General features: G+C 44.3%; 43 protein-coding genes and 1 riboswitch (1 of these 44 running past the window's edge). Of the genes, 11 read left to right on the forward strand and 32 right to left on the reverse strand.

What is annotated here, in order from left to right:
• The first annotated feature begins 205 nt into the window (after positions 1-205).
• The 4 genes from V6W81_RS15405 (at position 206) to V6W81_RS15420 (ending at position 2865) form a co-directional block, all read left to right on the forward strand.
• Positions 206-1042 carry an alpha/beta fold hydrolase gene (locus tag V6W81_RS15405; protein WP_338539600.1) on the forward strand — a complete coding sequence of 279 codons (837 nt, stop codon included), beginning with the start codon at positions 206-208 and terminating at the stop codon, positions 1040-1042.
• Between the two features lie 303 nt (positions 1043-1345).
• Positions 1346-1807 (forward strand): nuclear transport factor 2 family protein, encoded by a 462-nt coding sequence (locus V6W81_RS15410; protein WP_338539601.1) that lies wholly within the window; start codon positions 1346-1348, stop codon positions 1805-1807.
• Positions 1804-2364, forward strand: coding sequence for a TetR/AcrR family transcriptional regulator (locus V6W81_RS15415; protein ID WP_338539602.1), 561 nt, complete (start codon positions 1804-1806; stop codon positions 2362-2364). Before V6W81_RS15410 ends, V6W81_RS15415 begins: the two co-directional genes overlap by 4 nt.
• A 21-nt stretch (positions 2365-2385) precedes the next feature.
• Positions 2386-2865, forward strand: a complete 480-nt coding sequence (locus V6W81_RS15420; RefSeq protein ID WP_338539603.1) for a DinB family protein — start codon at positions 2386-2388, stop codon at positions 2863-2865.
• 226 nt (positions 2866-3091) lie between these two features.
• Here the strand turns inward: V6W81_RS15420 and V6W81_RS15425 are convergent, their stop codons facing one another.
• The 4 genes from V6W81_RS15425 to V6W81_RS15440 all read right to left on the reverse strand — a co-directional run bounded on the left by V6W81_RS15425 (position 3092) and on the right by V6W81_RS15440 (position 7270).
• Positions 3092-4075, reverse strand: a complete 984-nt coding sequence (locus tag V6W81_RS15425; protein WP_338539604.1) for a glycoside hydrolase family 43 protein — start codon at positions 4073-4075, stop codon at positions 3092-3094.
• 26 nt (positions 4076-4101) lie between these two features.
• Positions 4102-4911: a carbohydrate ABC transporter permease gene (locus V6W81_RS15430; protein ID WP_338544007.1), complete on the reverse strand. Its 810-nt coding sequence runs from the start codon at positions 4909-4911 to the stop codon at positions 4102-4104.
• Positions 4912-4951: 40 nt separating this feature from the next.
• Entirely contained in the window at positions 4952-5848 is an 897-nt protein-coding gene (locus V6W81_RS15435; RefSeq protein WP_056691248.1) for a carbohydrate ABC transporter permease, read from the reverse strand.
• 84 nt (positions 5849-5932) lie between these two features.
• Positions 5933-7270, reverse strand: a complete 1338-nt coding sequence (locus V6W81_RS15440) for an ABC transporter substrate-binding protein (protein ID WP_338539605.1) — start codon at positions 7268-7270, stop codon at positions 5933-5935.
• Between the two features lie 261 nt (positions 7271-7531).
• On the opposite strand from V6W81_RS15440, the gene V6W81_RS15445 reads away from it, so the two are divergent.
• Positions 7532-8596: a GntR family transcriptional regulator gene (locus tag V6W81_RS15445; protein WP_338539606.1), complete on the forward strand. Its 1065-nt coding sequence runs from the start codon at positions 7532-7534 to the stop codon at positions 8594-8596.
• A 146-nt stretch (positions 8597-8742) separates the two neighbouring features.
• Here the strand turns inward: V6W81_RS15445 and V6W81_RS15450 are convergent, their stop codons facing one another.
• The 18 genes from V6W81_RS15450 to V6W81_RS15535 form a co-directional block, all read right to left on the reverse strand.
• A complete protein-coding gene (locus V6W81_RS15450) occupies positions 8743-9219 on the reverse strand; it encodes a GNAT family N-acetyltransferase (protein WP_338539607.1) in 477 nt (158 codons plus the stop codon).
• A gap of 149 nt (positions 9220-9368) precedes the next feature.
• Complete coding sequence (locus V6W81_RS15455) at positions 9369-10247, reverse strand: PhzF family phenazine biosynthesis protein (RefSeq protein ID WP_338539608.1); 879 nt, start codon at positions 10245-10247, stop codon at positions 9369-9371.
• A 246-nt stretch (positions 10248-10493) separates the two neighbouring features.
• Positions 10494-10619: a sporulation protein YjcZ gene (locus tag V6W81_RS15460; protein ID WP_145047750.1), complete on the reverse strand. Its 126-nt coding sequence runs from the start codon at positions 10617-10619 to the stop codon at positions 10494-10496.
• A 254-nt stretch (positions 10620-10873) separates the two neighbouring features.
• Positions 10874-12031, reverse strand: a complete 1158-nt coding sequence (locus tag V6W81_RS15465) for a glycosyl hydrolase family 88 (protein WP_338539610.1) — start codon at positions 12029-12031, stop codon at positions 10874-10876.
• A 38-nt stretch (positions 12032-12069) separates the two neighbouring features.
• The gene (locus V6W81_RS15470) at positions 12070-13650 is read right to left on the reverse strand and encodes a glycoside hydrolase family 43 protein (RefSeq protein ID WP_338539611.1); all 1581 of its coding nucleotides are present in this window, start codon (positions 13648-13650) and stop codon (positions 12070-12072) included.
• Positions 13619-14458 (reverse strand): alpha/beta fold hydrolase, encoded by an 840-nt coding sequence (locus tag V6W81_RS15475; RefSeq protein WP_338539612.1) that lies wholly within the window; start codon positions 14456-14458, stop codon positions 13619-13621. The genes V6W81_RS15470 and V6W81_RS15475 overlap by 32 nt, the downstream gene beginning before the upstream one ends.
• Before the next feature lie 62 nt (positions 14459-14520).
• Positions 14521-18045 carry a hypothetical protein gene (locus V6W81_RS15480; protein WP_338539613.1) on the reverse strand — a complete coding sequence of 1175 codons (3525 nt, stop codon included), beginning with the start codon at positions 18043-18045 and terminating at the stop codon, positions 14521-14523.
• Positions 18046-18056: 11 nt separating this feature from the next.
• Entirely contained in the window at positions 18057-19514 is a 1458-nt protein-coding gene (locus V6W81_RS15485) for a glycosyl hydrolase family 28 protein (protein WP_338539614.1), read from the reverse strand.
• Between the two features lie 499 nt (positions 19515-20013).
• The gene (locus V6W81_RS15490) at positions 20014-24453 is read right to left on the reverse strand and encodes a hypothetical protein (protein WP_338539615.1); all 4440 of its coding nucleotides are present in this window, start codon (positions 24451-24453) and stop codon (positions 20014-20016) included.
• Between the two features lie 272 nt (positions 24454-24725).
• Positions 24726-26072, reverse strand: a complete 1347-nt coding sequence (locus V6W81_RS15495) for an ABC transporter substrate-binding protein (RefSeq protein ID WP_338539616.1) — start codon at positions 26070-26072, stop codon at positions 24726-24728.
• Positions 26056-27672, reverse strand: a complete 1617-nt coding sequence (locus tag V6W81_RS15500) for a response regulator (RefSeq protein WP_338539617.1) — start codon at positions 27670-27672, stop codon at positions 26056-26058. Before V6W81_RS15500 ends, V6W81_RS15495 begins: the two co-directional genes overlap by 17 nt.
• Positions 27644-29431, reverse strand: coding sequence for a cache domain-containing sensor histidine kinase (locus tag V6W81_RS15505; protein WP_338539618.1), 1788 nt, complete (start codon positions 29429-29431; stop codon positions 27644-27646). Before V6W81_RS15505 ends, V6W81_RS15500 begins: the two co-directional genes overlap by 29 nt.
• Positions 29432-29656: 225 nt before the next feature.
• Positions 29657-31255 (reverse strand): extracellular solute-binding protein, encoded by a 1599-nt coding sequence (locus V6W81_RS15510; RefSeq protein ID WP_338539619.1) that lies wholly within the window; start codon positions 31253-31255, stop codon positions 29657-29659.
• A gap of 67 nt (positions 31256-31322) precedes the next feature.
• On the reverse strand, positions 31323-32207 hold the full coding sequence (locus V6W81_RS15515) for a carbohydrate ABC transporter permease (RefSeq protein ID WP_338539620.1): 885 nt from the start codon (positions 32205-32207) through the stop codon (positions 31323-31325).
• Between the two features lie 32 nt (positions 32208-32239).
• Positions 32240-33202, reverse strand: coding sequence for an ABC transporter permease (locus tag V6W81_RS15520; protein ID WP_338539621.1), 963 nt, complete (start codon positions 33200-33202; stop codon positions 32240-32242).
• Positions 33203-33567: 365 nt separating this feature from the next.
• Positions 33568-34218 carry an FMN-dependent NADH-azoreductase gene (locus V6W81_RS15525; RefSeq protein ID WP_338539622.1) on the reverse strand — a complete coding sequence of 217 codons (651 nt, stop codon included), beginning with the start codon at positions 34216-34218 and terminating at the stop codon, positions 33568-33570.
• A 421-nt stretch (positions 34219-34639) separates the two neighbouring features.
• Positions 34640-37459, reverse strand: a complete 2820-nt coding sequence (locus tag V6W81_RS15530; protein ID WP_338539623.1) for a beta-glucuronidase — start codon at positions 37457-37459, stop codon at positions 34640-34642.
• A gap of 330 nt (positions 37460-37789) precedes the next feature.
• Positions 37790-38440: a GntR family transcriptional regulator gene (locus tag V6W81_RS15535; RefSeq protein ID WP_338544009.1), complete on the reverse strand. Its 651-nt coding sequence runs from the start codon at positions 38438-38440 to the stop codon at positions 37790-37792.
• 283 nt (positions 38441-38723) lie between these two features.
• On the opposite strand from V6W81_RS15535, the gene garR reads away from it, so the two are divergent.
• The 3 genes from garR to V6W81_RS15550 all read left to right on the forward strand — a co-directional run bounded on the left by garR (position 38724) and on the right by V6W81_RS15550 (position 42505).
• The gene (gene garR, locus V6W81_RS15540; protein WP_338544010.1) at positions 38724-39635 is read left to right on the forward strand and encodes a 2-hydroxy-3-oxopropionate reductase; all 912 of its coding nucleotides are present in this window, start codon (positions 38724-38726) and stop codon (positions 39633-39635) included.
• Positions 39622-41058 carry a four-carbon acid sugar kinase family protein gene (locus V6W81_RS15545; RefSeq protein ID WP_338539624.1) on the forward strand — a complete coding sequence of 479 codons (1437 nt, stop codon included), beginning with the start codon at positions 39622-39624 and terminating at the stop codon, positions 41056-41058. Before garR ends, V6W81_RS15545 begins: the two co-directional genes overlap by 14 nt.
• Before the next feature lie 127 nt (positions 41059-41185).
• Positions 41186-42505, forward strand: a complete 1320-nt coding sequence (locus tag V6W81_RS15550) for a gluconate:H+ symporter (RefSeq protein WP_338539625.1) — start codon at positions 41186-41188, stop codon at positions 42503-42505.
• Positions 42506-42605: 100 nt separating this feature from the next.
• Here V6W81_RS15550 and V6W81_RS15555 read toward each other — a convergent pair whose 3' ends face one another.
• The 3 genes from V6W81_RS15555 to V6W81_RS15565 form a co-directional block, all read right to left on the reverse strand.
• Entirely contained in the window at positions 42606-43325 is a 720-nt protein-coding gene (locus V6W81_RS15555; protein WP_338539626.1) for a hypothetical protein, read from the reverse strand.
• A 124-nt stretch (positions 43326-43449) separates the two neighbouring features.
• The gene (locus V6W81_RS15560; protein ID WP_338539627.1) at positions 43450-44832 is read right to left on the reverse strand and encodes a sensor histidine kinase; all 1383 of its coding nucleotides are present in this window, start codon (positions 44830-44832) and stop codon (positions 43450-43452) included.
• Positions 44833-44873: 41 nt separating this feature from the next.
• A complete protein-coding gene (locus tag V6W81_RS15565) occupies positions 44874-45581 on the reverse strand; it encodes a response regulator transcription factor (protein ID WP_338539628.1) in 708 nt (235 codons plus the stop codon).
• Positions 45582-45738: 157 nt separating this feature from the next.
• Here V6W81_RS15565 and V6W81_RS15570 point away from each other — a divergent pair, with 157 nt between their 5' ends.
• Entirely contained in the window at positions 45739-45996 is a 258-nt protein-coding gene (locus V6W81_RS15570; protein WP_091029919.1) for a GlsB/YeaQ/YmgE family stress response membrane protein, read from the forward strand.
• 356 nt (positions 45997-46352) lie between these two features.
• Positions 46353-46856 (forward strand): hypothetical protein, encoded by a 504-nt coding sequence (locus V6W81_RS15575; protein ID WP_338539629.1) that lies wholly within the window; start codon positions 46353-46355, stop codon positions 46854-46856.
• 70 nt (positions 46857-46926) lie between these two features.
• Here the strand turns inward: V6W81_RS15575 and V6W81_RS15580 are convergent, their stop codons facing one another.
• The 7 genes from V6W81_RS15580 to V6W81_RS15610 form a co-directional block, all read right to left on the reverse strand.
• Entirely contained in the window at positions 46927-49488 is a 2562-nt protein-coding gene (locus tag V6W81_RS15580) for an S-layer homology domain-containing protein (RefSeq protein ID WP_338539630.1), read from the reverse strand.
• 223 nt (positions 49489-49711) lie between these two features.
• Positions 49712-49987, reverse strand: a complete 276-nt coding sequence (locus V6W81_RS15585; RefSeq protein WP_338539631.1) for a hypothetical protein — start codon at positions 49985-49987, stop codon at positions 49712-49714.
• 200 nt (positions 49988-50187) lie between these two features.
• The gene (locus tag V6W81_RS15590) at positions 50188-52797 is read right to left on the reverse strand and encodes a LuxR C-terminal-related transcriptional regulator (protein WP_338539632.1); all 2610 of its coding nucleotides are present in this window, start codon (positions 52795-52797) and stop codon (positions 50188-50190) included.
• A gap of 361 nt (positions 52798-53158) precedes the next feature.
• Positions 53159-55123, reverse strand: coding sequence for a translation factor GTPase family protein (locus tag V6W81_RS15595; protein ID WP_338539633.1), 1965 nt, complete (start codon positions 55121-55123; stop codon positions 53159-53161).
• Between the two features lie 288 nt (positions 55124-55411).
• Positions 55412-55885, reverse strand: a complete 474-nt coding sequence (locus V6W81_RS15600) for a GNAT family N-acetyltransferase (protein WP_338539634.1) — start codon at positions 55883-55885, stop codon at positions 55412-55414.
• A gap of 13 nt (positions 55886-55898) precedes the next feature.
• Positions 55899-56501, reverse strand: a complete 603-nt coding sequence (locus V6W81_RS15605; RefSeq protein WP_338539635.1) for a DJ-1/PfpI family protein — start codon at positions 56499-56501, stop codon at positions 55899-55901.
• Positions 56502-56560: 59 nt separating this feature from the next.
• Positions 56561-56642, reverse strand: a riboswitch (ZMP/ZTP riboswitch).
• A 144-nt stretch (positions 56643-56786) separates the two neighbouring features.
• The gene (locus V6W81_RS15610; RefSeq protein WP_338539636.1) at positions 56787-56966 is read right to left on the reverse strand and encodes a hypothetical protein; all 180 of its coding nucleotides are present in this window, start codon (positions 56964-56966) and stop codon (positions 56787-56789) included.
• Between the two features lie 297 nt (positions 56967-57263).
• Between V6W81_RS15610 and V6W81_RS15615 the strand changes: the two genes are divergently transcribed.
• A protein-coding gene (locus V6W81_RS15615) for a glycine betaine uptake BCCT transporter (protein ID WP_145047761.1) crosses the window boundary here: on the forward strand, positions 57264-57671 show its start. 1149 nt of this gene lie beyond the right edge of the window; the window shows 408 of its 1557 coding nt (coding positions 1-408); its start codon is at positions 57264-57266; its stop codon lies beyond the right edge, outside the window.

Raw genomic sequence — 57671 nt, forward strand, 5'->3', positions numbered from 1 at the left:
TCAAGATATTCAGCTAAATCTATCTGGTATGTTGTTAACTAAAGGAGTACCCGCACTAAAACATGCACTTGCAAATATAAACCGATCGGTTTATACTAATACAAACGGTATACGAAGTGAGGCGATAAATGAACAATCCTTTTCATGTTTCTGAGCCAAATAACTTGTGTATAAAAAAATATAACAACTAATGGAGGTATTTATCATGGCCAAAGTAAATGTAGGTACAGAGAATGAACAACCAATTGAACTGTATTATGAGGATCATGGTGCGGGAAAACCAATTATTCTGATTCATGGCTGGCCTTTGAGTGGACGATCCTGGGAGAAGCAAGTTCCAGCCCTGATTGAAGCGGGCTACCGTGTGATCACATATGACCGTCGTGGATTCGGTCAGTCTTCTCAACCTTGGGATGGTTATGACTATGATACCTTTGCTTCGGATTTGCATAAATTGATTTTGCACCTTGATCTGCATGATGCCACATTAGTCGGATTCTCCATGGGTGGCGGCGAAGTTGCACGTTATGTGGGAACCTACGGAACAGAACGCGTTACTAAAGCTGTATTTGCGGGAGCAGTTCCTCCTTATCTCTATATAACCGAAGACAATCCTCAAGGAGGATTGGATGATGCAACGATTGCCGAATTCCAAAATGGGGTAAAAACCGATCGTCTAGCATTCCTGGATGGTTTTACAAGCAACTTTTTCGCTGCTGGAGACCGTACAGACCTTGTGAGCGAACCATTCCGTATCTATAACCGTGATATTGCAGCTCTGGCTTCACCTAAAGGCACATTGGATTGTATTGCTGCCTTTGCCCTTACTGATTTCCGTCAGGACCTGGAGAAATTCAACATTCCAACACTGGTTATCCATGGCGATTCCGATGCCATCGTGCCTTTGGAGGTAAGTGGACAACGTACTCATGAATCCATTCCTGGCAGCCGTCTCGTCGTTGTCGAAGGTGGACCACACGGATTTAATGCGACGCATTCTGAACAATTTAATGCAGCATTGATCGAATTTTTGCAGGGTTAAATTTAATTCGACTGATGATTTTAGCAAAAAAGAACATATTGAGAGAAAAAGCAGTGCGCCTCCTATTGAGGAGGATGTCCTGCTTTTTCATTATTTCATAGGATATGCATAGGAAGAATGAACACCCTCTTCAGCATTGGTAATACACAAAAAAAGCCACTATGCATAGGATTGATGGCTACTTGGTACATTATGAATCTGAACCGATATTCAAAATTGATATTGAATTCGGAATGTAAACTTGCATTTATAAACCGATCGGTTTATACTGATACAAACAGTACAGAAAGCGAGGAAAATGTAATGAATAATCTAACTCCCCCATTCACTCTTGAGACAGCAATCCAAAAAACTCGTATGGCAGAAGACAGCTGGAATAGCCGAGACCCTCAGCGCGTCTCACTTGTGTACACTGAGGATTGTTATTGGAGAAATCGGAGCGAATTTATAACAGGCCGCCAAGAAATCGTTTCTTTACTAACTAGAAAATGGGCCAAAGAACTGGACTACCGCCTGATCAAGGAGCTTTGGTCATTTACGGATAACCGTATTGCGGTTAGGTTCGCATATGAATGGCGTGATGATAGTGGTAATTGGTTCAGATCGTATGGAAACGAGAATTGGGAATTCGCTGACGACGGCTTGATGCAACGTAGATTTGCTTCGATTAATGACATGCCGATCAAGGAAGAGGAACGAAAGTTCCATTGGCCTCTCGGTACACGTCCCGCTGACCATCCAAGCCTAAGTGAGTTAGGCCTATGACTCGCACTGTTTTTGAAAAATCTGATGTCATCCCTCTCGTTGCCGAGGTATTTCGTGAATTAGGTTATGAAGGTGCATCTTTGAGTAAAATTACAGCCCGTACGCGTCTATCTAAAGGAAGCTTATATTATTTCTTTCCGGGCGGAAAAGATGAGATGGCTGCCGAAATTCTTGCTCATATTGATCAATGGTTTATCAAGAACATTTATGAACCGCTCGAAAAGAATGAACCCAAGGCAGCCATTGATCATATGTGGCAAGAAGTCGATACTTATTTTAAATCGGGTCAGCGTATATGCCTTATTGGCGCATTCGCTTTGGACGAAACAAGAGATCGATTCGCTGCTGTAATTCGGCAATATTTTGTAAGATGGATTGAAGCCTTCAGCGCGGCACTGGTTCGAGCAGGCATCTCCAAAGAGACAGCCGACCAAATTTCAGAGGAAACGATCGCTGGTATTCAGGGGGGATTAATCCTGAGTAGAGCACTTCATGATGAATCCTTTTTTGCACGTACGCTGGAAAATCTGTCAAAACGAGTCTCAACTTATGTTTAGACTTTAAGGGAGGTCAATATCATGAGCAATTTTGTCGCAGATCAATTGAAATTTGTTCGCCGTCAGGCAGTTGATTATGTGAGGAATATAAATGACTCTGCCTCGGAAATAATTCCAACAGGTTTGAAAAACAATATAAAATGGAATCTAGGCCACATGTATGTTATACATGAGAAGTTCGCTTTCCAACTTACTGGGGAAGAAACCAAATATCCTGCTAATTTTAATACCTTGTTTGATCCAGGAACTAAACCGTCTAACTGGAATATAGAGCCTCCCTCCTTGTCTCAAGTAATTGACTTGTTAACGGAACAGATGGAAAGGGTTGAATCGATACTTTCAAGCAAAATGAAAGAAGAAATCAACCCTCATTACAAGTCTTCTACTGGACTTATCTTTACAAATGTAGAACAATTATTGGGTTTTCTGATTTATCATGAAGCAATGCACTTCGCAACGATTAAAAATATGAAGAGCATAATTGAAAGTCAGGATTCGTAGTGAATTCGTCCCTTCACGAAAACGAACAAACCGACCTTAAATCCTACTAAAATTGGATTAAAGGTCGGTTTCTTTTTTATAACTTCGCTTTTCTAATCGGAGATGGGAACATGTTTCCCCCATCTCGGCACTCAGTACAAGTTATTGTCCTGAGTAATCAGCGCGTGCCCCTACTATATCATATGATCCTCTGGGATAACTGGAGTGGCAAGTTTGGGACACCCGTTCACTGTAAAGAACGTGCAAGTGCTGCAACAGAGCCGCGGAAATCGGGTTTGCCGTCTGCCGTCCACAAAAGCTCGGTCACAAATGTATGACGATTCGGATCGTACAGCGGATCTCCTATAATGTTCTTGTACGTTCTTGCGTGAAACACAAATAGCATCTTTTCGTCGTCCTCTGACATCGTGAACGAATTATGACCCGGTCCATACATTGAGATGCTCTCATCTGTCGAGAGAACCGGTGCTTGCGACTTGCGCCATGAGGTGGCATCAAGCAAATCAGCATCCGCATCGGCTTCAAGTAAGCCCATGCAGTAATTGAAATCAGTGGCGCTAGCCGAATAAGAGAGAAATACCCGATTACCCTTGCGAAGAAATGCCGCGCCTTCGTTCACTTTATAACCAATGATCTCCCAGTCATATTCCGGCTTCGAAATCATCGTCTGCGGTCCAGTCAGCGTCCACGGATTGCTCATTTTAGATATATACAGATTAGAGTTACCTTCAATATTCGGATCCTTTTGTGCCCATACGTAATAACGGCTGCCATTATGCTCAAAGGTAGTGGCATCAAGGGCGAAGCTTTCCCACGCGGTACGAACCTGCCCTCTTTCCGTCCAACTGCCTTCAAGCGGATTGGCATTTTCATTCTCTAGCACGTACATCCGATGGTCGAACAAGCCTTCATTCGTTTCCGTCGTGTGTGCGGCAGCGAAATACACGTACCATTTGTCATCAATAAAATGTAGTTCGGGTGCCCAAATGTTAGCACTAAGGATACCCGTCTCGCGCTTTCTCCAGATCACTACAGGCGTTGATGTAACAAGCCCCTCAAGGTTCTGGGCTCTACGGATTTCAATCCGATCATACTCCGGAACAGATGCTACGAAGTAATAATAACCGTCCGAATGTCGGTAAATAAAAGGATCAGCTCTCTGCTCAATTAAGGGTTGAATGTCGTGAGACGTTCGTTGTTGGATTTCCATCTTATCACCTGTTTCATCAGAATATACTACCCTTTAACAGCACCTGCAGTCATACCGTCTATGAAATATTTCTGGAAAGCAATAAATAGTATGAAAATTGGAATGATGGAGAAGAAGGAGCCCACGATCAATAGGTCATAGTTATTGCCATAAGGAGTTGACAGCGTTTTCAAACCGATGGGCAGTGTATATTTACTCTGATCTCCGAGCACCATGAAAGGCCACAATAGATTATTCCAGCTATTCATACCATTCAGAATGGCCATTGCTGCAAAGGATGGTTTCATAATCGGCATAATTAGTCTGAAATAAATCGCATACTCGTTTGCGCCATCAACCCGCCCAGATTGAATAATCTCTTTGGGTATGCTTCGTAGATATTGCCTGAAGAAGAATATTGTCGCGGCATTAGCTATACCGGGCAGAATGATTGCCGAATAGCTATTCACCATTCCCAAATCATTAATTAGGCTGTACAAAGGAACCAGCAGTATTTCGAAAGGCACCATCATAATGAGCAAAACACATATAAAGAGGAAGTTCTTACCTTTAAAATCATATGCTGCAAAACCATATGCAACAAATGCGCTTACAAAAAGCGTTAAAACCACTTGAACGATTGTTAAAATCATACTGTTCCAAAACCACACAAAATAATCATGTTGTCCAGTAAACAGATAGATGAAATTATCAAAACTCATGATTTCAAAATCCAAACTTAGGTTAAGACCATACCTAACTAATGATTCACCGGGTTTAAAGGAAGATAGGGCCACTGCATAGAATGGGATCATAATTATAACGAATAGTATAATGAATAAACAGATCATTACCATTCTAGAGATGAAATCACTCCTCGTCTGACTTTTGCCCACTTTAATCCTCCTCCTTTTTGAACATTCCACTAAATTTCAACTGTGTTAGATTAATAACCATAGCAATGACTAACAGGACGATACCAACTGCAGCTGCATAACCCAGCTTATTCTGCTCAATCCCTTGTCTATACAGGTATCCAACAATGGTTAAACCAATATTTTTGGGTGAATTGTTACCGTTGAACATCATCAGACTCTCGGTAAACATGGCTAAACCTGCATAAACACTAATTGTCGTAACATATACCGTGGTCGGCTTCAATAATGGCATTGTGATCGTTCTAAACTTCTGCCAAGCAGACGCCCCGTCAATAGAAGCAGCCTCATAATATTCATTATCAATGCTTTTCAAACCGGATAGATAGTAAAGCATATTCACGCCTGTCCATCTCCAACATGCGAGGATTAACAGTGCTGCCATACTCCAATTTCCGTCTTTCAAAAATTTAATAGGCTCTATACCAAATAGACCAAGGAAACTGTTCATTAATGAACCTTCCATTTCACCGAATGTAAGGCGGAAAATGGTACCCGCGACTGCGACAGATGTTAATGCAGGGAGAAAGAACGAAGATTTAAAAAACTCTCTACCCATCATTAACTTACTGTTGATCATCACAGCAAATAACATTGGAAGAGGAATTAACAGCACTAAGGTACCTAACATGTACACAACGCTATTTTTAATAGCCGTCAAAAACACTTTATCCGTAAGTAATTTCGAATAATTCGCTTCACCAATCCATTTAGGATCCTGTCCTAACATCCGATCTTGAAAGCTCATGACGAATGAATTTACAAGTGGAAAAAACCAGAATATCAAAAATATAAGTATAAATGGCAATACGAAAACATAAGGTGCCACTTTTTGAGAGTATACAAATTTCTTTATCATATTCTCAATCTCCCTTGACTATGGTTAAACCTGCCGACTACGATAACTGCCGACAGGTTTAATCAAATCATTTACTTATTATATTTATTTCAATTCTTGTTCAATTGCTGCTTGTGCTTCATCCAGCGCTTCTTTCACGTCTTGGCCATCTTCAAAGATAGCATTCAAAGTAACCGTATTGAGGATATTGCCGATCGTCGGTGAAGCTTTAACGGATTTGATCGCTCTAATTTCGTCTTTGATTTCATTCAAAGTATCAAATGCATTTGTTTTAAAGTATTGGACGTATTCATTATCAGGGTTTTTCGTTACTGCATCATCTTTCCATACTTCCATATTGATTGGGTCAAATCCAAGTGTGTTCCAGATTTCAGTAGTCGCTTCTTTCGAAAGCTTAGCAAAGGCAACAAATTCTTTGGCCAATTGAACGTCTTTACCACTCTTAGTAACAACTGTGCCCGTACCGCCTAAGCCAACGGAACGAGGATTACCTTCTTCAAATACTGGCAATGGAGCAATTGCATACTTACCATTAAGGTCCTTCATTTCGTTTACAAAGCGGGACATGTACCACTCAGGCATCAAGGCACTTGCGTAGTTGCCTTTGTTGTATTCGCCTTTTGCTTCTTCTGTATCGGGTTGTCCGCCAGGGATCGTATGAATAACATTGTTCTTCTGCAGATCGACTAACATTTCATACGCTTTAATCATTTCAGGCGAGTTCACTTTTGGATTACCATTTTCATCTGTAAAATCAGCGTTTTGCTGAGCTAGTAGCAGCGATGCTTGCCATGTAGCTGATGTATCAGCAGTACCTAAGTACTTGCCAGTCTTTTCATAAACCTGGATACCCGCTTGTTTGTAATCTTCCCATGTTTTGATTGTCTTGTAGTCAACACCTGCTCGCTCGAGAATTTCAGTATTGTAGAAAGCAAGCGTCGCACCTACGTGATAATCGAATCCATAAACCTGATCGGCTTTGGAATAAATCTCGACACGTGAAGGAACAACAACGTCTTTGTATGGTGCAAATACATCATTCAAAGACTCCAGGGGAACGTTGTCACCTTCCAAGAATTTAGGGAATTGACCAAGCTCGATATCCGCGATATCAGGAGCACCTTTTCCGCTTGTAACTGCCAATAAGAGCTTGTTGTGCATATCATCGTAAGGCATAACCGTTACATTCAACTTAATCTGTTTGTCTGGGTTCGTTTCGTTCCATAAACCCAGCATTTTATCCAAATGCTTGCCGTGCAAATCTACGAATGTCCAAAATGATAATTCTGTTGCATTCTCACCGGCATTAGCGCCTAATTGCTGTGTTTCAGTATTTGAATCGGAAGCATTACCACATGCAGTAAAAAAAAGTGACATAATAAGGAGTGTAACGATGGAGATTAAAGCACTGCGTTTTTTCATTTGTTCGTCATCCTCTCTTTTTGGTTATGCATTTGAAAAGTCGGCTGACTAGTTAGTTCTGTTAATTTAAGCGGTTTCAATCCATCTCAGCACCACCATCCTTAACATAATTCTAACCCTTCAAAGAAAAGACCCCTTCGCAACAATTTCTCAGTTTCTATATTGTAAGCGCTTTACATGCCGTATTATAATATATATGAAATAAGCTTTATATAACCAATTGATTATAAAATCATAAAGTTTATGGGGAGATGCTACTCTTTGAAAAAGCTGGCGCTCTACAAACAAATTCGAGAAAATATTATGCAAAAAATTAAATCAGGGCAGCTTCGCCCAACGGATCGCATCCCTTCTGAGCAAGAACTAATGGACGAATTCAGAGTAAGTAAAATAACCGTCAAGAACGCCCTAACCCTACTAGCTGACGAAGGATTAATTATACGCATACAAGGCAAAGGCTCATTCGTCTCTTCTAGTCTTGTTGTTTCTAACATCAATTTCTCTCCACCCCAAACCAGCGCGTCCTCCATGCCGCTCATCGGCTTCATCATTCCTACGATGAGAACCCGTGTCATTCAGAAGCTCGTTGACTACACAGAACATTTCCTACAAGAAGCCGGTCTCAGCATGGTACTAAGCATCACGCGCGAGTCCTCCTCTATCGAATCAAACGTCATTCATACACTAACGGAGCTCGGTGTGAAGGGGTTGATCGTTTTTCCGACAGAAGATGAGAAGTACAACGAATCATTACTGCGTCTGTCGCTCGATAAATTCCCGTGTGTGTTCATCGACCGCTATCTGCGCAACATTGAGACGTACACCATCACATCCGACAATTACGGCGGTGCGTATAAAGCTGTATCCCATTTGTTATCCAAGAGTCATCAGCAGATTGCGCTCATCTCACCTGAAAATGCCAATACAGCCGTCGAGGATCGCACGCTCGGCTTCGAGCAGGCGTACACAGATCAAGGCATCTCGATTGACAAAAGCTTGTGGTGTCACATTCCTCTCGACATTCTACGCAGCGAGCAAGCATTGGACTATGTAAGCAACTTTTTGCAGAACCACAGTGGAATTTCGGCAGCCTTCTCCTTGACCGAAGAAACAGCACGCCTTACATCGGCCGCGATCAGTCGTCTAAACGTTCACTCAAATCTCGATTTGTTGTCTTTTGATAATCCACATCTTTCAGGCGTACCTTATGTACAGCAAGATGAACAAGAAATGGCACGAACAGCGGTAAAGCTGTTACGTGAACAGATGGAAGATATTTATTCTCCTAAGAACGTCATTATTCCCGTGCAACTCATCTTCCCTTGACACGATAACCGTTGCAGCCAGGCGATTTATAAACTTGGCATATTCATTGGTTTTTCTTATGTAAATTAATAGCTTGATTAAACAGAGCGAGCGCCTTTGATTGGAGTATGTCTCCCCATAATCAAAAGCGCTCAAATTTCAAATATTCAATCCAATCCCTTTATATACCACGCATCCATCGCAGAATGTTCAGAACCTGATAATGGCTTATCCAAAAGATTAAAGCCAAATTTCTCGTACAAAATACATGCTGTTTTTAATTCTTGCTTTGTTTCTAAGTAACACTTTGCATAGTGCTTAGAAGCGAACGACAAAGCAGTTTCCATTAATTTCTTCCCCATACCGTACCCTTGTGTTTTCTCACTTAAGTATAGTTTTTGTAATTCGCAGACATTATCTGGTTCGTTAAATGGGGCTATACCGACACCGCCAACAACTTCTCCCTCTATTTCCACCACCCAGTATTGGGCATATTTTAAATGATTATAATAGTAGTGAAGGTCATTGAGTTGAGGGTCAAAATAGGCTGTGCCAGGAATTGCTAACCCAAGTTTTTTTAGTGAATCTTGTATTATTTCTTTAATTTTTGCGTTGTCCTCTTTTTTAATTTCTCGAATAATCATACAGAAACCCCTTCTACTAGTTCTTAAATTTGATATCATTTTGACTTAAAAATTTTATTAAATCGAGCCCGGAAAAGCGGGTAAAAGTCTATCCACTACGATATCCAGCCATGAAGAAAACCCCATTGAATTACTAGTTTTGATTCTGCTTATATCATGATATGTCTTCGTTCAATCCCAGCCACTGCACCGCCAACCCGAACTTGTTTGATGTCACCGCTCTCGCTCAGGTTCAATCCTACCTTGATTTCAGAAGGACAATTCATCGAATACCCTTGCCTGAACATGACATGTTCCACTTCTTTCATAGATAGCTCGCCATGTTGGTACAAATAGCAGAGTAGTGCACCGTTGGATGTTCCTGTCGCACTTTCCTCGGGAATATCGTACAGCGGAGCAAAGTTTCGACATTCCGCAGTAGCATTGTCTGGAGTATCCATCGTGAACAGATGATATCCTACTACATCGTATTTTTCGCAAATGGCAGTTATGGCGTCAAATTTTGGCTGAATCTCATTCAATAGATTCCTACTGCGGATCGGGATCAAAATATCACGTAGACCCGTCGAAACAATCTCGATAGGCAACTCGGTTTCTAGGGCTTCAGGAGCTATCCCCAAGGATGGGGCGATTTCCTCACAGGATATCTTTTCAGAAAATTGTGGTAAAGCATGTGATAAATAAACAAAACCCTCCGAGCTAATATCCACATCCAAAATCCCTGCCTTTGTTTCAATCGTATAAGAGCTTGCTGCTTTAGCCAAACCCAGCGAATGCATTAGTCCAAATGCACCAATCGTGGCGTGCCCGCACAGATCAACTTCGCTTGCGGGAGTGAAATAGCGAATTTTGTAATTGGCTAATGTGGATTTCTCTATAAAGGCCGTCTCCGAATAGCCTACCTCCTTCGCTATGAGCTGCATATCAGACGCTTCTAGCGAAAGGTCATTCTCCAAGACAACTCCTGCGGGATTACCACCATGCTCCCCTTTTGCAAACGCGTTTAACGTATACACTTCCACTTTCATGTTGCTCATCCCTTCCTTATCTTCAAAATCCATATGTAGTTCCGCACGTGTCAACCTTTCTCATATGACACAATCGTCATTGTGTAAGCTCATAGTTTAACAAGAATGTACGCCTTTTGGAATCTTTCATTCAAATGAATATCATCTTCTTCAATTAAAGACGCAGTGAGTTGTCCACATAGGAAATGCCCCGCTGATAACTCAGCAGAGCTTGAACCACCTATTTATTTTCATACAAGATACGAACTAACACCAGAACGATTTTGTGATGATAACAAGCAGAATAAAGAGTACAAGAATTGCCGCTGTAGAGGTACACATACCGTGACCAATTCCACCGACATTGTTATAATCGTATCCAACTTTACTCATTTGATTGGCCTCCTTTGAATTTCAAGGTACGTCATAACATATGCCAAATCATCACAAATGAGCGGGCATATCCCCATTCTGTTACGCCCAAACCATACTGTTTATCCAGACAACATAATTTATGTTCATGTCGGCTGCTTTCAGTCCTGCCCTGTCACCACTGAATTACTTTACGTAGTAATTTAATTGCTTTATCCATTCTACGTAATGCTGGAAGCTGTATAATAATTGACAGCAGCAAGCATATATTTATCTTACCAAAAATATAGATCGTTACCCTTAAGCTTGAAGATCGCTTCAATGAAATAATAATCACCATAGATGATAGACTGATGGTGGTTAACGCTATGGTAAGCAGCAGAGCCGTTTTGCACGATGCAGTCGCATTCTTTCCCCCAGTTCGTGCGCTGTTCATCCAGCGTGATCAACAATTTCAGGGCTGCATCCAAATACAGTTTTTTTTCATATTCGCCCACCGCCTTGGCAATCTCGATCAGTCCGCAGGCTGCTATAGCCGCTGCCGTAGAGTCCTCATATATTGGTTCCTTCGGCTGCCTGAAATCGACCGGAATGATGCCGCTCTCCGGAATATTGGCAATGAAATAGTGCGCAATCCGCTTCGCCGTATGCAAATACTCTTCCTTTCTCGTGTGATGATAACTCATCATGAAGCCATACAATCCCCACGCTTGACCTCGTGTCCAAGAAGAGCCATTCTCATATCCTTGTCCCCCGTGAGTCTGAACTACACCACCGAGGAAGGGATCAAATTCAACAATGTGATGGACCGAGCCATCCGGTCTCACGAATGTTTTCATGACGGTATCCGCATGCCGTTCTGCAATTTGCTTGAAGCGGGGATCACCCGTCTCCTTCGAAGCCCAATATAACAATGGGATGTTAAACATGCAGTCAATGATCGCCCAGCCGCGCGTGTCTCCTTCTGGCATATCATTCCAGGCACGAATGAACTCTCCAACGGGATTAAAGCGACCAGCGAGAAGATTGGCAGCATGCAGCGCCCTTTTGCGAGAGGCGGGATTTTGTGTTAACTGGTAATTCGCCACGCTCGTTGGCAGCCACATGAATCCGACATCATGATGCAGCCCGTAGAATTTTTCAAAGCTCGTATCCAGCTTATCCTCGGCCAGATTAGCATAGTTCTTATATTTCTCTTGCCCCGTAACATGGTACATCTGCCAGAGCATACCGCCCCAAAAGCCATTAGTCCACCAGTTGATACCATCCGCATCATCGCCGCTTGGGTTCTGGGTTGCTCGGTCGTCGTGAACGCCATCCAAGGTCGTATAAGGGATTTTTTGCTGCGATTTATCGCTGACCCAATCCATCTTGTCCGTTATTTTCTGAACGACCCGCTCTACCCAAACATTAGTTTTATCATCTACTAGCATCGCTTTGATCCCACCTTCTCCTGATATTAATCAATATGCTAAGCGTTCCGATCGTATTTATAATCAAAATAGTCGAAATCCGCATATCGTTTCGTTCCTTTTAAATCCTGCACACATATCCCTGCAAATGCTCCCGTGAAAGACAATTTGTCCATATACTCATCTGCCAGTACACCACTGTACAATTCAGGCCCAATCAGCTTCCACTTCTCACCATCCGACGAGTAATAAAATTGTATCTTTTCCTGGTGTATGACTGCTTTAAGGTAGCAGCTCTCCCAACCTTCGATGCTGACGATATCTTCAGACTCGTCATATACGCCTTGTTGGCTGAATATGACAGCCAGGTGTTTACCAAGATGCTCATCATGTGATATCCGCAAATAAAAATGATCCGACTCATCGTAAAATAACACCAGACCTGCCATCTGGGTAAAAGTTTCAGGCTCGAATTCAACGCAAGTCGATATCTCGCAATCCAAACTTTGCAGCCGTCTGGCTATGAGGCTCTGTCGATTCCAGGAGTATAGCGATTCCTGCCCATACAGTCGGAGATGTCCCGGCCGTTCTGAGAGTGACATCCATGTCTCATCCATGGGGATTCGCAGGGAATTCCAGTGGATACTAAGCCTCTTTCCATCAAAATGCTCTCTCTCTGGTTCCACTGGAAACGGATGTGGTGGTAGTTCTGGACTCTCCACCTCCACCTTCGGACTTCTTCCTCCACCCGCTAAGCGAAGCCAGCCGTCGTCTGTCCACACCACTTTTTGCAACGAGGTTTCACGTCCCAATGGACTGAGGCGGCTTCCATCTGGAAGCGGACGGCTACAAATATGAGCCATATACCATTCGCCATGCTGCGTTTCAACTAGGCTGCCATGTCCAGCCTTTTGAAGCGGATGATCGGGCGTTCCAACCGAAGTCAATAAAGGATATTCTGGATCTATCTCATAAGGCCCGTCGATCGTTCGGGAACGCAGCAAGGTTGCTGCGTGATTGATCCCTGTTCCTCCCTCTGCTACGAGGAGGTAATAATAACCGTTTCGTTGATATATCATCGGACCTTCCGTTACGCCAAGAGATGTTCCCTGTGTTACAAGATTGACCGGACCGATCAGCTTGCCTTTCCCCTGGTTGAATTCCTGCATGATGATCCCGGCAAACCGATTGTGGTTTTTGCGGAAATCCCATTGCATGTTGAACAGCCATTTTCGACCATCCGTATCATGGAAGAGAAAATGATCAAAGCCACTGGAATTCAAATACACCGGTTCAGACCAAGGCCCTTCAATGGCTGGCGCGGTGATGACATAGTTGTGCAGATCCTTGTACACGCCTCGTCTCCCAACCACGTTGGTGTAGCATAGGTAATACAAGCCCTCGTTATAACTTAAGGAAGGAGCCCATATCCCTCCCGAGCTCGGAATGCCCTTGAGATCAAGCAAACTTAGACGGTCAAGTGGTCTGGCTGCTGGGCGCCAATGTACTAGGTCGCGTGAATGATGAATCAGGACGCCGGGAAACCATTCGAAAGTGGAGGTTGCAATATAATAGTCATCACCTGAGCGAATGATCGATGCATCCGGGTTAAAGCCTCGTAGAATCGGGTTTTGAATCATTGTGGTCTTCTCCTTTGTCTAAAAATGCTTGCAAAGCAGCATTGAACTCATAGGGTGCCTCCATGTTGGAAAAATGGCCCGCTTCCGGCAAATTGACACAAATCGCATGAGGCATGCATTCCAGCAGCCGATCTGCAGAGTGATGTGCCCCTGGGAAATCCTTTGCTCCATTCACAACGCATACTGGACCTGGATCTTGCATCGCAGTCAGCTTAGGCAGAAGTGTTTTACCCAAAATACAATCCGGCTCGCGATGTGTGCTTTGCCAAACCTTCCAATCGCCAATCATAGTCAACAGCCTATGCTGATAACCGTTTCGGTCTTCCCCGCATCCCTCTAGTAGGCGTTCAAACCATTCCTGCTTGAAGCGCGGCACATCCGTCACTAGGGGCGTTGGAACATCCGGCTTGGGATCAGGAATTGCCCCACTGGCAACAGTCACCGACTGTACATATTCTGGGTAAAGCACCCAGAAATCGAGTGCTACAAATGATCCCAACGACAGCCCGATCAAGTGAGCGGTTTCGATATTCAGATGTTCCAGAAGTGCTCGCAAGTCCTCAGCATGCAGGAAGGGCTGTCCCTCCAGGGGCATGGAGGATTTACCATACCCTCTAAGGTCATAGCATAGAATTGAATAACGTGAAGCAAAATGATCGATCTGCGGCTCCCACATGCGTCGATCCACCGAATGGGCGTGAATGAACACCAGTGTCTCTTGGGAAGCTCTTTGAACGTAATATTGGTAATCGAGGAGAAAATCCTGATTTAGCTCCATATGGGCCGAGATCATTTGCTCCTTCTTCATACTGCAACCCCTCTTCTATCCACGGTAACTTTTGACGTGTGAGTGATTTTCAATTAGCGCGTTTAATTTATCACTGTGTTTTCTTTTCGAAGCAACTTGCCTTCTGCATCCGTTTCAACAACCTCCACTTCCAGATCAGGTGCTTCTCCACGTTTCTCCATGGCTCCTACCCGAATCGTCTGGATTCTTCCGTCTGCCATCTCCACCCTGATTTCGTCCGCCGATTGAGCTGCTGCCGAAATAATCATAGCCTGATGCTCATACGGCTCAATAACGGATATAAATCGTGCAGACGTGCCTCTGAAGCGGGAGCTCAGCAGTTTTCGCCGCGAGGATTCATCCCCCAGCGGATAATCTCCACCGATGGAGGCGACCATCCGAACGGCTTCGAAGCCCGTTAAATCGACCCGGATGAGACCTTCCTGTTCCTGAGAGTGTGGCTCTGCCGGAACCGCATGCGGGAAGGCTTTCGCTGCGATTTTGACCGGACCGCCATAATAGTCCACGCCGATGCCATTTCCGCTGTCCGTATTCTCCAGCACCAACGGCAAGTCTGCCAGGTAAATTTGTTCGCCAGCCGCATTTTCAATATACGGATCTCCCCAGAAAATCGTTTTTTTGAAGGGCTTGCTTACGCCATGTTCCCCAATGCCTTTTTCCACGCTTACAGCAAGCTCCAACGATTGAATCCCTTCGACTGTTATATCCAAATCGTCGCGTCCTAGCACCCAAGCCCCGAATTGCCCTTCAGCCAGCACATGTCCATCTCCGCGAACCTGGTAGAACAGCCTTTTGTCCACTTCCAAAAACTCCGGGTCGTTGCCGACAATAACATTTAACTGCGGTGGCCAGAGTGTGTAATGATCTATATTGAGCGGGCCATCCTCATTGTGATATGTCCGGTTGCCCCTATGATCATATTTCGGGCCAAAACCGGTTTTAAAATGCGCCTTAATGGGGCTACTCGCCTCATACCAATTACAATCGGTAATGAATTGCGCGCTGCCCAGCGGGTCAGGATCAAGCTGCTCCGTATGTGCAAAGAGTTCCATTTGCTCTGCTTCAAGCGAGACGAGCCCCTTGCAGTGGAACAGACTTTCATAATCATGCTCCATTTCGCCCGAAACATAATCGAACAGCACAACGTAATCATCGGTGACCACGGTCAACCGGCGCTGAAGCACCACCTCTGTAAAACCGGTACGGCGGGAATATTCCGGTGCATCCTCTGGTATCGGCACATACCTCCCCTCGTTCCATGCTCGCTCCCTGAACGTCTTGTCTCCGTCTACTCGCCAGCCGCCATAGGGCGGATAAGACCACTTGGCTTCACTTTCCACAGTACAAGCCTGAAAGAGCTTTCCTCCATGAAACTGCAATAGTCTGCCTTCACTTGGATCCTGCTGTTTCCGATCCACCACTACCATGTTGTGTGTAATGGAGGTTTGCACATAGAATTTGTACATGAACGTGTGGTAGTTATACCAAATATTTTCCGGGTTATAAAAGCTGCGACCATATCGCATCATGGATAGCAGGCTAACCCTGTCATAATGTCCATGAGCACCCCCGTGTGAGCCATACTTCACTACAGCCTGAATCTGTTCGTTCGCATTCCTTCCCTCCGTCTGTGAACGAAGCATAGCCACACCAGAATTGTCCGCATGTGCAGAACGAAGAAAAGGCTTGGAAGTGCTTGGCTGAAGTCCCGGAATGGCATACAGCAAATCACGATCCGCCAGGTCGCAATTCAGAAGAATATCCGCATACTCCGGCTTGCGAAACAAATAGTACGCCAGATCATATCGTGCATCCATGTAGCCCCTCGGTGAGATACCGCTCAGCTTCGTCTCCGCGGAATCATTGATGCCAAACAGGACACCGCGATAATCGGCAAAGGGTAGCAGGCTGTCCCAGAGCTGTATAATCGAGCGATAATTAAAGCGTGACGGTCCCCAGATATTTAGACTAAGTCCATCGATATCCGGTTTGTCTCCCGGTGTGACCTGGTCATGGTACTGGGCAGGAACCCATACCTCTGCAAGATTGATACCCCAAGGTCGGCAGCTTTGAGTGATTTCCGAGAAGAGTCCCGCAGCCATCAGGTTATAACCTACTGAGCATTCGTACCACCAACCGTCATCCAGGGTGCCCTTGGATAAATGATCAGTAAACCCGCCAACACCGTACAGAAAACGGTTCATGCGTTCCATATCCTGCAAGGCCTGACTGCAATAAAGCGCTCCGATCATCTCGGCCAGTGTCCAGTTGGAGATACCTCCCTCGCTTAGTGCCCAGTCGATCAGATCCATGAATAGACGAAAGGTGCATTCTATATTGCGGTGATCTTCTTCATTCAGCAAGCCAGAATCAAACATGAGATCATAGATAACAGCTACATGCTTGAAAAATTCGCCCTCATGCACCAGTTCCTGATGGCAAGCCTTTCGTGTTTTGGGATAACCGTTCTCTGGGTCAACAACGCCGCGAAGAAATGTGACCAGCTTTTCTGCCAGATCTTTTTGTTTGGTGAGTTTCCAGGCGATAACCGCATTTTCCGCTTCATGCGCATGATGACTCTCGTACAGATGCGTCCCTGTTCTAACAGGCGGCAGCACCCATTGCTGTGCACGCAGCACATACATGCCCAGCAGCTCGCTCGCCCATGCATGTTCCTGTATCTTATCCTGAACGTCTTCCCATTCCGGCTGGACCAGCTTGATATACGGGTGAGGCAACGCCCGCAACGTAATCAACTCCACACGTTCCGCCAGATCTCCGCGGCCTCCTGGAATAATCGCCAGCTTCTGTACTTCATATCCCCCTGGCGCAACATGTCCGGATACCTCGACCTGAACAGATACCTCACAGGAAGCCCCAGGTTCCAATAGGCAGAGCTCCGGATTAATCGACACCTTCATCGTTTCCCAGCCATAACGCTCCTGAGTCAATGTTAGAGCTTGCACATCTCCTGTACAATTGATAAGCTCCAGCTTATATCCTGCTACTTGTCCGGCATCTGCCGATCGCGATAGCACAGGAGCATGAACATGGATTCCGCGACTTCGGCTCAGCTTAAACTGGCGAATGGAAATCCCTGACTCTGATGCTGGTCTGATTGACTCTTCCTTCCATGTCGCAAGCAGGCGCACGGAACGGACGAATTTCCATTTGCCAGCAAAGGCCTTCATGTCATCAAATTGGTCAAATGGCACAACGACCTTATTGATGCCCGATTCCCGCCGCACCAACAAGCAATGATAGTGAACATACTCCAGTTCTTCTGGCAAGGCTCCTTTATCGCGCAGCAATCCGATTTCCACTGTTAGCTCCAGCGGCTCGGCAAGCGGAAGCTCAGCCTCTAGTTCAAGACCGTACCAATTCCGTAAATCTACGCTATATTCATTGTTGCTAACAAAGCCTGTACGGACCCAATGATTATCCAGATGTAACCCCGGCAAACGAAAAACCGTTGCCTGACCCGGCTCCAGCAGCAGCTCCTCCCCAGAAGCCGAAGCCAGCTCAGCCTCATCCGAACGTCCCCGATCCCATGCTAAAATATCTATGATCGTCTCTGTGGTGTACATTTCATTTCCCCTCATTCCTTAGCCTGATTTCCTACCGTAAAGGTAATTCCCTGCGCAAAGGCATTGATATCGAAATTCCCCTGCTCCGGCTTAAGCACAAGTTCGTCGCGAATACGCAAATTTTCAAATACAACGCCTTTAACCTGGCGCTCTGCATCAAAGCCATAAATTCGGTTGGGATTGACATTGCGACCAAGGTAGGTAATATTTCGGAACGAAATGTCTTCAATGGAATGTCCAGGCTCCGGGTTGTAATCTTTGTTCCAGATAACTCGAATATCGATTAGCTGGCCTAGCTCAAATTCCTCTACCCGAATGTTGTCATAAACCACCCGTCGAATCTTATTTTTATCACCCGCGTTGATGGCCATTGCTCCCCAATAGTTCTCCTGCAGCTCATGATGCTCCAGAATATCAATGTTCTCAAAACGGATATCCTCGATTACATCTCCGCTGAGGCGATGATCTCCATGCGTGCCCATCATTAGCGGATGCGCAACGTCCGCCCATAAAACCGAGTTGCGGACCGTTACGCGGCGTGTATCTCCATGGTAATCCCACCTTGATCCGTATACCGCGATGCAATCGTCGGAGGTACGAAGAAACACATCGTCAATCTCGATATCAGAACTTGCCATCATATCAATTCCATCGCACCAGCCCTTGCTACTGAACGATTTGAAATTGGATATGTGAACATGAGTCGACTTGCCAATGTATATGCTGTAATGCGGTGGATTAAGTAGTACAAGGCCTTCCACCATAATGTTTTTGGAGTACTTGATGCGTATTCCTCGAAAAGCCGAATACCTATGAAATGCAGACAGATCGATAATCCCCCGCCCACGAATGACGACGTTTTCAACCTGATCGCAGACGAACGAACCCACAACCACAGCCCCTCCCGCAACATACACCGTGGTATTAGAGGGAATGTGTATAATTGTTTCCTCCACATAATGAATACCTGGTGAAAAATATAGGATGTGTGGACAATGCCCACTGAGCGTATCCGGCGAGCTAGTGAGCCGTTTAATATCCTCCATCCGGTGAATACCCGGCTTGATCAAAAGTACTCCGGGATCATCCGGCAATGGCGGTAATGTCTCCAATGGATTGGCAAACAGATGCAGATTGCCAAAGCGATCACCGTTAACTTCAATGGACAGCTTGCATGGCTTACACAGCGTGAAGGATATCGTATTACCTTCGCATACCATAACAATCGCTGTAGATAACGGCCGAATAACAACCCGCTCCGGTCTGATGTTCAGACATTCCACGCGAACCTCAACCTGTCCATACATATCAAAATATGCCATTGAGGCTTGCCGAATTTGGTGCATGTCTACCTGGGTCTCGTATACAAACAGCTCTCGCCAATCTCCCTCCGGTTGACGTACCTGTACCTTGAAGTCACGGCGTTCTCTGTCAACCTCTGACTGCGGATAAACAATCAATTGATTCATGTTGTGCCCTCCTGCTCCCCAAGTCTTCTTTCATTGTATCCCTGCATTTTACTTGGAGAAATGCTGCTTTTTTGGCGTCATATGTATGGTTTTTTAGCATTTGCATGCAGTCTGTGCCTAAAGGGCAAGGATCTGTTCTTAATTCCGTTTTGTATTCTTATTGTGTATTCACTATGTTGTGCAAGAAAAAGAACCTCAGCTCCCCTTTACCACGGATGCTGAGGTCTGTTCTTTTGTTTCAATCCATTGTTTCCCCTTACGAATGTAAGCCCAGCATACGAGAGATCATAACCTTCAACAGCAGCAGAACCCTCAGGCGGATTCAGCCCGGCTTGATTGAGCTGGACGTAATCTCCAGCGCTCGTACATGCGAAGGTGGTTTTAATAGACCCCTCCTTCCAGCACTAACATTAGCCATGGCTGAAAGCAGGGGTCAATACACTGCTCTTGTCTCGAAGAAACTGCTAGGAGTTTCGTATTAAACCGGAGCCATGTGCTGCTAGGACACCTCGACATTCTCGGTGAATTCTTCGCTGCAAGCAGACATCCCCGTATCGGGAAGAAGTGCCGTTGTTGGCACGACAGCAGACTGCAGGGAGACGATGCTTTTGTTTGAGACCAGATGCTCCATCGCCAGCCGTAGTATGTGAGCAATCCGATCGATCTGCTCTTGGGTAGCGTTTTCTTCATGTTGAACATTCATAGCATCCGACACGGCCTGCTGAACTGCTGCAAAGCTCTCTACCGAATACTGGTCTTTGTCTAGATCGCTCACCTCATTCACAAGCACCCACAGCAGCGTGTGATCAACTGTTCTGCGATACAGTTCCAGCTCGGCAACATTGGCGTTTCCAGTAGGTGCGTAATACCTATAGTAAGAATATTCCGTCTCATCCGTGATTCGAGCCTGGAACCAATCTGCCTTATTCACGCCGCTAATCGTATATAGCGTACTATAATTAACGCCATCCTTTGAGCCTTGCAGCATCGCGTCATTCATTCTCCGACTAAGGTCATCTTTACCGCCGCGAGGATACCATCTCAGGTTTCCCAGCGAAGCTGATTGTCCATCTCCCAGATCGATATCAATCCAGGATGGATTCGCAATAGTGTCGGTATAAGTGCTTGTATCGCCATCAAACGCATACCAGCCATTCGTTTCCTTGGAAGCGCCTGTTCCCCATACAGATGTTGAAGCAGCCACCATAGATGGAGCAATTTCAATTCTGGCTCCAATTAAGGTTTCCAGGGGTACGACCTCCTGCTCCGCAGCCAAGAGCTGCTGAAGCAATCCTTTTTTATCCGCCCCTGGCTGCTGAAATGCCTTCTTGATCCGCTGCACCTCCTTCTGATATAGGTAGTAGCTACCTTGAGTATACCCGTCAGCAGCAACTACTCTGGATTCTAACGAATCGTATTGATAGTCTCCATACAATTCAACTTCGGACACGTTGCCAAACCAGTTTGTCGAATTAAACAGTCTCAAATAACGATAATCCCCCTCATTCAGTAGCTCACGACTGCTAATGTAAGTCCACTTCCCTTCTTCCGTTCCTGAAGCAGGTCGTGTCAAGTTTGTCCAGCTCGTTTTGTCGTTGGAGCCCTGGATAACCAAGCCGTTCATGCGTCCGGGGAAATTTGGACGAGGCATTAGCATAATGTCGCTTAGCTTGACTTTGGCATTCTCACCAAAATCGACCATATAGTAGGAGCCTGCTCCAGTAGCCAGATCACCAAAGTTAGTTAGGTTGCCGTCGAACAGCGCATAACCGACCTTTTCCTTCGGCACAGCACCCCCAATCTGATCATCCGATGCGATAACCGTAGCCAGCTTGCCAACCTGAATCCGATTCGATGAATTAACCAGATATAATATGGAATCATCTGTTGTAAAAATTGCTGGCTCAGCAGCAACGTCATCCGTTGTTTTGTAACGAATGTTGAAGGATATATTCCCGGTAACCGCAGTATCATCCATGGTTGCCATAGCCGTCCAATGGAGCTGATCGGTCGACTGGACCTGCGCCTCCTGTCCTTGAATCGTTACCTGCACATCGAGGATGGGTTCCGTGGATTGAAAGGTCACTTTTGCCTGGTCACCAATACCAATGCGGTGCTGGACAGCCTGCTCTGAACCAATCGAAACCACCTCCAATTTATTCAGAGTTTCATGCCGCTCTCCATAAATTCTGAACTCGCCCAGTTCAAGCATATTACCTACGGTTCCCCACAGTACATCCGGCTGCGGATGCAGCATCTGAATTTTAATAAAGCGATACTGCTCCTGCCGAAGGGACGGATCAACCTCCAGTATAGCCATCTCGTCGGTAAACAACGTTTCGTCTGGCGTAAGTCTCGTCCAGTTCATCCGGTCGTTTGAACCGAAAATAGCCGAACCTGCCATGCGATCCACAAAATTCATGCGGCTCTGCAAGCCAAATCGCTCTGCGGAAACTTTATAATTTGGCCCGAAATCCAGAATATGGTACAGATCTGGATTAGGCGCAAGCGAGTATACGGGATACGTATTGTTATTGCCGTCCACCAGCATGGAAATGGAGCTGCCAAAGGTAGAAGTCACGATTTTTGTGTAATCCATACTGCCGTCCAATAACGGCGGTGTAAGCAGCTCAAGGTCTGTTGTTGCTTGCTTTAGCACAAACAATTGCTCGCTAAATTGTTCATCGGTTGCTGTTTGAAGCTGTTCCAGCACTTGATTGTAAGCCTCCTGAAAGTGTCTTAGCGTTGAAGACGTGTATTTAGTTTGCTCATCGTACCTGGAGATTGCTGCTTGAATAGCCGCATTGCGATCAATCGACACAACCACATTCACGTTCTTCGTTGCTACAGTTTCGCCATCGGAGGCGACAACAACAAAGGAATATGATCCGGGCTCAGAGGTGTGCCAAGTGAAATTTCCGGTAGTGTGTTGCAGAGCTGCTTCTGATGGCGGATTTGTGATCTCATAGAAAAGGGGACCCTCTGAGCTATCCGTAGCCGAGAAATCGATCGTCAATGGTGTACCAGCTACAGTGACGATATCCATAGTATTACTACCAAGTACAAAGGACGGTGGTGTAAGTTGTTGTCCGGCCAATACATTCAAATGATCCAGGTCAACTGTGGTGCCACTGCCCGTCACCTTCAAATAGAGCAGGTTGTAGTCATTATCAAGCTGACCGTAGGTGACGTGATTGATGCCCATATCAAAGGTGATATATTTCCATTCTCCATCGGTATCCGGCAAAGTTAACGTGTGGTAAGGTCTAGAATTCTGTTCTTTGCTGAGCGTCACCGTTGCCTTGCCGTCAGTTCGGAACTTCAGGCCGATGAGACGGGCACCTGAACGATTCGCGTAAGACAGATTTTGAAAGACTAGTCTGCTGCCCTGCTCTGTAGCCTTTACTTGAACATATGAGGTATTTCCCTCCTGCTTCTTCTCTGAATTTGGATCAAAGACGGTATAACGATCCTCCAGTTCGACTAGGGCCGGATTTGGCTGTTCCTTGGGCAGCATCGATGCCCCTTCAGCAGCTGCCTCAGCCGGTAGATACAGCCAGAAGTCTCCACCACCGTCAACATTATCCCAGTTCTGTTTAAAGGAACCCTGGTGATAATAATTGGAAGGAATTCGATTCGTAAACGCTTCATAATAAAACGGTGCTTTTTCCGCCAGATCAACTCCTTTTTCGTAGGTATAATAATAATAAAGATCCCAAAAGTTGGCGGTTGTCATTCTGCCTCGATAAGAGTCCGATAATGTATGATAAATACCTTTGACGTTACCATCCTTTCCATAACTGGAGACAACGGGAATCCACGGAGTATCGTATCCGAGCATATATTGCCAAAAGAAGTTAGCTGCATCAAGAATACGATCATTTAAGAACTCATAGGGACCGACCGCATCAGCTGCCGTAGAAACAGTACCGTGCACGGGATCGACTTCGGTACCCTGTGCCAGCAGCATACGTGAAATAATGACCGCATTGGTTAGATCGCCACCGCCATGCGCTTGATCTCGCCCCATTTCCACATGTTGAATCACAGGGGGATTAACTGGTTCCCCTGTCACTGCGTTTGAATCGATTAGACGAAACAATTGCTTGACTGAGCCATTGAATCCCTGATTCTTGGCGGTTGTATTAACCGTGAACCATTCAACTGCTTCTTCATAACGATCCATATTATTCGTAAAAATATAACCCGCCATCGCTCCGAGCAGCGGATAGTTATGCTGGTTCATGAAGCGATTGTTGTCATGCAGAAAATTCTCAATAACAGGTGTAACCAGATTACTCGTAAAATCGGCCGTGTCCTTCTCCGTCCAAGCCAGTTCAGGGCTAGGGCTGTTGGTATATCGCAGTATTTCCGCTGCAGCAACCATGCGGTTAAGCGGGATACCAGTATGAATATGGGAATCGTTAAAATATACATATTTATCGGGATCCATCTGGGACCAAATTCGAATAATATGCATGGCATTGGCCCGGTAAGTCACATCACCGGTAATGTAGTACATGAGTGTCTGAGTATACGCTCTCAAGCCATCCGCTATGAATCTGGAGTTAAATCCCTGGCTGTTGAAGGCATCGCTTGCGGGCTTTGTCGGATCGGCAGAGCTTTGATTGCTGGAGATTACCGTTTTGGATGCTGAGGAAGAAACGGTCATTGCGTTATAATACGAGTACCAAGGCTCCTTTTTCGCAGATACCATCGATCTAATCGTTTCAAGTCTTGATTTGGTCAGTCCCACCCCTGGATGAGTAAATCCGTCCGTTACTGTCTCATTGATCTGAACAATATAATTCGTAGCAATCTCTCCTTCACCTGATGCTGTTATTTTTCCCGGTGGCACAATTAAACTTTGGAGCATGCCTGCAATGGCCAGTATCGTTGTGATGCGTTTCCAAAAACTGGACTTTCCTAGTTTGCTCATCGTTCCCCTCCTCTTCGGACTCACTATATTTGGTAACGCTTACAAAACTCATCATTATTGTATTTTAGCTACTCGTTGTTGTACATGTGCCTTTTTCTAGTTGCATATGCAGATTTTTTTGGAGCTCTTCCATCTCCTAGCCATTTTTTGACCATAAAAAGCCCCTCCAAGTAAGCGAGTGTGCTTTACACCCTTTTTTCACTTGGAGGGGAATATAATTCATGCAGGGCAGTCTCTTTAACTGGAAAACGCTTCAAATGATTTTCACAAAGCTAACGTCGGACTTTTCGCTCGTCCCAAATTCGGTCTGCTTCGATTAATGCATCATCGATCGACATAGTTCCGGAAAGCATGTCCTGCACAAGATCATAGAATGCATTGCGGAAGCCGGCCGGGATCTCGTCCGCTCCCCAATAATGCTCCATCCCGCGAAGCTTCAACATATCCGGATTATCCAGCCACTGCTCTACCTCTTGCATAAGCTCGGAAGACTGAATAAACGTATGCTCCTTGGTAACCGGAGTACCACCTACAGCCTGCAAATACTTCGCATACTCTTCATTACTGTAGAAAAAATGTAAAAATTGCTCGATAACCTTAGCCTTATTCGGATCGGCAGCAGCCAGAGATGTCATAGCCCAGCCTGAAGGCTGCGGCAATCCAAATATATGAACACGTCCCTGACGGTCAGGAACCGGAAAGAACCCTATCTCAAAATCAGGATCGGCTTGCTTCAACTGACTGAACATCCAGGGACCAGACATCATCATCACCGCTTTGCCTCTAACCAAATAGTCAATGGTCTGATAATCTGCAATGTTCATGAAGCCAGGAACGATGTAATCCTCGTTCCACAATACTTTCAGATCTCGAAAGGCCTCTTCAGGACCAGCATCCGTCCAGCTAACCTGACCTGCGGTTCGTTTGCGGTTCCACTCCTGATCTTTGGAATACACATGATCCAGCATAAAATGATTTGTCCAGAAGCCCATATGCCATAAGTCCTTGCCGCCGACAACAAGCGGATATATCCCCTTGGCTCGAATAATCTGGCACAGTTCAAGAAATTGTTGATACGTGGCAGGCTCATTTAGCCCCCATTCCCGAAATAACTTCTTGTTATACACAATGCCTTGAGGTACCTCCGCTTTAAGAGGAGCAGTATATATTGTTCCATTCACCTTGGGAATGTCATCAAACAGCCCGACTATACTCTTCGGCAGCTCAGCTAACAAACCTGCATCGGCAAACATCTGGGTATCTCGCATTTCCACTAGATCGGGGAATTGACCCATTGCATCAAGTAATGAAAGTTCATCTGCGTACCCCTTGGCTTGCTGTGTATGTTCAACTACCGAAATTTGCACGTTGAGATGTGATTTTTTAAAGTCATTAATGATTGTTTGAATGCCCTTGTGGTGTGCTCCGTCTCCCATGGCATAGGTAATCGTCAATTGAACAGGCTCCGCTTCAGAGCTAGGCGATGAGACAGAATCTTCCCTCGTTACAAGGCCGCAGCCTGGAATCACCATAAGCAGCAACGCAATCATGATCTTCTTCCACCAGACAAGCTTGTATTCGCAAAGGTATGACCGACGATGTTTAGTTGTGTAATCCATGTACCGTCGTTCCCTTCGATTGCCTGAATTCTTGTGGAATCTGACCATAGTGCTTGCGAAACATATCGCTGAACAAGCGGGCACTATTATATCCCACCTTTTCCGCGATTTCATAGACCATCAAATTGGAGTGCAACAGCATTTGGCGAGCATGCTTCATTCGTATCTCGGTCAAATATTGTTTATAATTTTGCCCCGTATGTTTTTTGAAAAAGGTGCTAAAGTAGGAAGGATTCATGTATATGAGCCCCGCTATCGAATCCAGCGTAATGTTCTGCGCATAATTAGCCTCAATGTATTCCTTGACTTGCTTGATCTGCCCATGTTCTTTGTTGCCCAGGCGGCTTTTCACCAACGGGTGAATATCCGCGATAAAATCACCTACATAAGCCTCTACTTCCAGCAGGGTATCGAAATCGCTGATTCGCTTAAGCAAAATACGAAAATCTTCATTATATGTCTCCAGCGAAACCCCCATGGTCTGTAATTCTTGTCGGAGCGTTATCAGCGTATCGTAAACGCAAGATATAGCTGTGTGCTTATTGCTGACTGCAGCCTGCTTGATCGCAAGCAGCAGTCGTGAAAGGGGCTCTTGGAGAGCATTCGCGTCATCTGACTCAACCAGGTGATCAAGTAGCTGTGACTGCATTTCCTCAATACGTAGCTGTGCAGCAGGTTCTGCCGGAGACGTATCATAGGGAATGACATGTCCGGGGCTTAGAAAGTAGGCCCAGTCCAAGGCTTCAAGTGCTTGTCTGAACGATGCAGCTGCTTCCTGGAGAGAGCTTACGGCTCCCCCTACACCAATCGTCATGTCTAACTTCAAATAGCTGCGAACCTGATCCCGAACTGTTTTTGACACTTGAATGGGTAAATTGCTATCATCACATAAAATGAGATAACAGAACATGTCTCCCTTGCGGAAGAATAAGCTGTTTGGGATGTTCTTCAAGCTTTCGCGCATAACATTGGTTATGGCAAAATCAATCAGCTTACGTTCTCGCTTCTGCCATCTTAACTGGTCCTGCACACTCCGGCTATAATCAGCCACGCAAACGACTGCATGTTTGTCATCGTACAGGTTCAAGGACTTCTGAAGGGCATGAACGGCCTTGTCATCACCATCGGTCAAACGATCCAGCAATTCTTCAAAGGATCTGTCTTTATTATCCCGCTCCAGATGCTGAAGCTTCTCAAGCTTGCGCTCCTCTTCCGTCTCGTCCCTGATTAAGAGTACTGCCTTTTGAATCACTTGCTTCAGCTGATTGGTATTCACGGGCTTGACCAAATAATCCAGTGCCCCATATTTCAATGCCTCCTGCGCATAATCAAACTCTTTGTGGGCGCTAATAAAGACAACCTTCGGTGTTCGCCGGGATGCCTGAACATACCTCAGTACATCGATGCCGGTTTGGCCGGGCATGCAAATGTCACTGACAATCAGATCTGGGTTGCAGCGATCAATCAACTCAATCAGTTCGTTTCCATCATAAGCTTCACCTGCAATTTCAATACCGAGCGCCTCCCAATCGATGAGCATTTTTAAGCCTCTCAGGATGACTGGCTCATCGTCAGCGAGAATCATTCGAATCGTGTTCATGCCGCACCTCCAGGTTCAGAGGAAGCAGAATCCGTACCGAGGTTCCGATATGCGGTCTGCTCTCCATGTCTAGTCCATACTGGCTTCCATATGCTGCCTTAATGCGTTCATGCACATTTTTGATACCAATGCTTTTACCCATGTTTCGATCCTGGTTTTTCAAATGAATCCGCAGGGACTCTAATTGTTCTTGCTCCATTCCTGCCCCATCATCGTATATGGTTATACTGAGAATATCGCCCTCAAGCCGTTCTATTGTGATTAATACGATTCCTTTTCCGCCCTTGGGACGAATACCGTGATGAACCGAATTTTCAACGATGGGCTGAAGAATTAGCTTAAGCACGATGGCCGAGGCCAGCTCCGGCGACTGCAGCTCGACTTGTAATGAAATACGATGGTCAAACCGAACCTCGATCAGATGAAAATAGTGACGAAGGTGCTCTAGCTCTTGTGCCAGTGTTACAGACTCTTCCCCATAATCAATAACATACTGCAGCTGGTCTGAAAGCGCGTGGATCATATCAGCTACCTTTCGATCCCCATTGGCAACTGCGCTCATGCGAATGACCTCTAGCGTATTATACAAATAATGCGGTCGAATCTGGCTTTTCAGTGCGTTCAACTCTGCCTGCTTTCGTTTGATTTCATTGATATATGCATCGTTAATGTATTCTTTGAGTCGTTCTACCATTCGGTTAAAGCCATTAGCGAGCCGTCCCATCTCATCCTTGCGGCCAACCTTCAACTCAATATCCAAATTGCCCGACTCTACTTTGATCATCTGGCGTATTAACTGCAAAATAGGTCTGGTGAACATTCGTGAAAATACCAAGCCCATCAGAAACAAAGCAGCAAAGCTTGCTAAAGCAGCCACCCAGACACTTTTTTTCGTACGGATAATCGGGGAATAAATATCCTCCTTGGACATTAACCCCACAACTTTACCTTGGATATAAGGAAGCGGCTCACTGAAAACGATCATATCTCCACGGGCTTTGACTCCGAATTCGTCAAAACGGGAACCGATTTTATCACGTCGGTTCGAATATAAAATGATACCGTTTTCATTTACGATGAAAATTTCATCTTTTTTGCCAAGTCTCGATTGCTGAAGCAAACCGTCAAACACGTTAACATCGATATCCAGAAATAAGGTTCCGTAGATTTGAACCGGATTCTGCACCCCTCGGGAGGTATCGATCCAGCTTCGTGCAAAGGTCATCACTAAATCCTGGGAATTGTAATATACCTCCATATGATATGGGAAAACAGCCAGCTTTTTGGGGTTGGTAGTAAGCGTATAGTCCCACTCTATCGGCGGATAACTGACAAAAGGATCCATTTGCTTGCTGCCTCGGGATTGCTGGTTCAGCGTTCCGTCCTCTGCTCGTACAAACAGCACATTCTGGATATTCGCGTCGCTGAACAGCACCGTTTTAATGAAATCATCCATGGCAGACGAGTTAAATCCACTCGGATACAACTCTGAGGATTCTTTCAGAAAAATGTCGTCTGGTTGTGCCTTGGTGTACATCAGATTGGAAATATCATCGTATTTTCTCAGCATGTCGTTCACGTTATTACGCATGTACACCATCATTTGTTGTATGTTGTTGACCGTGTGACGCTCGATTTGTCCGGTAAACTGGTACAGAGAGAGCATGCTTAGTACGAAGATCGGAAGAAGGCCTGCCACTAAAAAAGCAACAGAGAACTTGAAAAATAAACTCTGCGTGAAATTCGGTCGAATTTTCATGTTGCTCGCTCCCGTTACGTCAATGGTCTTGGTTTCATCATAAACCGAAAATGCATATCATAAAAGATTTTTATACGAGATTCCAATCAAGGAAGTGAAGCTGACTAACCATGAGTTTCAAAGGAGTCCGATTATCGCGTTTCCCAATGTGGACGCACATGCAGAGAACACCCGCCTGTTGGCACGGGTGTTCTATACTGCATCCGATCAAGCAAGATGATGATATTAGCTTTCGTTCTGATCCAGGAACACCTGAGCCTGCTTCACCAGTTCCTCGCGAACCTTCTCAAGACCGAGATTGCGTAGCTCTTCGTTCAAGCCTGCGGCGCTTTGGCGCCAGTTGGAATCGAGTCCGCTTTTCAGAATTGGATCAAGCGTGGCCGCTTTCGGCTGAAGCTTCGCGATTTCTGTTTTGACAGACTCGGTATTAAATACAAACCCGGCTAGCGGAAGCTTGTAATACGTGTCGTCCTGCGTTTGATAGGTTATGAGTTTCATGGCATCCTCAGAGTTATCGCCACTTATGCGAGACATCGTTGGATTCCAGGTCAGTTCATATCCAGGGAATGCATAATTTTTCGTCTGTTCTGTCGATTTATACTCCGTATCGCCGGATTTTGTCCAATGCGTGCCCTCGATACCTAGTTCGAACAGATCGTGGTTCTCCTGATCCCCGAACAGCCAGTCCAGGAATTTCATAGTACGATCTGCGTTTTTGGATGTCGCCGGAATTACGAGATAGTTCCACGCTTTATATTCCGTTCCAATAGAACCTTTTTCCATATTGCGAATTTTGGAGTTATATACAAAGAACTCCAACTCTGCTTCTGGTACTGCTGTTTTCAGTTTGTCTCGCATGCTTGCAAAGCCATTAATAGTACCTTCGTTTGCAGCTGATTTGCCACTGGCGAACAATGCACCGGGATCTTTTTCGTTTAAAACGTCCTTCTGTACATACTTATTCCATTCTACCTTCGTATCGTTATTACCGTAAAAGTAATCGGAGCTGTTAAATGGGGCCGGATACTTGGCAAATTCCTCTTCCGGATCGCCAAGCGTCGAGGCTCCCAGAACCTTTTTGCCATCCTCGGACAAAATCATATTAAATGTGGTGCCGGTTCCTGCAATCGCGTAAGGTTCGGAACGAACCTGGGTCTGAGGCTCCTCATTGCCAAACATTTTAAAGAATCCGCGATCTCCCATTAAGGCAAACGGAATCATTTCAGGCTCGTTTTCCTTTACTTTGTCGAGATACGCCTTAAGATCGTCATAAGACTGGATCGGAGCCAAACCGTATTTTTCTCTCAGATCCTTGCGAATATATATAACCTCGGAGTCATAGTACATGTTTGTAATCGGAATCGCATAGAGATGTCCATTGACTTTGTTTGCATCAAGAAACTCTTGCGAAAATGCTTTTTTTAAGCCAGGATATTCATCATTATTGAAATATTTATCCAACTCTTGATAGAAGCCTTGGGAAATATTCTGGTTCAGGTTCATCCATGGCGCGTCAAACATCAGGTCTACCGCTTCACCTGCAGCCAGCTTCAGCTTGGTTTTCTGTTTATGGTCTGATGCCGGGTTAAATTCGAGATCGAGCGTAGTGTTCAACGTATCCTTACTACGATTGCCGAATTCGGTAAGTACCTTATCCATGTCTACCGGCTTGTCGCCGAAAAGCATGACCTTCAGTGTAACGGGATCAGTCGATGAAGTGTTCGCGCCTTCTGTACTGCTGGATGAAGACGAGCATGCGCTTAGCAATCCGCCCAAGAGAGCGGTAACAACAAGGGGTGCGAGAATTTTAATTATTTTTTTCATGATACAACAACCTCCCTTTATGATGTTTGATGTCTTGTATAAATGAAAGGCACATTAGCTGATTGGGTTATCCTTTTACTGCCCCTACCATCAATCCTTTGACGAAGTATTTCTGAAGAAAAGGATATAAGAAAATAATCGGCCCAATCGTCACTACTGTAGTGGCTAAGCGTGTGGTCAACGTAGGCACTACATAGTTAGGCAAGCTGACTTTGGAAGACAACTCGGATGCGAATTGTGTATTGCTCATAATTCTCATGATCAAATACTGCAGCGGCCACAGATCCTCTTTGGAGATGTACAACATCGCTTCAAACCATTTATTCCAAAAGGCCAGCGCGTAAAACAGTCCAACTGTTGCTATGGCAGGCATGGAGATAGGCAAAATAATGCGGAATAAAATGTAGATGTCATTCGCACCATCGATTTTGGCCGATTCCGCAAGCGATTCGTCAATCGATTTGAAGAAGTTACGCATCAGGAACATGTTCCATGGACTGACCAGTGCCGGAATGATTAGCACCCAGATGCTGTCTTTCATGTCCAAGTATTTGCTGATAAGCAGGTAGTTAGCAACCAGACCCCCGTGGAACAGCATGGTGAAATAGACGTAAAAGTTGATTGTGTTCCGGTACTTCAGATGACGAAGTGACAACGGATAGGCCAGCGCACAGGTGACCAGCATAGCAAGTGCCGTGCCTACAACAGTGACAAAGATCGTCACCCCGTAAGCTCTATAAATTGTGGCATCCTTAAAGATCAGTTTGTAGGCATCCAGTGAGAACTCACGCGGCCAGAGTGAATACCCGTGCTTCAGAATGCTGGATTCGGTCGAAAGTGAGCTGCTGATAACGGAAATGAACGGAAATAGACAAAAGATTGCAAATACGGTCAGCAGGACGTAAAAAGCGATTTTCACGCTGTAATCCTGCCAGCTTTCTTTGATTACCACATTACTTCACCTGCCTTTGACTTCTGTCAGATTTAGAAAAGAGCGGATTCCGGACTGAATTTCTTGGCCAGGCTATTCACCACGACAACCAATATGAATCCAACGAGGGATTGGAAGAAACCAACCGCGGCGGCCATACTCATATCCCCTAGATCCATCAGAGCGCGATATACATAGGTGTCGATCACGTCAGTTGTTGGATATAACGCCACGTTTCGCCCAATCAACGCATAGATCATGCCGAAATCGCCGTAAAAAATACCACCCATGGCCAAGAGCAACATCAGAATGATCGTAGGCTTCACTAATGGCAACGTGATATAACGGATTTTGTGCCAACGGCTCGCCCCATCAATGGAAGCGGATTCATAGATATCCGGATTGATTCCCGTAATGGTAGCTAGATATACGATGGAACCAAAGCCTGCTCCCTGCCATATTTTCATGATCACGAGAATCCAGGGCCAGTATCCCGGCTCGTTATAGAAGGAGATCGGTTCAACTCCAAACAGACCAAGCATCTGATTGATCATCCCTGTGTCAGTGGAGAGTAGTGAGACCGAGAACATCGCGATTACCGTCCAGGATAAGAAGTTTGGCAGTGTAACGAGCGTTTGCGTGACTCGCTTGAACCTTTTGCCCCCAAGCTCCGAGAACATGATAGCAATGGCTACGGAACCTAATGTTCCACACAAAATGAACATCGTGTTAAGAAACAAAGTGTTGGCGATAACCTTTAACGTATCCGTCGATTCAATAAAAAAACTGAAGTTTTTCAAGCCTACAAATTCGCTACCGGTTATCCCTTTGATCGGGTTAAAATCTTGGAATGCAATAACGATTCCGCCCATAGGTAGATAGGAGAAAATAAAAATGACAGCAATTCCGGGCAAAGCCAGCAAATAAAGCAAATAGTTTTTTTTCATTTCTGCAAGGAAACCTGTTTTTTCTCCTCGCACGAGATTTCCGGTTTGAAGAGAAACATTGCTCTTCATATGTCACAGCCTCCTATCATTTTCTCTTTCTCTATTCAAACGACTTCCTTTAAGCAATTTAAATATAGCATTGGGCTGAATAATGATAAATGCGGATTCTTTTGGTCAGTATGTATGTTTTTTTAGAGGATGTTAAGGACGTATTGTAACTACAATTTGATTCTAATCCAACTGTTAATCGCTTTAAAAGAGACACTCTACTCACACTAAGACGTTTATCTAATCAGCAATGGTACGCGTTGTCGTCCTTGGAACGGAACAAACACTTATACGTACAATAAGACAAAGAAGCCGCTAAAATAGCGACTTCAATGGAACCATGTTTTATCCCTCGACTGAGTTTGAATATCAAACTTATTCTTTAATTAAAATACTTCCGCTTTCAAAATAGCTTTTTGAATTGCTTCTGCCTTAATATGTTGTACTTGATCAGGTTTCTCACTCATACCCTCAACAAATATAGCTTCTACATCCTCAACGCCCATCAAATTCATAACAGCCTTCAGATAGCTATGACTATATTCAACATGATTAAACTTCCCGTGAGAAAGTACTGTCCCAGATGCTTGAATGTGCATTACTTTTTTTCCTTGCTGTGTACCCGTTAACCCAGCCAATCCCCGTAGTCCATTATCTGCTCGTTTAACTGTTTCCCCAATATTTATGATGATGTCTATATATGCCTTCAAAACGGATGGAAAAGAATAATTCCAAACGGGATTGACTATCACTATTTTATCTGAATCTTTGAATTGTTGAATGAGCTCATGCATTCGTATCACGTCTTTCTTTGTCTCTTCGCGTAGTTTATCAAAAGCATCACCATATGGTGGTTGCCCCCAGTGTCCTAGGATATCGGCATCGATTTGTGGAAGATCTGTATGGTACAGATCGAGATGAGAGATAACATCTTTTGGATTAAACTTTTTGTACGTTTTAATAAATTGGTTACCCACGGACAAACTGTAGGTATCCGTGTTGAGAGGATGAGCTGTTACATACAATACATTTGACATAATTCTGTACACACTCCTTTTATTATGTTTCGGTTTCGATAAATTGATCGAAAACATGTAAATTTACATTTCAACTTAACTTAAAATGCTCTTCTACGTAATTCACTTAATATCGGTAATGTAATTAATATAGTTACATTTATTTAATATGTCAATATACGGTTAAGATCACCTGGATACAATGGGCTGGTAAGTTTCCTGTGAAGCTGTGTAGAAGCAATACAGCCTGATCTCCCGCTTCCAAGGTAACTGATTTTGCCGACGCTTAAAAGAGATCTCTACTCATACTCAAAGGTTCATCAAAGCGGAAATGGAAGTAACATGACAAAGACCCTTCCACCAATGAAAGGGTCTTATATGCACGTATTTATGAGAATAACTTTGTATGAATAAAAACTTGCTACCTCTTCTTCCCTTTAACTTAGTTAAACAACTTGCGAAGTTCCTCGACTTCGAGGCGGGCAGCTGGCTGGTACGCTGGGCTCTTTACGTAACGCTGGAAGCTGTATAATAACTGTCTTCCCTCCGGCGTTGCCATTAGACTCTCCAGATTGAGCGCTCCCATCAACACTCTCCCATTCCGCACCTGGCACTCCATTAATAGTCCGAGCTTATGATTACGTTCAAAATTATCAATGGTCTGCACAATGGGTTGTAAGTCTTGATTCAGATCATCCAGAATGATGGATGAAGATTCGGAAACGATGCTCCACCATGGATAAGTGGAATACTCCTCTGTGACAAAATGTTCGAAGATCGGATGGTTCTGTTGAATCAACAATCCCATTGTCCCCACGGGAACTTCTCTTTTCATATTTTCCGATATCGAACGGAACATCGGATAAGACCAGAAATCAGTGCTGTAGAAACCTTGAATCGCGTGTTGAATCTGTTTGGGATTTGGGAAAAGTAGAATATCTTCTCCTTGCTCTAGCAGCTCAAGCGCCTGTTCCGAGAGTTCAGTAAATAGATTAAAATTGCTCAGATCCACTTCCTGTTGACTCGGGTAGATCCACAAGTCGTAAGACTTACGGATATCCGTGCCCGGAATAGACAATTTCATCTCCACTTTGGTCATATTGGAGACTTCAGGGATAGGAATACGAAGTTCCGTGATACTCACAATATTTTCTCCATGGACTGCGGGCAGATTAACTTCACCTTCCACAAGGATGATGTCTTCGATCTGATCGCTTTGAAGTACCCATTTCAATTGAAGTCCATCCAATGCTTGCCTCCGGAAGTAACTTAGTTCAATACGTGCTTCGAACAATTCTCCGGCTTGATAATTATATTTAGGGAATCTCGCCAGCAGCACAGCATCGGAACAGAACGTTCTCCACTCCTCAGGTGTAATCATGCCCTTGGAATCCATGAACGCGTCCAGCACACCTACCAGCGCTGTTCCCTGACCACTGAAATCCTGGAGATCCAGCAGTTGGAACCCGGCTAGTTGCTGCGAACGAAAAGCGGCTTCCAGTTCCTCCTTGTAACATTGAACTGCGAGTTTACCCGAGGCTCTGAAGTAGGCTGCCGCCAGATGTCCCAGTCCCTTCGCTTCCAGACGCTCCCGAAACACTTCGAAGTTCTTCGCTTTGAGAGAACCCGTATACTTGCTAATTTCATCGAAATTAGGAAATGTGGCGTACTGTCCAATTTCATGCGAGATGACCGGTACATGTGAGACAAGTTGATCGCTTCCGGCTTCGGCCTGTACTGTTTTGGAGCCTGTCCCATATTGAATCTGAATCTCTTTCCTCCCCGTTTGTGTAGAAGCGTCAGCATCGCTTCCTTGCTCAGGTGTAATGTTCGAATCATAATCTTTCAACGTGTTGGGCAAATCGGTCTGCACATGACCTAGCGGAGCATCACACATTGCATACGATCCTCTGAACAGACGCTCTTTGGAGAAACGTACTCCACAGAAAAACTCACTTTCCTCCAGAATGTCCGGCACAAACTGAAAGTTATTGGAACCTTCGGTGTATAAATGACGATGATCATATGCCTTGTAATCCTTCAGGATCGAATTCAATTTGTCCTTGCTTCCCCATAGTTCATTGCCCATGGACATCATGACAAATGAGGGATGATTACCAAAAGTCTTCAGCATCGCAAATCCCTCGCTAATCAGGTAATCCTGCTCTGCTTGATTGTGCCCTTCCGAGGATTCATCCGTAATCGTTCCCCAGAACGGGAGCTCTGGCTCCATGTAGATACCGAGCAGATCCGCTGCAATAAAAGCAGCTTCTGGAGGACAACAGGTATGGAAACGGTAGTGATTGATACCGTAGGACTTAGAGATAGAGAGAATGCGAATCCATTCATCCACATCGGTTGGCGCGTATCCCGTTAGCGGAAAGATCAGCCCATCATGTTTACCTCGAAGAAACGTTTTACGGCCATTAATGGTGAATTTGTCTCCAGCCGCTCGGAATTCTCGTAATCCCGTCCATACTTTGGTGGAGTCCAATACTTCACCGTTCTGATCTTGCAGATGAATATGTAGTTGGTACAGGTTAGGTTCATCATCACTCCATAACATGGCATCTTCGCCAATCTTGTACATCAGCTGGATCTCCTGCGAATCCGGGGTGAATATCTGTTCCTCCGTCGTAAACACCGGATCTGCACTGACCGCAACAGCTGATACCACAATTTGCACGTCTTGCAGCTCACCGACAAGTGCTGCCTTAATCTCCAAAGATCGAGTTGCCAGAACAGGGTAGACTTGGACATTATCCAGAAAAACACGCTCGAAAAATTGAAGTTCCAACTTCCCTGTAATCCCGTTCCAATTCGTCTGTGTGTCCTCGGAAGTAAGGTGACCTCCTTTGGTTGGATACTCGGTATTGTCCACTCGAATCGTAATTGTATGCGTTCCAGCGGTTAGCCCTGCCTCAATCTGGTAACGGTGAGGCGTGTTCAGACTGTTACGTGTCCCTAACTCTTCACCATCGATCCAGACTGTCGTAACTCTCGTACGTTCCAGGTGTAAGAAGCAACGTTTGTCAGCCAAGTGCTCTGGGATTTCGATCTCTCGTGAAAACCATGCATACCCCTCAAATAGATATTCATCTGTCAGTGCACCTATTAACAGATTTTCGTTTTTCTTGCCCTTGGCCGCATGAGATGTCGTATTTGGCAATGTTATAACGTCTGAAAAATTCAAACCACGTTCTATCTTATGTTCATCGAGTTGCAGTTTCCAGGTACCCTCCAGATTTAGTGCAGCTATCATGACAATATCCCCTTTTGGCTTCATTGTATTTGATACTAGTAATCGCTTACAAATCACAAAAAACGTTTTCGAATATCATACCTGTATTATAAACTCGATTGATGCTCCTAGCATAGTTTATTTCACCTGAATGGGATGGAGTAAAAGAACTTGTACTGATAAAAAAAGAAGTCGCTAAAATAGCGACTTCAATGGAACTATGTTTTGTTCCTCATACCTGGCGGAATAGTGACTTCAATTAATGGGAAAATGACAGCTCCACTTCATTCGAATTCAGTGTTCATATCCAAAAATCGTGCCAGTGCCCTTCAAGCTGATCTTCAAGCTTCTTCACTGATTGCTCATAACATGCAGATAAAAGTTCAAATCATTTTCAAGATGCTTTTTCATCAACTCTTCTGCCCTTTCACCATCTCTAGACTTAATCGCAACGTAAATTTCTTCATGCTCATCGATCAGATGAGGGCGATTATAGATCACAACTGTTTTTCTGAACAAATAAATAATAGCTTGCATCCGATCTATAATATCAATCATGAGCGGATTATTACTCGCTTTTACAATGTCATTATGGAAACTTTCGTTGGCTGACATAATCTCATCTTTTGTCCCTGTTCTCCCAATCTCCACATACTTATACAGTTCTTCAATCTCGTTGTCCTTCAGAAAATTCGCCGCGCATTTGGCAGAATACCCTTCAAGCAATATACGAACATTAAATAAATTACGTAAATCCTTTTCGGTAGGTTTAACCACTTTTTTCTGAACAATTAATCCTTCGTTCTCCAGCTTACGTATCGAATCTCTTATGGGCGTTCTGCTCACTCCAAGCTCAGCAGCGAGCTTCTCTTCAACAATCTTCGTACCGCTAGAAAGTTCACCGCTTAAAATCTTGTCTCGGAGAATTTCATAACATTGATGATACGCCGGTCGTGAACTATTATTTTCATGCACTAACTTCACCTCAGTCTCATTTCTCATATAAGTATAGTACCAAATTATGTTCATAAAATCATTCCATTAAGCGATATCCACTAATGAAAGTATACGTATTTTTATAAATTGTATACAAAATAATATTTTAATGTATACAATTTTATATTTTTAGTATACAATGAAAACGCAATCAACGATGTAAGCGGTTGCTGAGGACACGATTGATGCTGCTCTTCAAGTCTCATCAATGTTCTTCGTATTTCGCTCGCTGAACAATATCCATTTACGGGCATAGAAGCCCTCGCTTAGAAACGTATTAGGAGGAAATATCATGGCTAAAAAAGTAGGATTTATTGGACTCGGAATCATGGGGAAACCGATGGCTCTTAATCTCAGAAAAGCAGGACACGAATTAACCGTTAATGATCTGAATCAGGAAGCGGTTCAAATATTGCTAGACTCAGGTGCAACTGCAGCTTCCTCACCAAGAGAAGTCGCTGAGAACTGTGAAATTATCATTACTATGCTCCCTGCATCTCAACATGTAAAAGCTGTTGTTTTGGGTGAACAAGGTATTTTATCTGGAGCAAAAGAAGGCTCAATCATTATTGATATGAGCTCCATCACTCCTGCCGTTTCCATTGCTCTTGCAGAAGAAGCTGCAAAAAAAGGCGTTGGCTTTTTGGATGCACCCGTTAGCGGCGGAGAGCCTAAAGCCATTGATGGTACTTTAGCAATTATGGTAGGCGGCAAAGAGAGCGTATTCGAAGCTGCCAAATCCGTTTTGTTTGATTTGGGAACAGCTGTCACCTTGGTTGGAGATAGTGGATGTGGAGTTACTGCGAAGCTCGCTAACCAGATCATTGTTAACTTAAATATAGCTGCAATGTCCGAAGCGCTTGTTCTGGCAGCTAAAGCGGGGATCGATATCGAGAAAATGTATCAGGCAATTCGAGGCGGATTAGCAGGTAGTGCAGTTCTTGATGCCAAAGTTCCACTGATTCTCGAAAGAAACTTTGCTCCAGGAGGTACGATTGCGATCAATATGAAGGATATTACTAACGTAATGGATACCGCACATGAGATTGGAGTACCTCTTCCATTGTCTAGTCATCTGTTAGAAATATTCCATGCGCTGAAGGTTGATGGGAAACTAATGGATGACCACGGCGGGATCGTACAATATTATGAAAAGTTAGCGAATGTCGAAGTAAGGGGTCTTGACCATGCAAACAAATAACCGGTCTGTAGATGAAGTTTTCAGCCAAATTCCTTCTCTTGATACGAATCTTGTCAACGACATTATCGAACAAGAACTTCAACATTTTAATCCCAAAATCATCGTTTTGGATGACGATCCAACAGGTGTTCAAACCGTACATGGGATCTCAGTCTATACAGATTGGTCTATTGAAAGTATCGACAGAGGGTTTAAGGAAGATCATTCTATGTTCTTTATCCTTACTAACTCTCGTGGATTTACATCCGCTGAGACGACAAAAGCACATCAGGAAATTGCTGCTAACATCGTAGCAGCCGCCCAAATAAACAATCGGGAATTCATTGTTATCAGCCGTGGTGATTCTACACTTCGAGGCCACTACCCGCTTGAAACTGAGGTGTTAAAAGATACTATTGAAGCCAAATCAGATATACGTTTTGACGGTGAAATACTCCTTCCTTTCTTCAAAGAAGGCGGGCGCTTCACAATTGATAACATACACTACGTTCAATATGATAATGAACTTATTCCTGCAGGAGAAACAGAATTTGCTAAAGATCGCACCTTCGGCTACACCAGCTCACACTTAGGTGAATGGGCTGAAGAAAAGTCAAATGGGAAGTATCAAGCTGAACATATGACTTATATCTCACTTGAAAGTCTGCGTGCTATGAACATTGAGCTCATTGAGCAGCAGTTGTTGAATGTGGTGGATTTCAACAAAGTTATTGTGAATGCGGTTGACTATACGGATGTACAGATCTTCACTATTGCTCTAATTAAAGCCATCAACAAAGGCAAACAATTTATGTTTAGAAGTGCTGCTGCACTTACAAAGGTCATTGGAGGCGTAAGTGACAAAAGCCTGCTAACTCGTGACGAGATGATGAGTGAAGACACAGACCATGGCGGATTAGTCATCATTGGATCACATGTTCAAAAAACAACGGAACAATTCAAAGAATTGAAGAAGTCCAGTGTAATAGAATTTGTTGAATTTAACGTCCATCTTGTTTTGGAACCCGTTCAATTCAAGAACGAACTTAATAGAGTCGTTGAAACAACCAACAAACTGATTCTTCGAGGTAAAAATGTAGCTGTCTATACCAAAAGAGAGCGCTTAGATCTTGGGGAGGACAGAAAAGAAGATGAGTTAAAACTATCCGTAAAAATTTCGGACGCAGTAACGAGTATTGTCAAACGTTTAGAAGTACGACCAGCCTACATTATTGCTAAAGGTGGCATTACATCAAGCGATATTGGAACCAACGGTCTTGAAGTTAAACGAGCTACTGTTGCCGGACAGATTCGTCCTGGTATTCCAGTGTGGACAACAGGAGACGAGAGTAAGTTTCCCGGAATCTCATATGTCATCTTCCCTGGGAATGTGGGCACTAACACGGATTTAAGAGAAGTTGTTGAAATGTTGAGCAAGAAGTAATTCAACTAAGGTTAGTATGGCCAGACTGTGAGGAGTAACACTGATATATAAATAATAAAAAACCATATTAGTGCCTCCTTACTTTGCGGTTACTCTTATTATGCAAATAAAGAAATGAGGAAATTATATGCCAATTCTCTCCGTTACACTAGGGGTCATTTTACTGCTTGTATTAATGATGGCTTTTAAGTTAAACGCTTTCATATCATTGATTATTGTCTCCCTAGCCGTTGGCGTGCTGGAAGGAATGACTCCGATTCAAGCTGTCGAATCCATCGAAGCTGGTTTAGGCGGAACACTTGGTCATTTAACGATGATCATTATTTTTGGAGGAATTCTGGGTAAATTAATGACCGATTCTGGTGGTGCACAGCGTATTGCAACGACCATGATCAGTGCCTTTGGTCAAAAACGGACTCAGTTGGCAGCCGTTATTACAGCAGCTATTGTTGGAATCGCTTTATTCTTTGAAACTGGGGTAGTCGTGTTAATTCCATTGGTATTTACCATCGCAAGAGCTGCACGTGTACCCGTTCTATATCTCGGAATGCCCGTTATTGCAGCACTTATAACCATGCACGGATTCGTTCCTCCCCACCCTGGTCCTACAGCCGTTGCGAATGTGTTTGGGGCGAATATCGGATTAACGATGATCTTAGGCATACTTGTTGCAATCCCTGCATTCATCCTTGCCGGTCCTGTGTATACGAAGCTGTTTAAAAAAGAAGCATTGGAAATCGATATCCCGAAGGGTCTATTTAATCCTAAGGAATTTAAGGAAGAAGAGCTGCCTAAGTTCGGAATCAGTCTTTTCACAGCACTTCTACCTGTCATTTTGATTGCACTTCAAACTTTTGTTGAGATCTTTGCACCTGAATCAGCAATTTCATCCGTAACTGATTTCATTGGTAATGCAAATGTCGCTTTATTGATTTCAGTCTTAGTAGCTATTTTCACTTTTGGACTAAACCTAGGCAAGAAAATGCCAGAGATTATGAAATCTCTAAGTGAGTCTGTCAGCGGAATTGGAATGATTCTTTTAATTATCGCAGGTGGTGGCGCGTTCAAGCAGGTGTTGATCGATAGTCATATTGACCAATATATCTCTGACCTTATGGCAGGCTCTACTCTATCTCCTCTCATCCTAACCTGGTTGATTGCAGCCATCTTGAGAATTGCCGTTGGTTCAGCAACTGTAGCTGGTATGACAGCAGCTGGCATTGCGGCACCACTGGTTGCTGCCACGGGAGTAAGTCCAGAACTCATGGTTTTAGCCGCTGGTGCAGGAAGCGTAACGTTCTCACACGTAAACGATGCAGGATTCTGGATCTATAAGGAGTACTTTAATCTTACGATAGGCAAAACAATAAAAACCTGGTCAGTCATGGTAACGATTATTTCATTGGTTGGACTAGCTGGTGTTCTGATTCTAGATATGTTTATGTAAGAATAATAGTACAACAACCCAAGCAGGATGGACTCCTGCTTGGGTTGTTTGTCTTTATCTATAATTGGATAATTCATAACATATAAGCAGTCAATCTATATTAGTCCAAGAGGCTAAAGATCTGAATGCTCTCCACCTTGGCATCCTTGATATGAAACGACATCACATCCACATAATTGGATGGCTCGTAACGGAAGTCATCCTCCTCATCTGGGGCTCCATTACCAAGCAGTTTCCCCTCAGGGTAGGCATTTTTGAGTGTATCCAGACTATCTCCTGCTTTAATGTTACGCACTGTCGTGTACTTGGGATCTGTAATTTCGATATGGAAGATGGAGTCTTGTTTCCCCTCCGGTATACTGATTGTTTTGATCTCTAGACCAGGATACGTATAAACCTTTTCTGTAAAACCGATTAGTGTATCCATGTTTGTTCCATCATCGGCACTGTACGTATGAGATTTCAGGTTATCCGGTTTGCCCAGCATCTGTTCCATCTGATCTTCATTCGCTGTATCCGAAATCGCAATAGTGTGCTCATTATAGACAAAAGCAAGCTCCTTCAGCACCACATTGCCTTCCTTCTCGATCGAACCTTCCTTGATTGCTTCAGCACTCTGTTCTTCCGAATTTCCCGAAGCAGGTGCAGTAGAGTTGGATGCTTCTTCGCCTTTAGCCTGTTCGTCGGGCGTGTTATTTTCAGCCGAGTTCTGTGCCGCTTCTGGCGACTTGGCACTATTGGACTGGCAGCCCGCCAGTGCCATCGTTAGTAAAATACTCATCATTACAAAACCTGCAGTTTTCTTTGTTAATTTCATCATGATCCCTCCATAAATGTGTGATTTCTTCTTATGAAGTGATTATATAAAAAGCATTTGTTAGTCTGATAACAGAATTGTACCAATCTTGTAACGTACCTATTTAGTCTTGGGTTTAGATATGGGTTTATGCGCGAGGCAACACAATCGTGATAGTAGTCCCTTTGCCTAACTCGCTTTCCATGTCGATATATCCGTTAAACCGCTCTACAATCTCTTTGCAGATCGAAAGTCCAAGACCTGAACCGTTCGCTGTGCTTGCATTTTTCGCCCGGTAAAATCGTTCCTGCACTCGCTCCAGCTCATCGCCCGCGATACCTATACCTTGATCACGTATCCGAATGACCACCTCGCTTGGCGTATGCTCCATCTCCACTTCAATCTGCGAATGACTGCCTGAATATTTAATGGCATTGTCCACTAAGTTAGCGATTGCATGGGACATCAGCATTGGATTAACGTTGGCGCAGACTTTTGTCAGACCTTCATCCGCCGGGTCTCTCTCCGTCTTATTAATTATGATCTTGATTCCTTTATCGTTCGCTTTGGCTTCCATATTCAATGCGACTTGCTGAATCAGTTCGTTCATTTCCGTTTTCTCCACTTCCAGTTCTTCAGAACCAGCCTTGTCGAATCGGGATAGCAACAACAGTTCATTAATCAAGCGCGTCAGCCGATCCGATTCCTGCAACAGATGAGCATAGATTTTTTGCAGTTCCTTATTCTCGTTCTCCCCTTCTACCAAGTATTGAGAGAAGCCACGAATGGCTGCCAAGGGTGTTTTTAACTCGTGTGATACGTTGGAGACAAATTGTTTCTGATACTGAATGTAATCATGAAGCTGGCGTCCCATGGAATCCAGCCCATCTGCCAGCATACCCAGCTCATCCTTACGGTTTAGATGAATTCTCCGGAATTCCTGTCTAGAGAAATTTTGCACAGCGCCAAGCAACAGCTTAATCGGCTTAGTTGTGTTGCGGGCAATCCATAGACTGGATAACGTAATCAGTACAATAAATCCACCCGCACCCACAAATAAGATATAACGGATTTGATCCATAATCGCATAAAAGTAAGAAATATCCTCCACGAACTCATACACATAAGCGTTTTCGTAGAATTGATTCTGAATAGGCGTCGCAAAATAAAGCAGATGATCATCCGTTACGGTGTATGCATAGCTGCCGCCCAAGGCTTTCTCAATATTTTTCTCGAAAATATGCGGTTTGCCATCATTAATGATGATGCCATCTACAGCCAAGCCTATTAACTGCTTGGAGCTGTCATAGATACGCACTTCTTTACCTGAAGCTTTCAACTTCTCCAGAGCCAGTCTGACGATTTCCGTAGTCTGCGGCTCCCCTGATGATGACCTATGCTGTGCCAGCACCTCACGAAAGGACAGCTCGGACAGATCTGCCTTCTCCATCATCTGTTTTTCAATGGTGATGAAGCTGTAGTAATCGATGGCTTTATTGACCGCAAATATGATGATGCCAAAGGACAACACGGAGAAAAATAAATAATTCAGCAGTAGCCGAGTTGCGTACTTCAGGTCTCGCCACCCCCAAGCTGATAGCCAAATCCATAGATCGTCCTGACATACTTCGGTTCGTCTGCGTCATCCTCCAGCTTCTTCCGTAATCGCATGATGGTCATATCCACACTGCGACTGTCTCCCATAAAGTCATATCCCCATCCGATCTGCAGCAGCTCATCCCGGGTAAAGATTTTGTCTGGCCTTTTGAGTAACGTTTCCAGAATCTTAAACTCTTTAGCCGTTAAAGACACGGGTACACCATTTTTCAGCACCCTTCGGCTTTCCAGATCAAATGTCAGCTCTTCATGAATAATGCGTGTAGATCTCACTTCTGTTCCTTCACTTGATTCCTCCTTACTCTCGTTTCTTCTCAGAATCACCTTGATCCGAGCGAGCAATTCACGGTTGTCAAAGGGTTTGGTCATATAGTCTTCCGCGCCTAGCTCTAGTCCGAGCACCTTGTCGATGACCTCATTTTTGGCAGAGAGCATGATCACAGGAACGGCAAGTTTCCCGGTGATTTCCTTGCACAGGTCATATCCGGAGCAGTCAGGCAGCATTAGATCTAGAACCACCAGATCTGGCTGAAAAGAATCCAGCAATTGCAGTCCGGTTTTACCATCTTCTGCAGTTTGCACATCGTACTTTTCTCGCCTCAGCACAAGCTCAATTAAATCTCTAATTGCGGCTTCATCGTCAATGACAAGTATTTTCTTCAATGTACTGTACCCCCCTTCTAGCCTCTTTCCCAGTTTGAATCATCATTACCTTCATCTTAGCACAGACACTTTAAATTCCTCCACCAACTGAAAAATGAGGTCTATTCCACTGAGCCCAACATAACTTGTAATAAACCCGAAGAAAGGAGAACAAACCATGGATCTGCTCTGGGTACTCATTGTTGGTGGACTTATTGGCTGGTTAAGCGGCAACTTGATTGGACGGGACGTACCGGGCGGTGTTCTTGGAAACGTTATTGCGGGTTTTATCGGCTCCTGGTTAGGAACGGAATTGCTAGGACCAAGGGGGCCTGTGATTGGCGGGTTTCATATTATTCCAGCCATTGTTGGCTCTATTATTGCCCTGCTCATCTTCTTCGCTCTGGCACGTGGCGGAGCCTTCCGAAGACGTTAACAAAGAGAGGCGGAAATGGATACCGTCGTTCATTAGATAATTTTATAAAGATGCTGCCTTGACATGAAGGAACAAGATAAACACAAAAGAACCGAAAGCATTTCATCGATGGAAGATGAACACTTACGGTTCTTTTTTTATGTGTGCTTCCACCACAACTCCGTTCCTTCCTCATCGACCACTACGTAATCTTGAGCGTGATTTGCTGCTCGGAATGGAATTCACTGCTTTACTTATCGATCAGATAAAGCTTTACAAATATTTTACAAATTCTATCAAAAAAAGAGTTGATTTCTATTCTTTTTATGCTATATTTTACTAGAAATAAAAAAATATCCTAAAAGGAGCAGTCGACAATGAAAAAAATCGCAAAAAAATCGGTACTCATCTTGCTGGCACTGTTTATGCTTCAGATCACCCTCGTCTCGGCAGCTTCTGCGAAGAATTCTCTTACAGCAGGTGAATCACTAACACTAGGTCAATCACTTACATCGAACGACGGAAGATTTACTCTAATCATGCAGACAGATGGAAATCTAGTGCTTTACAAACAAGGAAAGTCGCTTTGGTCTACAAAAACAAGTGGTGCAAAATATCAATGGCGGGATCACACAGGTCATACAATCACAAGGTATCCGCAGGTGTTAAAAGTTGAAAATAATCTGCTTCGATTAACAGATTATAACGATTCTCATTGGTTTTGGTTTTCAAAAATACAGGACTGGACTAATGCCCATTACCAAGGTAATGTACCACCAGGCCTGAGTGGCGATACATTGGTTGTTCAAGACGATGGAAATGTTGTGTTCTACTCTACTGGAAAAGGTCCTGTATGGGCTACTAATACAGGTGGACATTAATAGCAACAAACAAAAGAGCCGCGCTTACTGCGGCTCTTTTCTTATCTGAACATCGTCAATTCTCCATGATTCAATTGGTGTTAAACTCCTTGCTTGCTTTAAGCAGTACCGTAACCGCTTCTGCTCGAGTTAATGCTGTATTAGGATTAAAGCGGTTCCCCTCCCTTCCTTGAAGAATCTCACGCTTCTTCAACATAGCAACAGCTGGTTTAGCCCACTCAGGAATGTTGCTGTCATCCTGAAAGTCCGTAATTATGGAGGATAAGGAATCAGGACTTTCAATCATTCTGGACACTATTGCAGCCATTTCAGCCCTAGTTACCGATCCATTTGGACGAATTGTGCCATCCGGATAACCTGTTACTGCAGATTGAGAAACGGCCCATTGCACGGCTGGTTTAGCCCAGCTTCCAATCTCCTCTTGATCAGTAAAATTCAATTCGAATTCACTCTGCTCGGATCCGAAGACATTCATGAGCATCATAAGAAATTCAGCTCTTGTAATCTCCTGATTCGGTTGAAAGCTACCGTCTGGATAACCCTGGGCAAGATTGGAACATGACGCTTGAATGATATATTGCTCACTCCAATGTCCCTCGATGTCCTTCAATTCCTGCGGATTCGCCTGACATGAAGGAGGCGCTATCTCTGAAGTTCGATGGATCGTTAATTGATATGTCAGTGTAGTTCCATCTTCCGCCGTTACGATAATATGAATGATGTTCTTGCCTGTCTGTAACAAAATACGTTCAGATTCTTTTCCTGACAGAACTTTTACTCCGTTGACCTGGATGGACGAACGAGAATTCTCTGCAGTCGCTTGGACAGTAAGGCCATCCGTCGAACTAGGGACATCAACTCTATAATCTGTTAATTTAGATGAGAAAGGCACTTTCCATTCTCCGATTGAGAGCACCAGCTGGGACAGTTCTGCTACATTCGACTTGGGAGCAGGAACTGGCGTTGGCGTAGGAGCAGGAAGATAACTACTGCCACTGCCACCGTTCTGCACAGGCTCAATCGCACTATTCTTTGCTCGCTCCACTTGAAGTGTATAGCTCTTCACCGATATTCCGTCAGGTGCTGTTACGCGGATACTGAACTTGTTATTTCCGACTTTCAGTGGCATAAGCTTACTTTCTTTTCCGTTTAGAACTTCTTCGTACTGCTCCCCTTGACCAACCTCAATTTTGGCGTTAGCCTCTACGGCTGTAGGCGTCACAATAATCGATGTTTGGCTGTAACCGACAGACCATGAATAGTCGGTTTGCAAGTGATCAAATTCAGGGAGTGGCTTTCCGTTTATACCAATTCCGCTAAGGTCTGCATTTTTATACGCTGTCCCTCCTAGATGAAAGGGCTTCGAGTGAACTTCTACGTGATTGCCTGCTTGATCCATAGCCTGAATATGCAAATACCATGTGCCGTCGGCATCCTTTAAGATCAGCTCTTCTCCTTCTTTAAAATGAGTCCATTTTGCTCCTGGTTCAGGAGAATCTTCACTTTGCGTCCAGATGTAGACCAGGGAGTCAACAGCAAGTTCACTGCCCCCCTCATCCGTAACTTGCACACTGGTCGTGGCAAAAGGTACAACTTGATCGTGCCCATCAGGCTCAAATGTGAGAGACGGAGCCGTTTTGTCGATTCGAATAGTACGTATGATCGTTTCCTCATGCCCCCGTTGATCTCTCATTCTATAATGAACGACATGTACGCCCTGCTGATTAAAATGCAGTAAGGTGTCAGCATCATGCGTTATCCATGTTTCGCCTTCATCTAAAGAATACTCCAGCGATTTCAGGCTATTGCTCTTATCGTACACCGAAGCAGCGGCTGTGATTGGCTCGTTCGTCCAAGCGTTATTCGTATATTCCTCTCCCGTATCGTCCACCATGTTCACAGTGACAACAGGTACGGATTGATCTAATCGAAATCGTTCCGAATGTTGTTCAACGATGGTAGCGCCACTGGAGTGTATAGCCCGTGTATGCAAATACCAATCTCCCGAAACGTTGTCTAAGGTGAATGTCTGCCCATTCGCGAAGGGTTGCCAATCAGCATCTTCATCTGGGGTCACTGTATTCTGTGACCAGGTGAAGTAAAGCTGCTGTTGATCCGTATGCGTAACGTTAACCGCCGTAGAAGCGTTAGTTGAATAAATTTCGTTACCGTTAGCAGTAAACGTAAATTCCGGTCTTCTGACAAAGTAGAAGTTATAGGTCAGACTCCCAGAATGCGAAGGAGAGGTTAAGATGGCCTTGAGGAGGGTCGTATCCCCTTGCAGCTGAATTAAAGGTGCATAACCTCCCCAAGCTTGGTTCATTCCATTGATTTGTGAACTGAGATCTTTATATTTAACCTTATCCCAGTAAAACCCCATTTTAATTCCATTTACTTGGTGGTGAGTTGATACCTCCACAAGCGTATAACTATCTTGTTGATTCTGCTGGAAATTAACATACACGATATGACCGTGCTGATCAGTTGCATAGATTCCTCCAATGATATCTTGTGGGATCGCTGGACTATCGGCCAAGTTATGGGCTACCTCAGACGGTTCATCCATCATCTTCTCTGTTTGTTTATTTTCATCTAAGGGTGTTGATAATTCTTCTTGAGTTACTTCTTGCATTTCCGGACTTTCTGAAGCTCTCGCAGTTATAGGAAAACTACTAAGAAGCAGAACAAATGACAATATCATCGATACGAAAATATTTATCTTATGAGGTCGTTGTGACCTCTGGAATGACCCATGCACTGTACCCCTCCTCGTTTCATTTTAACAAGAGAAAAACCGCCAACCCCTGGCGGCTAATCCACATTCCCGAACTTAAAGGAAGTCTATCTGATCTTGTTTAACACACACTGACATCTCCAAGTCCTGTTACCTTTAAACAAGACGGGACTTGATCTACTGGAAAACTCTCCTCCCATATACCGCTCCATCCCACAATCAATTTATAAATCGTAATTGTAACGTTAGCTCCTTCCGGAATGTCTGCACTCAGCGTCTCGGACTGATTCTCATTGAAGCGGTTAGTCTCCAGATGACCCCCTCCATCCCAATCCAATGCAAAGTATAGAACAACCGGTGACCAATGATTTTGAACCGTAACTGATATTTTTCCCATACTAATTCCCTCCAATTAATTGTTATATTGTGTTCCACATTTGAAATATTACATTTATATCCAGTCAAATTAAAGCAACTATAGTTGTTTTTTGAGTTGTATTACTCCATAAATTCTAAGATTTGCACATCAAAAAAAGCACATCACGCGGAGATGATGTACTTTTATCTTGGAAGTATTCATGTAAAAGAAATCGTAATTTACAAGAGGTTCCATTCATTGATCTTGGTGACTGCTTGTACACGGTTCTTAACATCAAGCTTTTGATAGATATGATGAATGTATCTCTTAACGGTTCCTGGCGAAAGAAAGAGCTGTTGAGCAATCTCATCATTTGAAAGCCCATCTACAATATGTTGCAAGAGTTCTCGTTCTCTTTTGGTAAAATGTATCTCTAGTTCTGCAGCCGGCTCTGGTGAATCTGTGCCTTGGATTAAGGATTCAGCTTGATAGGCTTGATTCAACTGGCCAGTGTAATCCTGTTCGTCTGCATCTTGGTCTGATGACCAACGGTGTAGCAATGTCATGAGGGGAATACCTTCATCAAGAAAAATACGGATATACCCTTCAGGTTCAGCCAGTTTAATAGCACGTTGTAAGGCATCATAAGCCTTATTCCGCTCATCATTGGCCTCGTGTGCCTCGGCAACTAATAGTAAAATCTCGATTTGGCTGCCGATTCGGTCTGTTCGTCTGGCTTCACTTAGCAATTTATTCAACCATGGGATTGCCTCTTGAAGTTGCTGGCGCGCCATCAATACACGTGCCAACGTAATCTGCTCATATTCACGTGTAACAATGGGTTTATCCGTTGCACTCATGTGTCTCTGGGCAAGCCAGGCATCCCCGTAATGGACGGTGACACCTTGCGAGATCTGAATCCGGATATGTGCAGCCTCCAGCAATCTTTCCCAGTGAGGAGCATGATGCTGTCTTAATTCCTCCAGTGCCAAACGTAAAGTCGCCTCTGCTTCTGCCACCTGACCACACGCTTTTAATATTTTCGATTGCAAAATAACGCCAGGCACCCAAACACTGAGGTTGCTCGTAGCATCACAAGTAGCAAGCGCCATTTCCATATACTTTCGTGCAGCCTCCAGATTATTCAGCTCATAATAGAGATCTGACAAGAAGATATACCCATGTCCTTCTAATGCATAATGAAGCATGGATCGTCTCTCTTCTGAAGTCGAAACCTTTGCCGACAAATACGCCATCTTTTTCAATCTTCCACCAAATCCAATCGGCCCTCGATACAAAAGCGCTTCCCCGATATTTACGACTTTAACAATCGATGCAAATTGCGCTATGCCTTCCCTGTTCTGATCCAACAGATCAACAAACGAATCCACGTCTCCTTGGTAGAACGCAACCGAGGTGCGGTAGAGATCTAATTTCATATGGAGAATAGCTTTTTCCTCTGCTGAAATAAAGTTCTCTTCTTGCATAAAAGTCTCAACGTTGTACAAGAAACGATTCGCATGGTCTAGCTTTCCTGATACAGCCATTGATCCCGCTTGGAAGTAGAACAGATCCGGATGAACAATCATATGTCGAAGAGGAATTTGATCTAACAGCTCCAGCAAAGTAGATTCATCACCGCTCGTAATGAGCGTGTTAAAATGTCTCTCCATACATGAGGCTGCGAGCGCAAAGTCCTCCGCTATGAGAGCATGCTGGATAGATTCCAGGGCTAGTCCTTCCTTGTCATACCAATGTGCTGCCCGTATGTGGAGCATCGCTCGCTCAGAAGGCTTCACCTGTTTATCCAGTCTTGAGTGCAACATATCCCCGAACAGATGATGGTAACGGAACCACGTCCTTGTATCATCCAATGGAATAATGAACAACCTCGAATTTTCAATGTCTTGAAGCAATGTTTTTGCCTCAGAATCATTCATCACAGCGGCCACTAAGGAAGGACAGAATGAGTTTAGAATAGACGTGGCTAGTAAAAGCGATTGTATACTTTCCGATTGTCTAGAGAGAACTTCATCTAACAGGTAATCAAAGATATTACGGTTATTTCCTGATAACTTATTCAGATAAACGATGCGATCTTGATGATCGGTGAAGGACAGGAGTGCAAGTATTAACCCCGCAACCCAACCTTCTGTCTTTTGCTCTAAAAGGACTAATTCTTCTTGTGTAAGTCGAGTGGACAAAGAATAGGATTGCAGCTCTTGTATCTCGCCTAATGTAAATCGCAGGTCATCGCTATTCAATTCTAGCAGTTCCTGTTGAACCCTCATACGGGAGAGAGACAGCGGTGGCAACGTTCTACTGAGTAAGACAATGGACATATGTGTAGGGAGATGTTCGATGAAGAAGTGCATACTTTCGTGAATTTCCAGACCCGTAATCACATGATAATCATCCAAGACAAAAGTGATATTGTGCGGGAAAGAATATAGTTCGTTCAACAGTAAAGAGATAGCCGTCTCAATGGAACCATCTCGGACAGACTGGATGAATAACTCCGTTTGATCTAAAAAGGTGGGTACGATGATTTGAATCGATGCCTGTAAACTTAACCAGAACCGCACAAGATGATTATTTGTTGTTTCTAAGGAAACCCAAGCAACTTGATCCGAATGGATACGAGCCCACTCTGCCGCAATCGTCGTTTTACCAAAACCTGCAGGAGCAGAAATAAGCGTTACCTTAGGACGGTGACTGTCTGTAAGCTTATACAATAATCTATTGCGACTTACATGATTGGCAGCTTGCTTAGGTATGGTTACTCGCGAGGCAATGACCGATTGTTGGGCAAATGACAATGGAACTCTGTACTGGGATGACGAATTCATTGGAATCTTCCTTTATATCGTGGTATGACTTGATTGATATTGCATCAATGGATATCACACATCTAAGGTTCATTATATGTATATTAACATGGTAGCGCTCTTAAAACCTATGAAATAGCTGATTTTCGAATCCTGTTTTTGACCTTTGTTAGATGAAGGAATCACACTCGATGAACGTTTTTGAGATGTGGAGAATGTGGAGCGTGCCCAGCGATGGCAATCGCTCCACTCCCGACAATCGAACCAACCATTGCCATTTGAAAAGGTTCCTTATTTACTTAGCTCCTCCAGAATACCCATCCCTCTTTCAAAGCCGCTTACCCGATGTTAAGTTTGATCCACGATTGTAGGGCTGATTTAATCAAGGTACTAATTCAAGGTGCATCTTGGCTTCAGCTTCATCCCATGGCACCGAGTAACCTGCTCCCTTGGCGCAAAAAATAGATGAAGATGTATATAGTGGGTCTGCCTCTTTGCGGTAGTCCATCCGCTCTATGACTTCCTCCGTGTTATGGCAGCGGTCGTATCCACTGAACACGCAGCGCATACTGCCTCGTCCATGCGTAAAGGACGCCAATTCCGCACTGTAGTTCATGAAAGTTGATACGGGCACTCTGCCCGTGACCACTGCTTGCGTTCCATCTGTCTCTGGCGGATTAAATGTACCTGAAGCACGCTGAATATCCGACAGCACCCTGCCCATTTCATCGAGAGTGACTTTGATTTTGAAATCGTAATAGGGCTCTAGCAGCACGATGTCTGCCTTCTCCAGACCCTGACGTAATGCTCGAAAGGTAGCCTCACGAAAATCGCCGCCATGGGTATGTTCTTTATGCGCGCGACCCCTCAGCAGCGTGATGTTCACGTCGGTGACTGGCATACCGGTCAGCAGTCCGTGATGCTCCCGTTCGTAGAGGTGATTCCGAATCAGATTCTGATAGCTGATATTCAGATCATCGACATGACATCTGCTATCGAACGTGATGCCGGTTCCCCTTTCTCCCGGTTCAATTAGCAGATGCACTTCTGCATAATGTCTGAGCGGTTCAAAGTGGCCGTACCCAATCACAGCCGAATGAATTGTTTCCTTATACAAGATTTCCGGTTGTCCAAAAGAGATAACGAAGCCAAACCGCTCTCCAACAATCTGCTCTAACACTTCCAGTTGAATCAATCCCATGACGCGGATAGAAATCTCCTGCAATTTCTCATCCCAAACGACGTTTAGAGACGGCTCCTCTGCCTCAAGCGTGCGAAAAGCACCGAGCACCTTCTGAACATGTATTGAATCGTCGAAAATCACTTTCGATTGTAACGTCGGCTCCGAATCGTAAGTTAACTTGTCAGATATCGACCCTAGACCTTGTCCGGTCTCGGTCGCGGATAATCCGGCAACGGCAAACAAATCCCCGGCTTCTACTTGTTCCACCGAATGCGATTTAAGGCCGTTAAACAAGAAAAGTCGCGTAATTTTTTCGTCATATTGAACCCCGCCGCTCTCATAACTAAGTTGTTCTCTCACCTTCAACCGACCGCCCAGTGCCTTAATGAACGTGAGTCTCGCTCCCCCTGCATCGTGCCGAATTTTATAAACTCTACCCTGGAACGAAGCATCCTCGTCATAAGTGGTTGTCGTCAGCAGGTGCAGCTGATCCAGAAATTCAACAACCCCAGTATCCTGAAGCGCAGAACCGTGAGCACAAGGGAAGAGAAGACCGTCCGCAATCATCTTCTGCAAGGCTTTCAACCAGAAACCAGAATCGTCTCTCCCCTCCAGAAAAGCTTCCAGCAAGGTTTCGTCCCGCTCCGCCATAGCCTCACGCAGCGGTTCAGCGATGATACCGTCAGCGAACCTCTCGGTAATACAACATACTTCCCCTGTCAACTGCTGCCGAATATCCGACTCGGTTCTCTTTGCATCCGCTCCAACTCGATCCGTCTTGTTTATAAAGAAAAATGTTGGGATCCGATGTTTCCGCAGTAGCTGCCAGACTGTTTCCGTATGACCCTGGACACCCTCGACTGCGCTTACGATCAAAATGGCATAATCAATGACCTGAATTGCCCGCTCCATCTCTGGGGAGAAATCGACGTGTCCAGGCGTATCTATTAAATAGTAGCTGTCACCTTTATACTCTAGTACCGCCTGATCTGCGAACACGGTAATGCCCCTTGCCCGCTCGATGTCGTGGCTGTCCAGAAACGCATCCTGATGATCCACCCGCCCTCGCGACCGGATACTGTTCGTATGGTACAGCAGTTGTTCGGCAAAAGTTGTTTTACCTGCATCCACATGGGCGAACAGGCCAATCGTTAGTCGTTTCATAGAATCCCACTTTCAACATTTCTTGTTATTACTGCTCATTTCATTAAAGCATAGAAATCGGGAGAGTGGGTAGAGTTTGGCTTAGGGATGAATTAGTCAACTTTAATCATTTTATCAAAACAGTATGAATCTCTATCATAGCCATTATGCTCATAGAAAGCATGGGCTCCAGTTCGTTTCATTCCGGATAACAACTTCAGTATAATCATCTGGAATAATTTCTCGTTGTTTGATCATTGATGAAGCAATCATAGTCGTTTAATTAATTAACTCTTTTGCTGTGCTCTCCTATAACGTCTTAACCAGTGCAAGTCTATGAAACCCAGACGTATAATAGTTCATATCGACATGTTCCCTTTGAAACTTCATTCGTTCATAAAATGCGAGTGCTGCTTGATTTTTTTCATGATCAAGCGTATAAAGCATGACATCACCGTGTCCGAATTCAGTTATTTTTGTACAAATCTTAGAGATTAGTCTATGTGCAACTCCTTGTCGAAGGTGAGATTTGCTCGTAACAACACCAACGATTTCATACCGGTTAACAGTAGGCTGAAGAATGTAGCCAGCATGACCTATGACCATATCCGCTTCATCAAGCATGACATAATAAGTATGGATACGCTCATCCGGCATGTCTAAATATGAATCCCAGCGCACAGGATACTGCTCGCGAATAAACGCCGGAAACTGAAACTCATGATCTTTCATCATTTTCAGCACAACTGGGATGTCTAGCGCTTGAAAAAGGCGAATTGTCATTCTTCTTATCCTCCTACTGAAAAGTGTGCATGTAGACATCCTTAATGTTACCGGCCATATAATATGGATACTCTAATTTCTGCTGAACTTGAAGAACAACCTCTGTACTCGTCAACATTTCAACCATATAAAGCCCCAGGTCTATAGAAGCTGTAACCCCCGCACCAGTTACCGTATTACCGTCACGCACGACACGCGCTGGAATTACTTCTGCGCAATAAGGAGCTAGTAAATCATAAGCTGATGAGTTTGTAGTAGCCTTTTTTCCATTCAGGAATCCTGCTGCGCCTAATAACAGTGCCCCTGTACAAATAGAAATCTTATACGGTACGTTCTCTGCCGTTCGAACCCAACCCATGAAATTCTCATCCAATCTAAGCATTCTAGTTGATAATCCACCGGGGAAAAACACTAGATCAAAATCACCTAGATTAGGTAACACCGCATCAGATTTCATTTTCAGACCCCGATCATCTGTAATTTCATCCTTGTTTGAACAGAATGTCCATGATACGTTTTCCTTCGCTTTTAGAATCGCTAGCCAAGTTACCGCTTCATAAAATCCAGCTAGGTCCATGCTTGTCATTCCATCGAATAACACAAACGCCATTTTCATTGCCGCTACCATCCTCTCAATACCTGAATAATAAAAAAAGTGTTTGATCAACAGATCAAACACTTTGCCCAGGCGTACGGCTTTTAAAATATGTGCTTCCTCGTGGTTCACTCCACGTTTACGCCAGTCACACATACCAGAAATTTAACTCTAAGTATACATGACAGCTTTTTCCTTTGTAAATGTATGAAGTTTATACATACTTTCACTTCCGTGTTTTAACTAACCTGACTGTCAGCTTTATAAATTAATGAGGAAACAACCGCTTGTCCTTGACTTGGGACACTACTTTTTGACCAGAACTGTTAAATCTCCTTCAAAAACGAGCTCTTCTTTACTATTAAAGGTAGAAAACTTCACCGTTACAAGACCTGTTTTGTTTTTCAAACTTGTGATATCCTCTTTCGTGAGCTCAAGAGATTTGGTTATAAACGTCTGTCCAACAAAAAAATCATTCAATTTCATAGGTAAAACTCCTTTGTTGCCATGTATGATTACTTCATTTATTTATGAATAAAGTTAACTCGATTATCAATTGTAACACTTGATATTAGTACTTGATACTATTTTCATTATGGAAGTCCTCATGTTTCTTATATTTATAGGAATATATGGTTCTTGGGAGATCAAAATACACTGAAATGTTTCATTATAGGGCAGTTTGTTTTAATTTATCAACAGCTGACTTCCCGAAATATTACAAGCTGGACTAGTACATACTAAGGAACAGTTGGCTGAAGCATACATAATGGAGGTCTCTTCATGGTATTTACAATCACAATTATCATCGTTGCACTTTTTGCAATATGGGGAGCCGTCGCTCCTGATCAGCTGGCGGATGTGGCTAACGTTGCCTACAACTTCTCAATTCAGAATTTTGGCTGGTTTTATTTGCTAGCGACACTGTTCTTCCTGATCTTCGCTTTTTATCTGGCGTTCAGCCGATTTGGCGGGATCAGGCTGGGAGACGAAGATGATGAACCAGAATATTCTACGGTTTCCTGGCTGTCCATGCTGTTTAGCGCTGGTATGGGCATTGGACTGGTTTTTTGGGGAGTAGCTGAGCCGCTATCTCACTATTTATCTGCCCCGGAGGGAGCAGAAGCCCAAACAACTCAGGCAGCAAGACTTTCGATGCGTTATTCCTTTTTCCACTGGGGACTCCATCCT

Origin of the sequence: Paenibacillus tundrae, from assembly GCF_036884255.1 — a bacterium.
Lineage (GTDB): Bacteria > Bacillota > Bacilli > Paenibacillales > Paenibacillaceae > Paenibacillus.

Bases quoted from the DNA above. Each gene is read 5' to 3' on its own strand.
- V6W81_RS15405 (WP_338539600.1), top strand. From the start codon at position 206: ATGGCCAAAGTAAATGTAGGTACAGAGAATGAACAACCAATTGAACTG.
- V6W81_RS15410 (WP_338539601.1), top strand. From the start codon at position 1,346: ATGAATAATCTAACTCCCCCATTCACTCTTGAGACAGCAATCCAAAAA.
- V6W81_RS15415 (WP_338539602.1), top strand. From the start codon at position 1,804: ATGACTCGCACTGTTTTTGAAAAATCTGATGTCATCCCTCTCGTTGCC.
- V6W81_RS15420 (WP_338539603.1), top strand. From the start codon at position 2,386: ATGAGCAATTTTGTCGCAGATCAATTGAAATTTGTTCGCCGTCAGGCA.
- V6W81_RS15425 (WP_338539604.1), bottom strand. From the start codon at position 4,075: ATGGAAATCCAACAACGAACGTCTCACGACATTCAACCCTTAATTGAG.
- V6W81_RS15430 (WP_338544007.1), bottom strand. From the start codon at position 4,911: ATGGTAATGATCTGTTTATTCATTATACTATTCGTTATAATTATGATC.
- V6W81_RS15435 (WP_056691248.1), bottom strand. From the start codon at position 5,848: ATGATAAAGAAATTTGTATACTCTCAAAAAGTGGCACCTTATGTTTTC.
- V6W81_RS15440 (WP_338539605.1), bottom strand. From the start codon at position 7,270: ATGAAAAAACGCAGTGCTTTAATCTCCATCGTTACACTCCTTATTATG.
- V6W81_RS15450 (WP_338539607.1), bottom strand. From the start codon at position 9,219: ATGATTATTCGAGAAATTAAAAAAGAGGACAACGCAAAAATTAAAGAA.
- V6W81_RS15455 (WP_338539608.1), bottom strand. From the start codon at position 10,247: ATGAAAGTGGAAGTGTATACGTTAAACGCGTTTGCAAAAGGGGAGCAT.
- V6W81_RS15460 (WP_145047750.1), bottom strand. From the start codon at position 10,619: ATGAGTAAAGTTGGATACGATTATAACAATGTCGGTGGAATTGGTCAC.
- V6W81_RS15465 (WP_338539610.1), bottom strand. From the start codon at position 12,031: ATGCTAGTAGATGATAAAACTAATGTTTGGGTAGAGCGGGTCGTTCAG.
- V6W81_RS15470 (WP_338539611.1), bottom strand. From the start codon at position 13,650: ATGATTCAAAACCCGATTCTACGAGGCTTTAACCCGGATGCATCGATC.
- V6W81_RS15475 (WP_338539612.1), bottom strand. From the start codon at position 14,458: ATGAAGAAGGAGCAAATGATCTCGGCCCATATGGAGCTAAATCAGGAT.
- V6W81_RS15480 (WP_338539613.1), bottom strand. From the start codon at position 18,045: ATGTACACCACAGAGACGATCATAGATATTTTAGCATGGGATCGGGGA.
- V6W81_RS15485 (WP_338539614.1), bottom strand. From the start codon at position 19,514: ATGAATCAATTGATTGTTTATCCGCAGTCAGAGGTTGACAGAGAACGC.
- V6W81_RS15490 (WP_338539615.1), bottom strand. From the start codon at position 24,453: ATGAGCAAACTAGGAAAGTCCAGTTTTTGGAAACGCATCACAACGATA.
- V6W81_RS15495 (WP_338539616.1), bottom strand. From the start codon at position 26,072: ATGGATTACACAACTAAACATCGTCGGTCATACCTTTGCGAATACAAG.
- V6W81_RS15500 (WP_338539617.1), bottom strand. From the start codon at position 27,672: ATGAACACGATTCGAATGATTCTCGCTGACGATGAGCCAGTCATCCTG.
- V6W81_RS15505 (WP_338539618.1), bottom strand. From the start codon at position 29,431: ATGAAAATTCGACCGAATTTCACGCAGAGTTTATTTTTCAAGTTCTCT.
- V6W81_RS15510 (WP_338539619.1), bottom strand. From the start codon at position 31,255: ATGAAAAAAATAATTAAAATTCTCGCACCCCTTGTTGTTACCGCTCTC.
- V6W81_RS15520 (WP_338539621.1), bottom strand. From the start codon at position 33,202: ATGAAGAGCAATGTTTCTCTTCAAACCGGAAATCTCGTGCGAGGAGAA.
- V6W81_RS15525 (WP_338539622.1), bottom strand. From the start codon at position 34,218: ATGTCAAATGTATTGTATGTAACAGCTCATCCTCTCAACACGGATACC.
- V6W81_RS15530 (WP_338539623.1), bottom strand. From the start codon at position 37,459: ATGATAGCTGCACTAAATCTGGAGGGTACCTGGAAACTGCAACTCGAT.
- V6W81_RS15535 (WP_338544009.1), bottom strand. From the start codon at position 38,440: ATGAGAAATGAGACTGAGGTGAAGTTAGTGCATGAAAATAATAGTTCA.
- V6W81_RS15545 (WP_338539624.1), top strand. From the start codon at position 39,622: ATGCAAACAAATAACCGGTCTGTAGATGAAGTTTTCAGCCAAATTCCT.
- V6W81_RS15550 (WP_338539625.1), top strand. From the start codon at position 41,186: ATGCCAATTCTCTCCGTTACACTAGGGGTCATTTTACTGCTTGTATTA.
- V6W81_RS15555 (WP_338539626.1), bottom strand. From the start codon at position 43,325: ATGATGAAATTAACAAAGAAAACTGCAGGTTTTGTAATGATGAGTATT.
- V6W81_RS15570 (WP_091029919.1), top strand. From the start codon at position 45,739: ATGGATCTGCTCTGGGTACTCATTGTTGGTGGACTTATTGGCTGGTTA.
- V6W81_RS15575 (WP_338539629.1), top strand. From the start codon at position 46,353: ATGAAAAAAATCGCAAAAAAATCGGTACTCATCTTGCTGGCACTGTTT.
- V6W81_RS15580 (WP_338539630.1), bottom strand. From the start codon at position 49,488: ATGCAAGAAGTAACTCAAGAAGAATTATCAACACCCTTAGATGAAAAT.
- V6W81_RS15585 (WP_338539631.1), bottom strand. From the start codon at position 49,987: ATGGGAAAAATATCAGTTACGGTTCAAAATCATTGGTCACCGGTTGTT.
- V6W81_RS15590 (WP_338539632.1), bottom strand. From the start codon at position 52,797: ATGAATTCGTCATCCCAGTACAGAGTTCCATTGTCATTTGCCCAACAA.
- V6W81_RS15595 (WP_338539633.1), bottom strand. From the start codon at position 55,123: ATGAAACGACTAACGATTGGCCTGTTCGCCCATGTGGATGCAGGTAAA.
- V6W81_RS15600 (WP_338539634.1), bottom strand. From the start codon at position 55,885: ATGACAATTCGCCTTTTTCAAGCGCTAGACATCCCAGTTGTGCTGAAA.
- V6W81_RS15605 (WP_338539635.1), bottom strand. From the start codon at position 56,501: ATGAAAATGGCGTTTGTGTTATTCGATGGAATGACAAGCATGGACCTA.
- V6W81_RS15610 (WP_338539636.1), bottom strand. From the start codon at position 56,966: ATGAAATTGAATGATTTTTTTGTTGGACAGACGTTTATAACCAAATCT.